At 70.6% G+C, this 47,904-nt stretch carries 32 protein-coding genes and 1 pseudogene (1 of these 33 cut by a window edge); 16 read left to right on the forward strand and 17 right to left on the reverse strand.

The features are described 5' to 3' along the window. Nucleotides 1-481, reverse strand: partial view of an ABC transporter substrate-binding protein gene (locus tag MILUP08_RS22585; protein WP_007461965.1) — the beginning only. The gene continues 824 nt to the left of window position 1, outside the view; the window shows 481 of its 1,305 coding nt (coding positions 1-481); it begins with the start codon at nt 479-481; its stop codon lies beyond the left edge, outside the window. Nucleotides 482-522: 41 nt separating this feature from the next. After that, nucleotides 523-2,526, reverse strand: a complete 2,004-nt coding sequence (locus MILUP08_RS22590; RefSeq protein WP_007461967.1) for a DUF2264 domain-containing protein — start codon at nt 2,524-2,526, stop codon at nt 523-525. 413 nt (nt 2,527-2,939) lie between these two features. Between MILUP08_RS22590 and MILUP08_RS22595 the strand changes: the two genes are divergently transcribed. The 8 genes from MILUP08_RS22595 (at nt 2,940) to MILUP08_RS22630 (ending at nt 13,654) form a co-directional block, all read left to right on the forward strand. After that, entirely contained in the window at nt 2,940-4,079 is a 1,140-nt protein-coding gene (locus tag MILUP08_RS22595; RefSeq protein ID WP_007461971.1) for a substrate-binding domain-containing protein, read from the forward strand. A 94-nt stretch (nt 4,080-4,173) separates the two neighbouring features. Beyond that, nucleotides 4,174-5,475: a serine/threonine-protein kinase gene (locus MILUP08_RS22600; RefSeq protein WP_007461973.1), complete on the forward strand. Its 1,302-nt coding sequence runs from the start codon at nt 4,174-4,176 to the stop codon at nt 5,473-5,475. 84 nt (nt 5,476-5,559) lie between these two features. Continuing rightward, nucleotides 5,560-7,335: a vWA domain-containing protein gene (locus tag MILUP08_RS22605; protein ID WP_007461975.1), complete on the forward strand. Its 1,776-nt coding sequence runs from the start codon at nt 5,560-5,562 to the stop codon at nt 7,333-7,335. Nucleotides 7,336-7,577: 242 nt separating this feature from the next. Continuing rightward, nucleotides 7,578-8,183 carry a copper chaperone PCu(A)C gene (locus MILUP08_RS22610; protein ID WP_007461977.1) on the forward strand — a complete coding sequence of 202 codons (606 nt, stop codon included), beginning with the start codon at nt 7,578-7,580 and terminating at the stop codon, nt 8,181-8,183. 23 nt (nt 8,184-8,206) lie between these two features. Next, complete coding sequence (locus tag MILUP08_RS22615; RefSeq protein WP_039908588.1) at nt 8,207-9,421, forward strand: Dyp-type peroxidase; 1,215 nt, start codon at nt 8,207-8,209, stop codon at nt 9,419-9,421. Continuing rightward, a complete protein-coding gene (locus MILUP08_RS22620) occupies nt 9,418-9,975 on the forward strand; it encodes a copper resistance CopC family protein (protein ID WP_007461982.1) in 558 nt (185 codons plus the stop codon). Before MILUP08_RS22615 ends, MILUP08_RS22620 begins: the two co-directional genes overlap by 4 nt. After that, nucleotides 9,972-12,041 carry a bifunctional copper resistance protein CopD/cytochrome c oxidase assembly protein gene (locus MILUP08_RS22625; RefSeq protein WP_007461984.1) on the forward strand — a complete coding sequence of 690 codons (2,070 nt, stop codon included), beginning with the start codon at nt 9,972-9,974 and terminating at the stop codon, nt 12,039-12,041. Before MILUP08_RS22620 ends, MILUP08_RS22625 begins: the two co-directional genes overlap by 4 nt. 146 nt (nt 12,042-12,187) lie before the next feature. After that, on the forward strand, nt 12,188-13,654 hold the full coding sequence (locus tag MILUP08_RS22630) for a PepSY-associated TM helix domain-containing protein (protein ID WP_007461988.1): 1,467 nt from the start codon (nt 12,188-12,190) through the stop codon (nt 13,652-13,654). Between the two features lie 83 nt (nt 13,655-13,737). On the opposite strand, the gene MILUP08_RS22635 is transcribed toward MILUP08_RS22630, so the two are convergent. The 7 genes from MILUP08_RS22635 to MILUP08_RS22665 all read right to left on the reverse strand — a co-directional run bounded on the left by MILUP08_RS22635 (nt 13,738) and on the right by MILUP08_RS22665 (nt 23,280). Next, the gene (locus MILUP08_RS22635) at nt 13,738-14,730 is read right to left on the reverse strand and encodes a LacI family DNA-binding transcriptional regulator (protein WP_007461989.1); all 993 of its coding nucleotides are present in this window, start codon (nt 14,728-14,730) and stop codon (nt 13,738-13,740) included. A gap of 103 nt (nt 14,731-14,833) precedes the next feature. Continuing rightward, nucleotides 14,834-16,561, reverse strand: a complete 1,728-nt coding sequence (locus MILUP08_RS22640) for an IlvD/Edd family dehydratase (protein WP_007461990.1) — start codon at nt 16,559-16,561, stop codon at nt 14,834-14,836. A 48-nt stretch (nt 16,562-16,609) separates the two neighbouring features. Then, the gene (locus MILUP08_RS22645) at nt 16,610-17,494 is read right to left on the reverse strand and encodes a carbohydrate ABC transporter permease (protein WP_007461991.1); all 885 of its coding nucleotides are present in this window, start codon (nt 17,492-17,494) and stop codon (nt 16,610-16,612) included. Then, nucleotides 17,495-18,436: a carbohydrate ABC transporter permease gene (locus tag MILUP08_RS22650; protein WP_007461992.1), complete on the reverse strand. Its 942-nt coding sequence runs from the start codon at nt 18,434-18,436 to the stop codon at nt 17,495-17,497. Nucleotides 18,437-18,512: 76 nt separating this feature from the next. Next, nucleotides 18,513-19,853: an ABC transporter substrate-binding protein gene (locus tag MILUP08_RS22655; protein ID WP_007461993.1), complete on the reverse strand. Its 1,341-nt coding sequence runs from the start codon at nt 19,851-19,853 to the stop codon at nt 18,513-18,515. A 107-nt stretch (nt 19,854-19,960) separates the two neighbouring features. Next, on the reverse strand, nt 19,961-22,135 hold the full coding sequence (locus MILUP08_RS22660) for an alpha/beta hydrolase (protein ID WP_007461994.1): 2,175 nt from the start codon (nt 22,133-22,135) through the stop codon (nt 19,961-19,963). A 122-nt stretch (nt 22,136-22,257) separates the two neighbouring features. Further along, complete coding sequence (locus MILUP08_RS22665) at nt 22,258-23,280, reverse strand: LacI family DNA-binding transcriptional regulator (RefSeq protein ID WP_007461996.1); 1,023 nt, start codon at nt 23,278-23,280, stop codon at nt 22,258-22,260. Between the two features lie 582 nt (nt 23,281-23,862). Between MILUP08_RS22665 and arfA the strand changes: the two genes are divergently transcribed. Beyond that, entirely contained in the window at nt 23,863-25,386 is a 1,524-nt protein-coding gene (arfA, locus tag MILUP08_RS22670) for an arabinosylfuranosidase ArfA (protein WP_007461998.1), read from the forward strand. A 207-nt stretch (nt 25,387-25,593) separates the two neighbouring features. Here the strand turns inward: arfA and MILUP08_RS22675 are convergent, their stop codons facing one another. Both MILUP08_RS22675 and MILUP08_RS22680 read right to left on the reverse strand, forming a co-directional pair. Continuing rightward, nucleotides 25,594-27,111, reverse strand: coding sequence for an aldehyde dehydrogenase family protein (locus MILUP08_RS22675; RefSeq protein WP_007462000.1), 1,518 nt, complete (start codon nt 27,109-27,111; stop codon nt 25,594-25,596). Then, a complete protein-coding gene (locus tag MILUP08_RS22680) occupies nt 27,108-28,316 on the reverse strand; it encodes a fumarylacetoacetate hydrolase family protein (RefSeq protein WP_007462001.1) in 1,209 nt (402 codons plus the stop codon). The genes MILUP08_RS22675 and MILUP08_RS22680 overlap by 4 nt, the downstream gene beginning before the upstream one ends. Nucleotides 28,317-28,389: 73 nt before the next feature. Between MILUP08_RS22680 and MILUP08_RS22685 the strand changes: the two genes are divergently transcribed. After that, nucleotides 28,390-29,262: an IclR family transcriptional regulator gene (locus tag MILUP08_RS22685; RefSeq protein ID WP_144056992.1), complete on the forward strand. Its 873-nt coding sequence runs from the start codon at nt 28,390-28,392 to the stop codon at nt 29,260-29,262. A 228-nt stretch (nt 29,263-29,490) separates the two neighbouring features. On the opposite strand, the gene MILUP08_RS36040 is transcribed toward MILUP08_RS22685, so the two are convergent. After that, complete coding sequence (locus MILUP08_RS36040) at nt 29,491-30,036, reverse strand: carboxymuconolactone decarboxylase family protein (protein ID WP_237747169.1); 546 nt, start codon at nt 30,034-30,036, stop codon at nt 29,491-29,493. 358 nt (nt 30,037-30,394) lie between these two features. Between MILUP08_RS36040 and MILUP08_RS22695 the strand changes: the two genes are divergently transcribed. Next, a complete protein-coding gene (locus MILUP08_RS22695; RefSeq protein WP_007462007.1) occupies nt 30,395-32,014 on the forward strand; it encodes a serine/threonine-protein kinase in 1,620 nt (539 codons plus the stop codon). Nucleotides 32,015-32,080: 66 nt separating this feature from the next. Here MILUP08_RS22695 and MILUP08_RS22700 read toward each other — a convergent pair whose 3' ends face one another. Further along, entirely contained in the window at nt 32,081-32,698 is a 618-nt protein-coding gene (locus tag MILUP08_RS22700; protein ID WP_202805231.1) for a TetR/AcrR family transcriptional regulator, read from the reverse strand. An 81-nt stretch (nt 32,699-32,779) separates the two neighbouring features. On the opposite strand from MILUP08_RS22700, the gene MILUP08_RS22705 reads away from it, so the two are divergent. Further along, a complete protein-coding gene (locus tag MILUP08_RS22705; RefSeq protein WP_007462013.1) occupies nt 32,780-33,208 on the forward strand; it encodes a hypothetical protein in 429 nt (142 codons plus the stop codon). 218 nt (nt 33,209-33,426) lie between these two features. On the opposite strand, the gene MILUP08_RS22710 is transcribed toward MILUP08_RS22705, so the two are convergent. The 3 genes from MILUP08_RS22710 to MILUP08_RS22720 form a co-directional block, all read right to left on the reverse strand. Then, nucleotides 33,427-34,407, reverse strand: coding sequence for an SMP-30/gluconolactonase/LRE family protein (locus MILUP08_RS22710; RefSeq protein ID WP_007462015.1), 981 nt, complete (start codon nt 34,405-34,407; stop codon nt 33,427-33,429). A gap of 99 nt (nt 34,408-34,506) precedes the next feature. Then, nucleotides 34,507-35,394, reverse strand: a complete 888-nt coding sequence (locus MILUP08_RS22715; RefSeq protein WP_007462017.1) for a helix-turn-helix transcriptional regulator — start codon at nt 35,392-35,394, stop codon at nt 34,507-34,509. A gap of 194 nt (nt 35,395-35,588) precedes the next feature. Then, nucleotides 35,589-36,425, reverse strand: a complete 837-nt coding sequence (locus tag MILUP08_RS22720) for a TIGR02452 family protein (protein ID WP_007462020.1) — start codon at nt 36,423-36,425, stop codon at nt 35,589-35,591. Between the two features lie 17 nt (nt 36,426-36,442). Here MILUP08_RS22720 and MILUP08_RS22725 point away from each other — a divergent pair, with 17 nt between their 5' ends. From MILUP08_RS22725 to MILUP08_RS22730, 3 genes are all read left to right on the forward strand, one after another. Then, nucleotides 36,443-39,574 (forward strand): ATP-binding protein, encoded by a 3,132-nt coding sequence (locus tag MILUP08_RS22725; protein ID WP_237747170.1) that lies wholly within the window; start codon nt 36,443-36,445, stop codon nt 39,572-39,574. Between the two features lie 80 nt (nt 39,575-39,654). Continuing rightward, the gene (locus tag MILUP08_RS36045; protein ID WP_167626060.1) at nt 39,655-39,807 is read left to right on the forward strand and encodes a hypothetical protein; all 153 of its coding nucleotides are present in this window, start codon (nt 39,655-39,657) and stop codon (nt 39,805-39,807) included. Nucleotides 39,808-39,821: 14 nt separating this feature from the next. Then, on the forward strand, nt 39,822-46,007 hold the full coding sequence (locus tag MILUP08_RS22730; protein ID WP_007462038.1) for a S8 family serine peptidase: 6,186 nt from the start codon (nt 39,822-39,824) through the stop codon (nt 46,005-46,007). A gap of 90 nt (nt 46,008-46,097) precedes the next feature. Here the strand turns inward: MILUP08_RS22730 and MILUP08_RS22735 are convergent, their stop codons facing one another. Continuing rightward, nucleotides 46,098-47,186, reverse strand: coding sequence for an NADP-dependent oxidoreductase (locus tag MILUP08_RS22735; RefSeq protein ID WP_337588145.1), 1,089 nt, complete (start codon nt 47,184-47,186; stop codon nt 46,098-46,100). Between the two features lie 299 nt (nt 47,187-47,485). Between MILUP08_RS22735 and MILUP08_RS22740 the strand changes: the two are divergent. Continuing rightward, nucleotides 47,486-47,904: pseudogene (locus MILUP08_RS22740) on the forward strand (IS5 family transposase); the annotation flags it as partial.

Below are 47,904 nucleotides of genomic sequence, written 5' to 3' on the forward strand. Positions count from 1 at the left end.
CCACCTTCGCCTTGGCGAACAGGTCCTTGTTGTAGTAGAGCACCCAGGAGTCCTGCCGGTACGGCACCGCGTACGCCTTGCCGTCCACCTGGTACGACGCGAGCGCAGGGCTCGAGCCGAGACCGGAGGTGACGTCGGAGACGTCGAGCAGCTGACCACCGCTCTGGTACGTGTAGAAGTTCTTGAGGTTCTTCATGACATAGACGTCCGGGGCGGTGCCGGCGGCCAGGTCCGTGATCATCTGGGTGTCGTAGTCGTTGCCCGGGGCGTACTCCTTGAGCTCCACCGTCACGTTCGGGTGGGTCGCCTTGAAGCCGTCGGCGAGCGTCTTGAACTCGGGCGTGGACGACAGGCTCCAGCCGGCCAGGGTGATCGTCACCGGGGCGTTGGGGTCGACTGGCTCGTCTCCGCCCCCGCAGCCGGTGAGAACAAGCGTCAGGGCCATCGCGGCGCTGATGACGGCCGGTATCGTGCGCTTCATCCCTTTCTCCTTAGGTCAGGGGCCCACATGGGCCCGCACTGCTACCAGGTCGCCTGGCTGGGCCTGGATTGCTCCGTGTCCGGACGGGTCGATGTGCTGATCCCGTCGGGCCAGTCGACCGCCACGTGGAGGCCGCGGGCGTCCTCGTCGATCACGGCCTGGCATGCCTGCCCGACCGTGGCCGTCGGCGCCGTGGACAACTCGATGAGGGTGGCGGCCCATGCGCCCGGCCGGACGGGGTGATCCAGCCAGGGCACGACCAGCCCGCCGGCCAGAGGGCCGCCGTTCGCAACGGTGGTGGCGTCGGCGGTTCCGCCGCCGTGCACACTCGCGATCCGACTGGTCAGACCGGCGCAGGTCACGGCCGCCATGTTGCCGCGAAGAGTTACCGTCGCGTCCCCGGCGATGGCCCAGCCCCCGATCCGTAGTCGCAGCGCGTCCGCCTCGACGCCGTCGGCGAGGCCGTCGACGCGGGTCAGACGCAGCTCCCAGGGGCCGCGGACCAGCGAGTACACGGTGAGGTGCCCGGCCGGTCGAGACCGACCCAGGCGGCCGCCGCCGTGATCGCGCTGACCCGGATCCGGGTCGACCCAGTGGGCGAGGGCACGTGATCCGGCCACACCCACACCGTCGGTGTCGACGTGCACGGTCAGCAGGCGCATGCCGGCGCGGTGGGTGACCCGGCCCGCGTCGTCGACGAGGGTGACGGACTGGTCGAGAGGACTGAGCCAGCCGCTGTCGTCGAGGACGGGGCTGGTAGCGGTGGAGTAGCCCAGCCGGGCGTAGAGCGGGGAATCTCCGACGGTGGCACCCTCGACCGTGTGGTCGGTGCCGTGGTTGACGACGCGGACGATCCCGTCGGCGCGGGTGCCGGAGACGAGCCAGCCGGGTGCGTGTATCGCCCGCACCTCGTCGCGCTCCTCGACCGGCAGCGGCTCCTCGGGTGTCGTCCACACCGGATGGTCGGCGGGCAGCGCGATGCCGAGCAGGCCCTTGCTGGCCCAGTACGGCGAGCCCGGCCCGGAGTACGACTGCGCCAGTCGCGGCCACGGCCGGTGCCAACCGACGGTGAGCAGGCCGCGTTCGTCCGGGGCGTCGTTGGCGACGAAGTGGCGCACGATGCGGGTCGCCGCGCCGCGCAACCGACCGAGGCTGACCGAGGGCACGCCGGCGATCGCGCCGACCCAGAAGGGCGCCGCCGCGGCGAAGCGGTAGATCAGGCTTCGCCCCTGGAGCAGCGGTGATCCGTCGGCTCCGACGAGCGCGACCGCGTCGCTCAGGAAGCGGTCGAGGCCGGCCAGGTCCCGTTCGCGGCGCTGCTCGGCCAGGTCGGCGGCGCCGGCCATTCGCGCCCACAACGTCGGGTAGAGATGCAGGGCCCAGCCCACGTAGTGGTCGTACGCGCGGTCCGGCCCGTCGGACATCCAGCCGTCCCCACGGGCGAAGCCGTCGTGCGTGCGCAGGTCCTCGGCCATCTCGTCGAGCGAGTGCGGCCCATCCACCGACCGCAGGAACGTCTGGACGACCAGCCGGAACCAGACCCAGTTGATCCGTGGGTACGTGTCGTCGCCGACCGCGGGGCGCAGGTAGTCGACCACGCGCCCCTGCACCGCGGACGGCAGCCGGTCCCAGATCCACGGGCGGGTCAGGTCCAGGACCAGCGCGATGGAGGCGGCCTCCACCTTGGCCTGGGGGTGCTCGTCCAGGCGCGCCCAGCGGTCCGGAGAGCTCGGGTCGGTGCCGGCGGCGATGCCTGCCGCGTACCTGTCCACCAGCTCGTCCACGCCAACACCCTGGGCGCCGGTGATGCGGAAACCGGCCAGGAGGAAGGTGCGGGCGAAACCCTCCAGGCCGTCGACGGCCCGCCCGTAACCGCCCTCCGGGCCGGGAAGGGTGACGAGGGCGTGGCCGGGCGACGCGAACGGTCGGGTGGCGGCGAGCATCCGGTCGGCGAGGACCAGCCAGTCATCCCGGGTCCAGGTCGCGGCGGTGGCGGCATCCACGGCCGGTCCCGGTGTCGACCGGCCGGTCATCCCGGACGTCATCCCAGATCCTGTCGCATCGATCCGTCTCCGTGGAGTGTGGCGAGCGGGGCGTTGCCCACGAATGTGACGGGCCGGCATCCGCGAGGTTTCCGAAGTAAAACGCTCACATCAGATCAAGTCAATGCTGATCTCAAACCAGTTCGAGCACATCCGATCAAAAGAACACACGTCGTTACCGTGACCTGCGCCGACCAGGGCCGCCGATCGGCCAGCCTGCGGCCCCAGCGACCCCCTACCAGGGCCATCGGGCCGGCGGACTCGACGTCCCAACTGATCTGATACGATCAGAATCGCTCACAGCCGCTCGCCCAGCCCGAGGGGCCATGACTGTCGCGGCCGCCTCGCCGTCCCTCCGGCTGCGGCGGCGGGCAACAGGACGGAATTGCTGGAAGCGTTCCTCGGAGGTCTCCCCCATGTCCAAGGACAGTCCCGGCGTCACCACGGCAGAGACTTCCCGCGCGCCGCTTCAGGTCGCCCGCCGCCAGCAACTGTTGGCCGCCCTGCAACGCGACGGCTCGATGCGCGTCTCCGACCTGTCGCACGCGCTCGGCGCCGCGCCGGTCACCATCCGGCGCGACATCGCGGAGCTCGCCGCCGAAGGGTTGGTTCGCCGGGTCCACGGTGGGGTCGCCCTGCTCCTGCCGGACGACGTCCCTTCAGCCGAGGAGCTGCCCGCCGCAGGCCGCAACCCGCTGGGCGGGCGCGCCCTCGGCATGCTCGTGCCCTCACTGGACTACTACTGGCCGGACGTGGCGCGCGGCGTCGAAAGCGCCGCCCGCGAGCTGGACATGCGCGTGGTTCTGCGCGGCTCCTCCTACGACACCGAGGACGACCAACCGCAACTGGCCCGCATGGTGGGGCGGATGGGCGTCGACGCGCTGATCATCGCGCCGAGCATGGCCGCACCGACCGCCGAGCGCACCATCGAGTGGCTCGACCAGGTCGGCGTCCCGGTCGTCCTGCTGGAACGCACCGCCACGGCCGGCAGTCACCACGCTGTCCTGGAGTCGGTGGTCACCGACCACGCGCTCGGTGCGGCCATGGCGGTGCGCCACCTCACCTCGCTCGGACACCGCAAGGTCGGCCTGGTGCTCGACGCCAACAGCCCCACCAGCCAGCACGTGCGGCGCGGCTGGCTCGACGCCACCACCGAGTGCGGCCTCGACTCCGACGCGACAGTGGTGGCCGTGGCACCCGACACGCGCTCACCGGAGCGGGACACCGTGCTCGACGGCGTCCTCGACAGGTGCCAGGCGACCGGGACGACGGCGCTGCTGGTGCACGCCGACGCCGAGGCGATCGCGCTCGTGCAGCGCTGCGAGGAGCGGCACCTCTCCGTCCCCGGCGACCTCTCCATCGTGGCGTACGACGACGAGGTCGCCGGGCTCTTCAGCCCGCCGCTGACCGCGGTCCGACCGCCGCGACGCTCGATCGGACGGGCCGCCGTGCGTCTCGTCGCCGACCGACTCGCCGACCCCGACCGCCCCACCCACCGGGTCGTCATCAGCCCATCGCTGCGGGTGCGGGGGTCGACCGCGCCGCCGCCCGCGTAGGCGGTCTTCCAGTCCTCGGCCCCCGGCGGCGGACATGGCACGATGGCCGTGTCCTGCGCCGCCGGTGGCCGGGCACGACGCTGATGGAGTCGGAATGTCAGAACTGGCCGGCACGCCGGTGCCAGGGTTGGCGAAACTGTGGACGCACGATCCGGTCACCGCCGGCCCGTACCGGCTGGTCGGTCGGCTGGGCGCGGGTGGGCAGGGGGTCGTCTACCTCGGTGAGGACGACGCCGGTGACCGGGTCGCGGTCAAGATGGTAAACGTCGATCTCAGTGATCCTCGGGCGCGGTCGCAGTTCGTGAAGGAGATCGCCGCCGCACGACGGGTCGCTCCGTTCTGCACCGCGCAGGTGCTCTTCGCCGAGGTGGACGGCGAACGGCCCTATGTGGTCAGTGAGTTCATCGAGGGCCTGACCCTGCACCGGCACGTCCGCGAGCGCGGCCCGGTGACCGGAAACGCCCTGCACCGGCTCGCGGTCGGCACGGTCACGGCGCTCGCCGCGATCCACAGCGCCGGGGTGGTGCACTGCGACCTGAAGCCGGACAACGTGGTGCTGGGCGAGGACGGTCCCCGGGTGATCGACTTCGGCATCGCCCGCGCGTTGGGTGTCACCGAGACCGCGTCCAGCCGGGTCATGGGGACCACCGCGTACATGGCGCCGGAGCGCTTCCGCAACGACGCGATCGGTCCCCCCTGCGACGTCTTCGCCTGGGCGGCCACGATCGCCTTCGCCGCCGGTGGTCGGCCGCCGTTCGGCAATGACTCGCTCTTCGCCGTGATGCACCGGGTGCTGCACGATCCGCCCGAGCTACCGGCGTTGCCTCCCGTCCTGGACGAGCTGATCCGGGAGTGCCTGGCCAAGGACCCGGCCGACCGGCCGGCCGCCGAGCGCGTGCTGGTGCGGCTGCTCCGGCAGGACGGCACGGTCAGCGAGCCGCTACGTCGGGAGAACCTGCTGGAGGTCGGCAACGAGACCGCTGGCGCACCGACGCCGAACGACCCGCTGCCGCAGGTCACACCGACGGCGTCGCAGCCACGTCCGACCCAGCCGCAGGCGCCGGCACCGCCACGGACGCCGACGCGGCCGACGGTGCCGACCCAGGCCCGGCCGACCCAACCGGTGACGACGCAGCCTGCACACCAGCCGGTGACGGTGCCCGGCGTCGGTGCCGGAGGTGGCGGCGGGGCATGGCGGCGCCTGCGTGGTGAGGCCCTCGACGCCTGGGGCATCTCGACCGCGCTCTTCCTCGGTTCGGCCGGCTCCGCCGCCGGCTACGTCGCGTCGAGCGCGGTCGGCCCCGCCGCCGCGGCCGGGGCGGTCACCTTCGTCGTGGTCTACCTGGTTCGGCTGCTGGTCGCGACGGCGGTCGGGGGGCGACCCGACCACGGGTGACCGGCGCGCCGGGGTCAGGGTCGCCGGCTGGCACCGGATCGATAGGTTGACTGCCACCAGCCGCCCGCCGAGGAGGACATCCCGATGGCCCCATCCGCTACGCGCACGCGGCAGTGGTTGCCGTACACCGCTGCCGTCACCGCCGGGCTGGTGGTCATCGCCGGGGCGTTCGTGTTCGTCCGGCAGCGCGAAGCGGGCAACAACTGCGCCACCGTCCTCCAGGTGAACTCCTCCACGGAGAAGGCGGCTCTGCTTGTCGACCTGGCCGAGCGGTACAACCGCAGCGACCGGTCGATCGACGGCGGCGGCTGCGCCCAGGTGCACGTGAGCGCGCTGAACTCGGGCAAGGCCACCGAGGCGCTGGCCACCGGCTGGACCCACACCGGTCTGCCGCAACCACAGGTCTGGCTGCCGACGTCGAGCCTGTGGACCGGCCAGCTCCGGCTGCTCGACGAGGCCGCCGGACGGAAGCTGCAGACTCCGGACCACTACCCGTCGATCGCCAACAGCCCGTTGGTGATCGCCATGCCGCAGCCGAAGGCCGAGCTGCTCCGCAAGCGCGGGCCGCTGGGCTGGGGGGAGATCCTGGGCCTCTCCGGGCGGGACGGGTGGGCGGGCTTCGGCAAGCCGGAGTGGGGGCGCTTCACCTTCGGCAAGGACAACCCGAACCTGTCCACCTCCGGGCTGGCGGCGACAATCGCCACCTACTACGCGGCGGTGCAACGGTCGAGCGACCTGACCCGGGACGACCTGGCCGACCCCGCGGTCACCCAGTTCGTCCGCCGGATCGAGGCCAACGTGTCGCACTACAGTGACGACTCGGTGGACCTGCTGCGCAGCCTCGCCGAGGCGGACCTGGCCGGCGGGGCGGGCAGCACCGACGACATGAGCGCCATCGTCCTCCAGGAGGAGCTGGTGGACCTCTACAACACGGGCGCGCTGAGTCCTCGGCAGGACGGGCAGGAGCGGGGTCGCCGGCCGAATGTGCCGTTGGTCGCCGTCCACCCGAAGGAGGGCACGTTCAACCTGGACCACCCGTTCGTGGTGCTGCCCTCCGCCGATGATCGGCAGCGCGCGGCAGCGGCCGACTTCCAGAAATTCCTGACCGAGGGTGACCAGCAGGAGAGCTTCGCCCGTCTCGGCTTCCGGGACCACGAGGGTCGCGCCTCGGCGGAGCTGCTCGCCAGCGTCGGCGCCGAGCCGACCGGCGGGCTGAACTACTTCACGCCGCCGGACCCGGAGGTGGTGAGCGCGATGCTTGACGGCTGGCGGACGCTCCGCAAGAAGGCAAACATCCTGATCGCCCTGGACACCTCGGGGTCCATGCTGGCGAAGGTCGGCACCCGTACCCGTTTCCAGGTCGCCTCGGCGGCGGCGGGCAAGGGCCTCGCGCTGCTGAACACCGAGGACCGGGTCGGGCTCTGGTCGTTCTCCTCGGAGACCAAGCAGCGGCCGAACAGCCCCTACCGGGAAGAGGTGCCGCTCGGCGAGTTCGACGAGAAGAGGGTCAACAGCAAGATCGCCGGCATGGCCGTCAACGGTGGCACCGCGCTCTACGCCACGGTCCGGGCCGCGCACCGCGAGCTTGTCGACAGGTACGACCCGCAGCGGATCAACGCGATTGTCGTGCTCACCGACGGCAAGAACGAGTACAGCAAGGACAACGACCTGGCCCGGTTGCTCGCCGAGGTCGCCCTGGACCCGCAGCATCCGGTGAAGGTGTTCTGCATCGCCTTCGACCGGGAGTCGGACTTCGCCACCCTGGACCAGATCGCGAAGGCATCGTCGGGCAAGGCCTACGACGCCACCGATCCGGCCAAGATCGATGAGGCATTCGTGAAGCTGGTCAGCAGCTTCTGACGCTCCCCCTGGCCCGCACCGGGCAGCTTGCGCCGGCTCAGCGGAGCGCCTGACGTCCTGCGCCGTCGACGTGGCGGCCAGGCTGGGACCGACTGGCCGCCGCCGGAACGTCGCCGTCGGCGCCGGCGCCAGAAATTCGTCGTCCCCGCCGCGCTCGCGGGACGGCAATGCCCGCCGGCCCGGAACTTTCGCGCTACGGCGTTCGACAAACGATGCAGCAGCAACCATCGGAGGAAGAACCCATGCGCACCGCCACCAGCCCGTTCGGATCGCGCCGACGCTCGGCCGTTGCCCTCGCCACCGCCGCCGCGCTCGTGGCGGTCGGTGCCGCCGGCTGCAGCTCGTCCGACTCGCCGTCTTCCGCCCAGTCAGGCCCATCGGCGTCGGCGAGCGCCGTCGCCGGCGTGGTCACCATTCGCGACCCGTGGGTGAAGGCTGCCGACGAGGGGATGACGGCGGCCTTCGGGACCCTCGTCAACGACGGCGACACCGATGTCACGGTGACCGGTGCCACGACCGACGTGTCGTCGATGGAGCTGCACGAGATGGCCATGAAGGACGGCACGATGGTCATGCGGCAGAAGCAGGGCGGCATCGTGATCAAGGCCAGGAGCACCCACGCGTTGGAGCCGGGCGGTGACCACCTCATGCTGATGAGCCTCACCAGGCCCGTCCAGGCGGGCGACGAGTTGACGTTCACGCTCACCTTCGCCGACGGCAGGACCCAGCAGTTCAGCGCGGTGGCCAAGCCGTTCACCGGCGCACAGGAGAGCTACGCTCCCGGCCACGGCGAGCCGATGACCGGCATGAGCGCCACGCCGGAGATGAGCACGAGCCCGGCATCGTGACCGACACGCCGACTGCCCGGCCCGTGAGCAGGCGTGGCCTGCTCACCGGCGGGGCGCTTGCTGCGGGAGGAGCCCTGGCCGGCGGTGCCGCGATCGCCACGACACGTACCGACGGGGCCGAGCGACCGGACACGGTCGGCGCCGACGCGACGCCGGTGGCGAACGTCGGCGGTTTGGTCGAGCCCTTCCACGGCGCGCGACAGGCCGGAGTGGCCACCGAACCGCAGGCGCACGCGTCGTTCGTGGCGCTCACCCTGCGGGCCGGCGTCGACCGGACCGCGCTGGCCCGGATGCTGCGACTGCTCACCGACGACGCGGTCCGTCTCACCCAGGGCAAACCCGCGCTGGCCGACACCGAGGCCGAACTCGGGCTGCTGCCGGCACGGCTGACCGTGACCTTCGGCTTCGGGCCCGGCCTGTACCGGGCCGCCGGGGTCGACGATCGACGACCGGCATCGGTCGCCGACCTGCCGTCGTTCCGCGTCGACCGCCTCCAGCCGGCCTGGTCCGGCGGTGACCTGCTGGTGCAGATCTGCGCGGACGACGCGATCACCGTCGCCCACGCCCAACGAGTCCTGATCAAGGACAGTCGACCCTTCGCCACCGTCCGGTGGGTCCAGCAGGGCTTCCGGCGCGGCCCCGGCGTCGAGCCGGGCGGCCACACCCAACGCAACCTGTTCGGGCAGCTCGACGGCACCGCCAACCCGCGGCCCGGCATCGGTCTGGACACTGCCCTCTGGGTGCCGGACGGCCCGCCGTGGCTTCGCGACAGCACCACAGTCGTGATTCGGCGGATCAGCATGAACATGGAGACCTGGGACCTGCTCGGCCGGACCGATCGTGAACTCGCCATCGGCCGGCGCCTCGACAGCGGCGCCCCGCTCACCGGCACCGCCGAGCACGACGAACCCGACTTCGCCGCCACCGGCCCGGACGGCCTCACCGTCATCCCCGACTTCTCGCATCTGACCCGCGCCCACGTCACCGACGACCGGTTGAAGATCCTGCGGCGGCCGTACAACTACGACGGGGCGCCGACGGCGCAGGGTCACGCGGACAGCGGCCTCATCTTCACGTCCTACCAGGCCGACATCGCCCGGCAGTACCTGCCCATCCAACGCCGGCTGGCCGACCGGGACCTGCTCAACGAGTGGACCACGCCGATCGGGTCCGCCGTCTTCGCCATCCCTCCCGGCTGCCGGCCGGGAGGATGGGTGGGCGAGCAGGTGCTCGCATGACCGCACCGTCGTCCCGCTCTGCCGCCGTCCGATTCGGCGCGGCGCTGCTCGCCGTCGTCGTGGCGCTGCTCATCCCGGCCAGCCCGGCCTGGGCGCACAACAGACTTCGGTCGGCGGCGCCCGTCCAGGAGTCGACAGTGTCCCGCGCGCCCACCGAGATCGTGCTCGAATTCGACGAGCGGCTCGACCCGCCGTTCACCACTGTCGTGCTCACCGACGCCGCCAAGCGGAAGATACCCACGGATGACCCGGTGGTCGACGGGGCGAAGGGGTCGGTCCAGGTCACCGGGGCACTGCCGAACGGCAGTTACACGGTCGCCTACCGGGTCGTCTCGATCGACGGTCACCCGGTCCAGGGGTCGTACCCGTTCACGGTGGCCGACCCCGCGTCCAGCGCCGCGCCGATCGTCAGCACGACGACCGAGGCGCCGTCCGCCGCCGCGTCGGCGAAGAGCGGTGGTCCGGGTGCCGGTGTCCTGGTCGCCGGCGCCGCGCTTGCCATCCTCGTCGTGGTGGGCGCCGGGCTGCTGCGGCGACGGACGAACCGTCGATGACCGGACCGCTCCTCGCCCTGCCCGCCGGTCGGTCCCGGTCCGCTGCCCCACGCGCCAGATCGGCGGCGTACGACTGGTTGACGGTCGTCGCCGCCTGCGCCTCGGGCGTCGCTCTGCTGCTGCTCGGCCTGCGGGTCGGAGGTGCCCTCACCGCAGCGATTCCGGGCCTGCCGGACGCGGGACCGGCCACGACCTGGGCGCTGCCGGTGGTCCGCCTGCTCTCCGACGGCCTCGCCACCGTCACCGTCGGCATGCTGGTGACCTCGACCTTCCTGCTGCCCGGCGACGAACGGACCGTGTCGCCGCACGGCTACCTGCTGCTCCGGCGAGCGAGCCTCGGCGCGCTGGGGTGGGCGATCACGGCGCTGTCGCTGACGGTGCTGACGGTCTCGGACCTGCTCGGCCAACCGCTGGCGACGCTCAGCCCCGCGACCGTCGTCAGTTTCGCCACCACGATCTCGCAGGGGCAGTCGCTCATGCTGCAGGCCGGGCTGGCCCTGACCGTGGCTCTGCTGGCCCGCGCCGGGGTGTCCCGGGGGCTGGCAGCGACAGTCACGATCCTGGCCCTGGTGGCGGTGCTGCCTCCGGCCTTCACCGGTCACTCCGCCGGGGCCGGCAACCACCAGATCGCCGTCACCAGCCTGGCCCTGCACGTCCTGGCGGCCGCGGTGTGGATCGGTGGGCTCGTCGCCCTGGTGATGGTGCGGCGCAGCCGACTGCTGGCCGAGGCCGCCACCCGGTACGGTCGGCTCGCCCTGGGCTGCTTCGTCGCCGTTACGGTCAGCGGGCTCGCCAACGCCGCCGTCCGCCTCGGCGCCGTCGACCAGCTCTGGCAGTCCCGGTACGGCTGGCTGGTCCTCGGCAAGCTCGCCGCCCTGCTGCTCCTCGGCGTGCTCGGTGCGGTACACCGCTCCCGTACCGTGCCGGCGTTGCGGGCCGGGAGGTCCCGGGCGTTCGGCCGACTGGCCGCCGGGGAGCTGATCGTCTTCGCCGCCACCGTGGGGCTGGCCGTGGCGCTGTCGCGCAGCCCCACACCCATTCCCGACGCCGGCATCGACGCCGACCCGATCACCGAGCTACTCGGCTTTCCGATGCCCGCCGCACCCACCGCGGGCAACCTGCTCGGCCAGCCGCTGCCGGACATGTTCTTCCTGACCCTCGGCGCTCTCGGTGTCGGCGGGTACCTGGCCGGCGTGCGTCGGATGCACGTGGCAGGGCACCGCTGGCCGGTCGCCCGAACGGCGAGTTGGCTGGGCGGGATGCTCCTGTTGGTGGCGGCCACCGACCTCGGTGTCGCGCGCTACGCGTACGTGCTGTTCAGCGCGCACATGGCACAGCACATGGTGTTGTCGATGCTGGTGCCGATCCTGCTGGTCGGAGGCGCACCGGTCACGCTGGCCCTGCGCGCTCTGCGCCGACCGACCGACCCGCAGGTACGCGGCGCCCGGGAATGGCTGCTGATCGCGCTGCACAGCCGTGCCACCAGGCTCCTCACACATCCGCTCGTCGCGCTGGGCATCTACACCGCGAGCCTGTTCGGCCTGTACCTGAGCGACCTGCTCGGCGTGCTGATGCGCTCGCACCTCGGGCACCTCGCGATGCTCACCCACTTCGTGGTGGCGGGCTGTCTGCTGTTCTGGGTGCTCATCGGCGTCGACCCGGGCCGCCGACGCCTCCCCCATCCCCTGCTGGTGATCATCCATCTGGCGTCGATGATGGCGCACGGCTTCTTCGGCCTGGTCCTCATGCAGACGACCACTGTCATCGCCCCCGGCTGGTACACGGCGGTCCACCCCACCTGGGCGTCGTCGCTGCTGGCCGACCAGAAACTCGGCGCCGGCATCGCCTGGGCGTTCGGCGAGCTGCCCGCCGTCCTCGTCATGGTCATCCTGATTCGTCAGTGGATTCGCGCCGACCACCGTGAACAGGGCCGCCTCGACCGGGCCGCCGACCGGGCCGACGCCACCGGCGCGGAGGACGACCTCGCCCGCTACAACGCTTTTCTCGCCGCGGCCGGACGCACCGACGGCGACCCGGGCCGCGCCGATGGGCCTGACAGGCCCTGACCTCGGAGACCCGATCGTCCACTCTCCCGGGAACCACAGGCGTCTCCCGTCCGACTACCACTCAGGGCCGACGACACACCACCGGGCGACCAGACCAGTACGGGAAACACCAACGGATGCTTCTCCACTAATCCGATCGGATCACCATGTCTCTCACCGAGTTGTCCGGCGCACCGACGTCGGGGCCCTCCACCACTGCCGAGAAGCCGGGCCGGCCGGTCCGGCGCACGTCACCGTTCGGCGCGCTGCTGCTGCGGCTGCACTTTTACGCCGGCATCCTCGTCGCCCCGTTCCTGGTGGTCGCCGCACTGACCGGCCTGGCCTACACCACGACCCCACAACTCGACACGATCCTCTACGGCGACCAGCTGACCGTCGCCCAGGTGAGTGACCGTCCGCTCCCCCTGGCCGAGCAGATCGGGGCAGCGCGCAACGCACACCCCGACGGCAGCATCACCACCGTGCAACCCGGCGACGGCGACCGGACCACCCGGGTGGTGTTCTCCCTGCCCGAGCTCGGCGAGAAGCAGCACACCGTCTACATCAACCCGTACACCGCCGAGCCCCAGGGGCAGCTCACCACCTGGTTCGGCTCCACGCCGGCCGCCACCTGGCTGGACGACCTGCACCGCCACCTGCACCTGGGCACGGTGGGCGAGACCTACTCCGAGCTGGCGGCGAGCTGGCTGTGGGTGATGGCGCTCGGCGGGGTCATCCTCTGGTGGCGTCGACGCGGCGCCGCCCGAGCCGCCGCTCGGCACCTGCTCGTACCTGACCTGTCCGCGGGCAGGGGTGTCCGCCGTACCCGGGGCTGGCACGCGACCACAGGCATCTGGCTGACCGTCGGCCTGCTCTTCCTCTCGGCCACCGGCCTGACCTGGTCCCGCTACGCCGGCGCGAACTTCACCGCCGGACTCGACGCGCTCAGCGCCCGTACGCCGGAGATCTCCACCAGCCTCGCCGCCGTCCCCGTCGAGCCTGCCGGCGGTCACCACCACGGTGACGCCGGGGCGGGCGGGACGGTCGAGTCGGCGGCCTTCGATCGGGTCCTGACAGTCGCCCGCGACGCGGGCCTCGCCGGGCCGGTCGAGATCACCCCCGCGCCGGCGCCGGGCACCGCCTGGACCGTCACGCAGACCGACAACACCTGGCCGGTCCACAAGGACCGCATCGCCGTCGACCCGGCGACCAGCACGGTCACCGCCCGCAGCGACTTCGCCGACTGGCCCCTGCTGGCCCAACTGAGCGGCCTCGGCATCCAGGCCCACATGGGTCTGCTCTTCGGCCTGGTCAACCAGATCATGCTCGCCGCGCTCGCCCTCGGCCTGCTCTGCGTCATCGTCTGGGGCTACCGCATGTGGTGGCAACGCCGACCGACCCGCACCGACCGGCCCGCCCTCGCCGGCACCCCGCCGGCCCGCGGCGGCGTACGCGGCCTGCCGCTCTGGGCACTGCTGATCGGCGTCCCGGTGATCGTGGCGATCGGTTGGGCGCTGCCCCTGTTCGGGATCACCCTGCTCGCCTTCCTCGTCGTCGACGTCATCGCCGGCGCGGTGACCCGACGCCGACGACCTGCCGCGGCGCCCACCTCCCCGGCACCCGCCGGCACCTGACACGGCAACTGCCGCCCGGCCGCCCGTTCAGCGGAGGACGGCCGGTGGCCGGGCCGGCAGCGTGCGACGCCGGCGACCGTCGCTCACGTGCCGGTCCCGGCCAAAGGCGCTGTGCTCTGACGCACCACCAGCTTGGGAACGACCAACGGCAGGGGCTGCGGCACCGTGTCGTCGATGGCCTGGGTGACGGCCGTGATGGCCCGTTGACCGACCGCGTCGAAGTCCTGCTGGATCGTGGTCAAGGGCGGAATCAGATACGCCGCCTCGGGGACGTCGTCGAATCCGACGACGGAGATGTCCTGTGGCACCCGCCGCCCATGTTCGTGCAGCGCACGCAGCACACCGATGGCCATCTGGTCGTTGGCGGCGAAGACCGCTGTGGTCCCGGGCATCTCGCAGATCCGCAGCCCGGCGACGTAGCCGCTGGGGGCCCTCCAGTCGCCCTGGACCGGCTCGGGTGGGCGTAGGCCCGCAGCGGTCATCGCCGCGCGCCAACCGTCGCGACGGGCACGGGCCTCCGCCCAGTTGAGTGGGCCGGACACGTGCACGATCTCCCGGTGGCCGAGGTCGAGCAGGTGGTCGGTCGCCATCCGGGCGCCGAGCACCTGGTCGACGCCGACGGTGACGCTGGCCCTGGACAGGTCGCCCTCCACCACGACGAAGGGGACGCTGGACCGGGTCATCCGCACCACCTCCAGCGCCTCGTCGTTGCCGGCGATCATCACGACGCCCTCCACGCCGACGCGCATGAGGTGTTCGGTGGCGTCGCTGAGCGCCCGTACCGTCACCTCGGAGAGGCTCACCGAGGTGGCGAAGTAGCCGGCCGCGCGGGCGGCGTCCTCGACGCTGCGGTGGATGCTCGTCGGACCGAACAGCGTCCGGGCCGTGCCGATGATGCCGATCATCCCGGAGCGTCCGCGGACCAGCGCGCGGGCGGCGGTGTTGGGCCGGTAGTCGAGCCGTCGGATGGCCTCGAGAACCCGTTCCCGCGTCTCGCGCCTGATGGCGGGCGCTCCGTTGATGACCCGGGACACCGTCTGGTGGGACACGCCCGCCAGGCGGGCGACGTCAGCCATGACCGGTGGCCGATGGGCGGCCGTCACCACTTTGTCCGCGTGAACTCGCACTGGCCGGCCGTCCGTTCTTCCATGAGTCGGTTCCTCGTCTGGTCCGCGACCGTCAGTGTGAGTGACGGGGCACCGCGCTGCCGCTGCCACCGACGAGGAAGTCGAGGTCCGCGCCGCTGTCGGCCTGGAGGACATGCTCGCTGTACAGCCGTACCCACCCCCGGTCGGCCACCGGCTGTGGTGGTGTCCAGGCGGAACGGCGTTCGGCGAGTTCGGCGTCGTCGACCAGAAGGTCCAGGCGGCGTGTGGTGACGTCGACGCTGATCAGGTCGCCGGTGCGCACCAGCGCGAGGGGGCCGCCCACGGACGCCTCCGGCGCCACGTGCAGGACGCAGGTGCCGTAGCCGGTGCCGCTCATGCGGGCGTCCGAGATCCGCACCATGTCCGTGATGCCGTCGGCGAGCAACCGGCGGGGCATGGGCACGTTGCCCACCTCCGGGAAGCCGGGGTAGCCGCGTGGTCCGGCGTTGCGAACGACGATCACCGTGTCGGCTGTGACGTCGAGGTCCGGGTCGTCGGCGGCGACGACGTACTCCTCGATCCGGTCGAACACGAGCGCCGGGCCGGTGTGCGTGAGCAGGTGCGGGGTGGCTGCGGAGACCTTCAGCACCGCCCCGGACGGCGCGAGCGACCCGCGCAGAACTACGGTGCCCGAGCCGGCGGGCTGGAACGGCTCCTCCAGGGTGGCGATGACGTCCCGGTTCCAGCACTGGGCGCCGTCGACGTTCTCGGCGACGCTCCTGCCGCTGACGGTGACGTGGTCCATGTGCAGCAGCGGGGCGAGTTCCCTCATCACCACCGGAAGACCGCCGGCGTAGGCGAAGTCCTCCATCAGGTACGTCCCGGACGGCATGAGGTTGACAAGCATCGGCACGTCGGCGGTGAGGGTGTCGAAGTCCTCCAGCGACAGGGGTACGCCGAGGCGTCCGGCGATCGCGAGCAGGTGCACGACCGCGTTGGTGGAGCCGCCGATCGCGGCGTTTACCCGAACGGCGTTCTCGAACGCCTCCCGGGTGAGCACCGAGGACAGCCGCTGGTCCTCGCCGACCATCGCGACGATCCGGCGTCCGGCGGCGTGCGCGAGCGCGTACCGCCGGGAGTCGACCGCGGGCACGGCGGCCGCTCCGGGCAGTTGCACGCCCAGCGCCTCGGTCACGCAGGCCATGGTGGACGCCGTACCCATGGTCATGCAGTGGCCCCGGCTGCGGGACATGCCGACCTCTGCCTCGGCGCAGTCGGCGGCGGTCATCCGGCCGGCCCGCATCTCCTCCGTGAAGCGCCAGACGACAGTGCCGGAGCCGATGTCCTGGCCGCGGAACTTGCCGTTGAGCATCGGGCCGCCGGTCAACATCAGCGTCGGCAGGTCGACGCTCGCGGCCCCCATCAGCAGGCCGGGAGTGGTCTTGTCGCAGCCGGAGAGCAGGACCACCCCGTCGAGGGGATTGGCGCGGACCGACTCCTCCAACTCCATCGCGAGCAGGTTGCGGTAGAGCATGGTGGTGGGTCGCATGAGCGGCTCGCCGAGGCTCATCGCCGGGAACTCCAGCGGCAGGCCGCCGCTCTCCCACACGCCCCGCTTCACCGATTCGGCCAGGTCGCGCAGGTGGGCGTTGCAGGGCGTCAGCTCCGACCAGGTGGTGGCGATGCCGATCACCGGGCGACCGTCGAAGACGTCGTCCGCGAAACCCTGGTTGCGCATCCAGGACCGATGGATGAACCCGTTGCGGCCCTCCGCACCGAACCACTGCCCGCTGCGCAGCGACCGATCCGTCGTCGACATCAGCACACCTCTCTGTTCGTCCGAACGCGTAGCTGGTGGAGGGGGGCCCTACCGGAGGCCCCCGACGGACAGTCCGCCGCGCCAGTGTCGTTGCAGGCTGAAGAACGCGATGACAAGTGGGATCACTGACACGAGCGAGCCCAGGATGATGAGGCTCCACAGCGAGGTGCCTCCCGAGTTGTTCGCGGAGGCGATCCCCTGCCAGAGGCCGAGGCCGACAGTCACCGGGAAGAGCCGGTTGTCGGAGAGCATGGCCAGGGGCAGGAAGTAGTTGTTCCACGACGCGACTGCCGAAAGGAGCAGCACGGTCACCACCGCGGGGCGCATCAGCGGAAGGGCGATCTGGAGGAACGTCCGCACCTCTCCCGCGCCGTCGACCCGCGCCGCGTCGAGAAGCTCGTCGGGCACCGCGTCGCGGGCGTACACGTGCATCAGGTAGACGCCGAACGGGTTGAGCAGCGACGGGAGGATCACCGCCCACACCGTGTTCGTCAGGCCGAGCCGGGAGAACATGATGAAGGTGGGGATGACCAGGGCGGTGGCGGGCACCATCAGCGCGCCGAGCACGACGGCGAAGCTGAAGCGCCGCGCGGCGAACCGGTACTTGGCGAACCCGTAGCCGGCCATGACCGCCAGGACCGTGGCGCCGATCCCGCCGGCGATGGCGTACAGCGTGGAGTTGAGGATCCACCGCAGGTAGATGCCACCGTCGTAGGTGAAGAGCTGCCTGAGGTTGCCGAGGTAGTCGATCCGGTCGGTGAACCAGAGGGTGTTGCCGCCACCGAACAGGCCCGGCGCGTCCTTGGAGCTGTTGACGATGACCCACCAGAACGGCACGAGGAAATAGATCACCAGGAAGCCGAGGAGGATCTGCAGAGGAAGGTAGTGCTGCGGGCGGCGGGCGCCTGCGCGGACGCTGGTTTGGTCGGCCATCTAGAGGAAGCTCCTCCGCTTGCGGGTGAAGAACAGGAAGGCGTACACGCAGATGAACACGATGCCGCCGAGGGCGAACGAGATCGCCGACCCGTAGTTGAAGTTGGCGAGCGAGAACGCCTGCTGGTACGCGTACATGTTGGGCGTGAAGTCGGTCCCGATCGTGCCCGCGGCGAGGTAGCGCAGGATCTGCGGTTCGTTGAAGAACTGCAGGGTGCCGATGAGCGAGAAGACCAGGATCAGGATCAGCGCGGGGGCGATCAGCGGGATCTTGATGCGCGTCGCGATCTGCCATCGTCCGGCGCCGTCCATCCGCGCGGCCTCGTAGAGCGTCGGGTCGACTCCCTGCAACGCCGCGTACAGGATGATCATGTAGTAGCCGGCCCACTGCCAGGTGACGACGTTGAGCAGGCCGTAGAAGATCAGGTCGCTGCCCAGGAAGTCGGGTGCGGTGGCGCCGAACAGCCCGAAGATGTCGGTGAGCGGGCCGAAGCCCTTGCTGTAGAGGAACCCCCACATCACGGCCCCGATGACCGTCGGGATCGCGTACGGCAGAAAGATCATGAGACGGGAGAAGCGCGCGAACAGCGTCGTCACCGCGTCCAGGATGAGGGCCAGCACGAGCGCGATGCCGATCTGCAGCGGGATGGAGACGAGCGAGAAGCGGAGAACGAACCACGCCCCGGACAGGAAGCTCGGGTCGGTGAACGCCTTCACGTAGTTGTCGAAGAGGACGAAGCTGGTGCCGCCGATCAGCTTCTTCTGAAAGAGACTGAGGTACAACGCGTACGCCAGCGGCGCGATGAGGAACGCCAGGAAGACGACCGCGAACGGCCCGACGAAGAGCCACCCCATCAGGTGCTCGCGGAGGTGCACCTTGCCACGGATCTTGGGCGTCTCGTGCTGACGACGCCGTGCGCGCTTCTCGGTCAGGAGTGTCATCTTTGGTCTCCGGGACGTGGACGCTGAGGGGGTCGTGGGTGGGCCGCGCCGGCGCCGGCGCGGCCCACCCCTCCGGTCACTGAACGGTGAAGCCCTGTTCCTTGGCGTACTTCGCCACGTCCTCCTGGAGCTTGTCGGCAGCCTGGGAACCGGTGACCGAGCCCTTGATGACCTCGCTGACCTGCTTCGTCATGGCGTCGAGGTAGTACTGGCCGAAGGGCGCGTAGGCGACACCCTTGTAGGCCTCGGCGGCGGGAAGGTAGACCTCCTTGTTCGCCTGCTGGCCGTCGAAGAACGCCACCTTCAGGTCGGCGAACGCCGGATCCTTGAGCGCCGTGAGGTTCAGCGGGAAGATGATCTGGTTGGTCCAGCCGTCGGTGAGTGACTCCTTGTCGGCGTAGAGCCCGTAGGCGACCTTCGCCGCCAGCTCCGGCTTCTTCGCCTGCTTGGTCACGGAGAAGGCCGACCCACCCCAGTTGACCTGCACCGGGTTGGCCGGATCCCACTGCGGCAGCGGCGCCACCGCGAACTTGCCGGTGTCCTGGCCCTTACCGACACCCGCGCCGGTGAGGTAGCCGGGCGCCCAGGCCGCCGAGATGTACGTCGCGTACTTGCCGTTGATCACGCCGGAGATGTACTCCGGGGTGAACTGGTCCTGCGTGCCGACCAGGCCCTTCTTGGCGAGGCCGCCCCAGTAGTCCAGCACGTCCTTGGACGCCTGGTCGTTGAGCTTCACGCCTATCGACTTCGGCTGCGCCGGATCGAAGGTGAAGGGCGAAGCGCCCTTCTGGATCTGCAGCGCCATCAGGACCGCCGGGACGTTCGCGCCGAGGTCGCCGAAGAGCGGGCCGCCGGCGTCCTTCACCTTCTGTGCGGCCTGCTCGTACTCGGCCCAGGTCTTCGGCGGGGTGATCTTGTACTTGTCGAAGATGTCCTTGCGGTAGATCATGCCCATCGGACCACCGTCGACAGGTACGCCGTAGACCGCGTCGCCTACCGACACGTCCTTCCAGGCGCCCTCGCCGTAGTTGGCCTTCACCGCGTCGTAGCCGTACTGCTTGATGTCGACGAGCGCGCCCTGGATCTGGAACGTCGGGATCCGGTCCGCCTCGACCATGATCACGTCGGGCGCCCCGGTGCCCGCCGAGATGGCCGTCTGGAACTTGTCGTACTCGTCGCCGCCCTGCCCGACGTTGGTCCAGCAGACCTGCACGTCGTCGTGCTGCTTGTTGAAGTTGTCCACGACGAGCTGGGTGTTGGGGTACCAGCCCCACATCGTCACGACCGGCACGTTCTGCTTCGTGATGGTGTTCGTGCAGTTGCTCGCGTCGCTGCCGCCCTCGTCGGAGGAGCAGGCGACCAGGCCGCTCCCGGCCGCGAGCATGGCCACCGTGGCGAGTAAGCGTCTTCTCTTCATTGAGATTGGTTCCCTTCGGAGGTGGCGGTGCAGAGGCATCCATGCGCCGGCGGGCGCCACCGGGGCAGGAGACCCCTGCTCCCGGTGGCGTCGCGGGGTAGGGGCTCCTAGCGCTTGAACAGACGCGGAGCCAGGTCGATGAGGTTCTTCTGCCACACGTCCCAGCCGTGCGGCCCGGGTGTGACGCCGTCGAACTCGTAGCGGATACCGAGGGTGTCCAACGTGGTCAGCGACGCCAGGAAGCTCGGGTAGACGAAGTCGGTCCGGTCGCCCACGTACAGGCGCAGCATCTTCGTCCCGTTGTTGATCGCGGCCACGTCGACGCCGGTGCCGCTGCCGAATCCGGCCGAGAGGGCCGCGACGTACGCGAACTCCCCCGGGTAGGCCCGCAGGACGCCAAGCGCCTGCCCGCCGCCCATCGACAGGCCGGCGAGGGCCTGCTGGGACGGATCGCTGGAGATGTGGTAGCGGGCACGGGCCATCGGCACGATGTTCTCCAACAGCTCCCGGTTGAAGTTCGACGAGTTGCCGTTGCCCATCACGACGACCATGGGCGTGAGGTCGCCGTCGAGGAACTGGTTGTCGAGGATCTGCTTGGCACGGCCCATCTCGACCCAGTCGGTGTAGCTCTGGCCGCTGCCGTGCTGGAGATAGAGGACGGGGTACGGCTGTGCCCGATTCGGGTCGTACCCGGGTGGGGTCCACACCAGCGCGGTGCGGTCCTGACCGGCCACGGTGCTCGGGTAGGTCATGCTCTCGACGGTTCCGCCCCGACCGGCGGGCACGTCCGACAGCAGTCGGGCGCCCGGTCCCGGGAGGAGGAAGGTGCTCCACATCGGTTCGGAGGTCACAGTGGTCGGGTTCGAGGTGTCCTTGACCGCGACCCGGTCCACGATCAGCCGGTAGTAGTAGAACCAGGGCTTCAGCGGGCCGATTGTCGCCCGCCACCGGTCGCCGTCCCGCGTCAGCGGCACGCGCAGCCAACTGCCGCCCGGCGCGATGTTGGCCCACACCGTGACGTGCTGGGCATTCGTGAACTCGGTGGTGGTCTCGAAGGTGACGAACCCGCCCTCGCTGACGAACGGCGTCGGCGTGGTGCCGGCCGGCGGCGGGGTGAACTCCCGCCGCAACGGCTGGTGACCGGGGCTGGGCCGGTGGTCGGACACGTGCTGGAACAGCCGCGGCAGGAAGTCGGCCAGGTTCTCCTGCCAGGTGGTCCAGTTCGCGCCGCCGTCGGGGTTGACCCCGTCGAACTCGAACCGGACATCGGCTCGGTCCAGCGCCTTCATCAGCCGGTAGGTGGGGTTGTACGCGGGATCGGTGACGTTGCCCGTGTAGAGGCGCAGCAGCTTGACGCCGCGGTTGGTCGCCGTGGCGTGCTTCCGGTCGATCGCCGGCGCCGACGTGCCCGAGAACGATCCGACGTAACCGAACTGACCAGGCTTGGCGAGCGCGGCCCGCAGCGCCTGCGTGCCACCGTCGGCCACTCCCGCGATCGCCTGGTGTGCCGGATCGCGGAGGACCCGGTAGGTGTCGGCGACCGCCTTCCGGAGGTCCGTCAACTGCCTGTCGTCGGCATCGCTGAGCACGACCACCATCGGGCGCATGGCGCCGGCGGCCGAGAGGTTGTCGAGGATCTGCTTGGACCGACCGAGGTCGAGCCAGTCGGTGGCGGCAGCACCGGCGCCCGACTGGAGGAAGAGGGCGGGGTATCCCTTCGGTCCCTTGGCCGCGTATCCCGGCGGCGTCCAGACCAGGGCGGACTGCTGAGCGCCGCCGGTCCGGTAGGTGAGCGTCCCGATCGCACCGCCGGTGCCGGCGGGCGCGTCGACCAGCCAGCGCGCCGAGTCACCCGCGACCAGGAAGGTGCTCAGGAGCGGGTGGGACGCGACGCTCGTGCTGTTCGTCGGGTCCTTGATGGTCTTGGTGTCGTCGGCGGTGAGCTGGTAGTGGTAAAGCCCCGGCGCGAGCGCGCCGAGCACACCTGACCACACGTCGCCGCGACGGGTCAGACCGAATTCCGCCCAGGTGGCGGACGGACCGAAGTTGCCCTCGACGACTACCTGCGAGACGGTGCCCAGCTTCTCCTGGACGTACGCCGCCGGAACGGTGAACGAGGCGTAGCGGTCCTGGGAGACGTCCAGCCACGGCGTGTCGGCCGCCGCGGGTTGCGGGGCGAGCAGGGCCGCCGCGAGGGCGATGACTACGGCCGTGAACGCCGCCGAGACCCGCCGGCGTACGCCCGGACGGCGTAAGCGCCCGTGATAATGTTCGGTTGTCACGCTCCACTCCTTTCATGTGCCGGCAGCGGATGCGACCCGCTGGCCGGCTCAACTCATCGGTGGATCTCGCCGTGCGTGGTGCGTGCACCTCCTTCCCGCTCCTGCCACGGGTGCGAAAGTTCTCACGGTCGTGCCGCGCTCGTCGGTGCTGCGGTCGAACCGCGGACCACGAGGCTGGTCGGAAGCACTATCTGGTGGGGGTCGTCCCACTCGCCGGTCACCAGTGACTTGAGCATCCGCGCGGCTTCGTACCCGAGCTGGTACATCGACTGGTCCACTGTGGTCAGACCCGGCTCGGTCAGCGCCGCCTCCGGGATGTTGTCGAACCCGACGACGGACAGGTCCCCGGGGACGGAGAGCCCCATCTCCCTGGCGACCTCCAGGACCTTGAGGGCCATCCCGTCGCTCGCCGCGAAGATCGCCGACGGCGGGTCCGCGCGTTGCAGCAGGGCACGCGCCAACGGAGCTGCCGACTCGGGGTTGAAATCCCCCCTGCCGATCAACGTCGGGTCGACCGGGACGCCGGCCGTGGTCAGCGCGGCCCGGTAGCCCTCCTCACGCGACCACGCCGAGGCCAGGCTGTCGCGGCCCGCGATGAACCCGATGCGCCGATGACCCAGGCCGAGCAGGTGCTCGACAGCGGTGGTGGCGCCCACGAGGTTGTCGGCCGTGACCGAGGGCGCCGTCGAACCTCGCACCGGGTCGATGGCCACGACGGGTGTCCGGCTGCGCACCTCGCCCCAGGGCGTGACGACGATGCATCCATCGGTGAGCGTGCCCGACAGCCGGGTCAGATGCCGCTGCTCCCAGCCCTCCGAGTACGACCCGTAGAGGTCGCTGTTGGCGTAGATGATGAGGTCGAAGCCCGAGCGACTCAGAGCCTTCATGACCCCCTTGAGCACCTCCGCCGTGTACGACTGGAAGCTGTGCGCCACGAGGCCCAGAACATTGGTGCGGCTGCGCCGGAGGCTCGACGCCACCAGGCTCGACTCGTAGCCGAGCTGCTCGATCGCGGTCCGCACCTGGGCGATCGTGCCGGCGCTGACGCCGTAGTGCCCGTTGACGACGCGCGAGACGGTGGCGGTGGAAACGCCGGCGACCCGGGCGACATCACTCATCGTCACCGGCGCATTGGCTTCTATCATGCCGCTCTCTCTGGACTGCAATCGTTATCGGTTACGTTTCCAGGATGTTGCCAACGTAACGGACGACGATTACGAACACAAGACTCCTTCACCCGCACGCGAAGGCCGATCGGAAGGTCCTAACGGGACGTTCGCAGGGTGGACTTCCCGACTCGGTAACCGATGCGCAGAAGGCGAACGGTTGCCACTCCCGGCGGCCTGAGTGGATCGCCAATTCGCCTTGGCTCCACCCGATGACGACGTCGGGAACCATTCCCGGCCGCCGATGACCGATCACGACGCCGGAACGAGCGCGGGGCAGGCGACCCCCGCGTCGGTGCGCAGCCGCCCGACGCGAACATTGGTCACGGCCACCGTGTTCCCTGCCGCAAACGTGATCGGTAACGTTTACATAGATCGACAACGTAATCGACGATCATGGCGATGTCCAGAGCTCGCACCGACCCACCACCCCTCGGTCCCGGCACCGCGATCCAGATCCCGACGTCGGGAACCCCAAGCGAAGGAGCCCGCCCTGAACACCCACCCCCACCTCGCCGCGCTGCCGGTCCGACCCCGTCACCACCAGCAGGGAGGGCTGTCGTGAACACCGCGCGCCTGCTCCTGGACCCACGCCGACGCGTCGCGCCGGTGCCCCGCCGGCTCTTCGGCTCGTTCGTCGAGCACCTGGGCCGCTGTGTCTACGGCGGAATCTACGAGCCGGACCACCCGACCGCCGACGCGGACGGCTTTCGGGGCGACGTCCTCGCGCTCGTCCGCGAGCTGGGCATCACCACGGTCCGCTACCCGGGCGGCAACTTCGTCTCCTCCTACCGCTGGGAGGACGGCGTCGGCCCGGTCGACAAACGACCGGCCCGACTCGACCTCGCCTGGCACAGTCTGGAGACGAACGCGTTCGGGCTGGACGAGTTCATGCGCTGGGTCGGCAAGGCCGGCGTCGACCCGATCATGGCGGTCAACCTCGGCACCCGTGGCACCGCCGAGGCCGTCGACCTGCTGGAGTACGCCAACCACCGCGGTGGGAGTCACCTCGCCGACAAGCGTCGCGACAACGGTGCCGTCGACCCGTACGGGATCAGGCTGTGGTGCCTGGGCAACGAGATGGACGGCCCGTGGCAGGTGGGTCAGCGGAGCGCGACCGAGTACGGGCGGCTCGCGGCACAGACCGCGAAGGCCATGCGCCGTTTCGACTCGGACCTCGAACTCGTCGCCTGCGGCTCGTCGTACCTCGGCATGCCGACCTTCGGCAGCTGGGAGCGCGACGTGCTGACCGAGGCGTACGACGACGTCGACCTGATCTCACTGCACGCCTACTACCAGCCGGTCGACGACGACCTGCCCAGCTTCCTCGCCTCGGCCGAGGACATGGACACCTACATCGACGCCGTCACCGCCATCGCCGACTCGGTCGGAGCGATCCGCCGGTCGACCAGGAAGATCATGATCGCGTTCGACGAGTGGAACGTCTGGTACCAGTCCGCAGCTCCGTCCACCCCGCCGAGTGGGGAGGACTGGCCGGTCGCGCCGCCCCTGCTGGAGGACCACTACAGCGTGGCCGACGCCGTCGTCGTCGGTGGCCTGCTCATCAGCCTGCTCCGGCACAGCGACCGGGTGACCGCGGCGTGCCAGGCCCAACTGGTGAACGTCATCGCCCCGATCATGACCGAACCGGGCGGCTCGGCCTGGCGGCAGACCATCTTCCACCCCTTCGCCCGCACGGCCCGGCACGCCCGGGGCGCCGTGCTCGACGTGCTCCGCGACAGCAGCACGACGACCACCGACCGCTACGGTGTCGTCGACGCGGTCGACGCGGTCTCCACCTGGGACGACAGCACCGGTGAGATGACCGTGTTCCTCGTCAACCGGGTCCTCGACACTCCGGCCGAGGTGACAGTCGACGTGGCGGGCGCCCAGGTGGGCGGGATCATCGAGTGCGTCACCGTCGGCGGCGCCGACCTCGACGCCAGGAACACCGCCGACGGTCCGGACCACGCCGAGCCGCGCACCAACGACACGGCCCGGGGCAGCGGCGCCAGCGTCCAGCTGACGCTTCCGCAGGCGTCGTGGACCATGCTGCGGCTCCGCGCCACCGACGTGACCCCGTAAGCCACCCCGGCCGCGCTCCCCCTTGTTTTCACCCGGGGGTGCGCGGCCGGGACTTTCCCACCAAAGGGAGTACGTCAGCAGATCCGCGAATTGCGACGACGGCCACACCGGGTCGGCAGAATGGGATCTGGAAATCACGCCGACAACCATTCGGGCGTGCTTCGGCGACGCCGGTCGCGGAGTACCGCGAGAGAGCGGCGGACGCGATTATTCGACCGCTGGCGTCAACCTCCCGTCGACGCGTCGGGGAATGGCCGAATAGTCGTCGCGCAACTCCTCGGGAAGCACCCAGGCCGGGGCGTCCTGCCACGCCAACGGGCGGAGGAATCGTCGGATCGACGTGGCGCCCACCGACGTGTGCACGGCGTTCGTCGACGGCCAGGGTCCACCGTGGTGCTGGGCCCACGACACCCGTACACCTGTGGGGTAGCCGTCGAAGACGATGCGGCCCGCGCGGGCGGAGAGCACGTCGACCAACCGACGTACGACGTCGGCGTCGTCACCCGGGCCGCGATGGACGGAGCCGGTCAGCGACGGCGGGACGGCGTTCAGCGCGGCGTCGAGTTCGGCAGCGTCGTGATACCGGACCACGACCATGAGCGGGCCGAAACACTCGTCGGCGAGCTCGGCGTTCAGGCCCGGCAGGTCGACCTCCAGGAGCCTCGGTGCGGCGGTGAAGCCCGCACCGGGGTCGACCTGGGGCCGCGCCGAGACCCGGGCGCCGGCCCGCTCGAACTCCGTCGCCCGGGTCTCGTACGCGTCCCGGATGCGCTCGTTGAGCAGGACCGTGCCGCCCGACGTGGCGACCTTCTCCCGCAGCGAGTCGACCAGCCGGTCACCGCCCCGATCCGTCGGGATGAACGCCAGGCCGGGCTTGGTGCAGAGCTGACCGCCCGAGGCGGTGAACGAGGCGAACAGACCCTCGGCGATCTGGTCACCCCGGTCGGCGGCCGCGTCGGGCAGGACGACGATCGGGTTCACGCTGCTCAGTTCGGCGTACAGGGGAATGGGGTCGGGTCGTTCGTCGATGGCCGCCTGGATGGCGCGGGCGGCGTTGACCGAGCCGGTCAGGGCGGCCGCGCGGATCGCGGAGTGACGTACGAGCGAACGGCCGGCCTGCTCCCCGTACACGGCCGCGACGACACCCTCGGGCCCGCCCAGGTCGCGGACGGCCGAGGAGATCGCGGCGGCGGAGGCGTGCGAGGTCAACGGGTGGGACGGGTGGGCCTTCAGGACCGCCGGACAGCCGGCGGCGAGCGCGGCGGCCGTGTCACCGCCGGCGACCGAGAAGGCGAACGGGAAGTTGCTGGCTCCGAAGACGGCGACCGGCCCGAGGGGTACGAGCATCCGCCGCACGTCCGGGCCGCGTCCGAGCGGTGTGTCGGCGGCGTGGTCGATGGCCGCCTCGACGTACGCCCCGTCGCGCAGCACGTCCCCGAACATCCGGAACTGGACCGCGGCCCGGGTGAGTTCCTGGTCGAGCCGCGCGTGGGCCAGCCCGGTCTCCGCCTCGGCGGCGGCGACCAGGTCCACCCGACGGGCCTCCAGCGACGCGGCGATCGCGTCCAGCAGGTCCGCCCGCCCGAGCCTTCCGAGGCCGGACAACCACCGCGTCGCCCGGGACGCCTGGCCGACGATCGTCTCCAGCCGCGCCTCGTCGGTCTCGGTGAGATCCGTCGCGCTACGTCGGCCGTCGCGCGGATCGACAGTCGTGACCACGTTCACAGCAGTCCTCTCCTCACCAGATTGCCCATCAGATCGCGGACGCCGAAGTGCCAGGGCTCGCACTCCTCCGCCTGCCGCACCCGGTTGACCAGGGTGCCGAGCGCCGGGCAGCTGATCCGTACCACGTCGTCGGCCTTGTGGGTGAAGCCCTCACCGGGGCGGTCCCGGTCCTGGATCGGCGCGAACATGGTGCCGAGCATCAGGGCGGCGCCATCCGGATAGTGGTGGTGCGGGCCGATCAACTGGCGCACCAGGTCCTCCGGGTCGCGCGACATCCGGGTCATCTCCGAGACCGCCTCCAGCAGGAAGCCGTCCACACCGCGGACCTCCAGTCGCACCTCCAGCTCGCGTACCCGATCCATTCCGAACCGGTCGTCGAAGAGCCGGATCAGGGGGCCGAGGGCGCAGGAGGCGTTGTTGTCCTTCGCCAGGGGAAGCAGGAGCGCCGAGCGGCCCTCGATGTCGCGCAGGTTCACGTCGTTGCCGAGGGTGGCGCCGACGATCCGGCCGCTGGACGCGACGATGAGCGTGACCTCGGGCTCCGGGTTGTTCCAGGTCGACGCGGCGAGGACGCCGACCTCGACGGCGGTGCCGACGGCGGAGAGAATCTGCCCCTTGGTGAAGATCTCGGCGTCCGGGCCGATCCCCACCTCCAGGTACTGGCTCCACATGCCCTCGGCGACCAGCAGACTCTTGAGCCGGGCCGCCTCGGCCGAGCCCGGTTTCAGGTTGTGCAGGTCGACACCGAGGTCGGCGAACATCCGTTGCCTGATGTCCGCCGCGAGCGCCAGGTCCCCCCGTGCCCGCTCCTCGATGACGCGTTCGATCATCGAGACGGGAAAGGTCACGCCTGCGGCCTTGAGCGCCTGGAGGTCGACCGGGGCGAGCAGCCAGGGCCGGCCACGGTCGCGCGTCGCGGCTCCGGTGTTGGCCAGGATCTCCCCGAAGTCGCCCAGCCGCGCCCCGTCGAGCCCGGCCACCGTCGCGGCGGGGTCGGGCAGCTCGCAGATGTCCCGGACCGTCGGGAAGCGGTGGCTGAGGTCGATGACCTCGCCGTTCCGGACGGCCACGGGCGTGGGGCCCTCGACGGTGGGGTCCCAGATCCGGCCGATGAGGACAGCGTCCGCATCGGCCGGCAACGCCTCCGCGGCCGTTCCGACCCAGTCCACGTCGGCGCCCGACCCTCGGGACTGTGGCACCGTCATGAGCCGCTCTCCAAAGAGTTGGCGTCAACGAATTAAATTGCAACGATCGTAGCGACATGTGCAACGGTGTCAAGTGGCGATTGCGCATTGCATCACGTCGATTGCACATGATGCAATGACAGCGACCGTGCTGCCCGTCGTGCGAGGGGAGACAGCCTTGGCACAATCGATACGCCGCGCGATCGACCTCATCCGTCGATCGGCCGAGCACCCGCTGTCCCTGACGGAGGCCGCGGACGTGCTCGGCGTCCACAAGTCCACGGCCCTGCGGATCCTGCAGACACTGGAATCGGCGCGTTTCGTCCGCCGGACGGGGGCGGGCACCTACGTGCTCGGCAGCGGGCTGATCGAGCTGTCCGAACTGGCGCTGGGCTCGATGGACCTGCGCCAGCCCGCCGCCGCGCACCTCCGTGCGCTGCAACGCGAAACCGGCCACACCGTGCACCTGGCACAACTGACCGGCGACGAGATCATCTACATCGACAAGGTGGACAGTCCGGCGTTCGACGCCGTCAAGCTGCCCTCGCGTATCGGGCGCGCGGTGTCCATCTACGCGAGTGCGGTGGGCAAGACGATCCTGGCCCACCTACCTCGCGAGGATCGCGACCGTCTCCTCTCGCACGTCGTCTTCGAGAGGTTCACCGACACCACCTTCACCGACCACGACGCCCTCGACGCCGAACTCGCCCACATCCGCGAACGCGGCTGGGCCGTGGACAACGGCGAACACGACGCGTACGTGCTGTGCGTGGCCGCGCCGATCCGGGATTCGCGCGGTCAGGTCATCGCTGCCGCCTCCATCACGGCGATCGAGGTCATCGCGAGCCTCGACCAACTGAAGAGCAACCTTCCGCTCCTGCTGGAGACCGCCAGCCAGATCTCGTACGAACTCGGTTACCCGCGGCCCGCCGCGAACTCGGACGGTGACGGCAGGTCCACGACCTGACCGCGCGCGGCCCGGGCGTCAACGCCCGTCGTTCCGGTCGACCGCCAGGGGGTGCCCTCGGACGTGGTCAGGCGCGGTGATTTCCGCGTTGGCGTACGCGAGGCCACTGACCAGGATCACCTCACCCGATCCGTCCGACTGCCCAGGCGTGGTTGTCGTCGTCGGGCACCGGTCGTCCCCAACGCGGCCCGACGCGGCCCCGCCCTGCCGACCCCGACCACCAGGAGGTCAACCGGCCGCACGGTAGACGGCGGCGCCCATCGGCTTGTCGACGTCCAGGTCCGTCGCCGCGGCAACCCGGGCGATCATCATGTACTGCCCGATCACCATCAGGAGTTCGACGACCTCGCGGGAGGAGAGCAGCCCGGTCAGCGCGGTGACGGTGTCGTCGGAGGGACGGACGTCGCGGACGACCTCGGTCGTGAAACGCAGGACGGCCCGCTGGTCCGGCGAGAAAGAGCCGGCCTCGATCTCGTCGCGCCCGAGCGCGCGGACCATCTCGTCGGTGGCGCCGGCGGAGCGGGCGATCGGCTCGTGCTGAACCCACTCGTACCTGACGTCGCTCAGCCCGGCGACTCGCAGGATCGCGATCTCCCGGAGCAGCGGGTCGAGGGCCAGGTCCTTGAGCAGCGCGCCTCCCCATCGCATCCAGTCCGGAAAGGCCGTCTCGGCGTGGGCCATGATGCGGAAGAAGTTCAGGGGTGCCGCGGCCTGCAGCGCCTCGCGGACCGGCGCTGGGGCGTCGGCGGGGTTCACGTACGGCAGACGACTCACGGTTTCCCCCTCAAAACCGGCAGATAGGGCGTCCCGCACCATATCCGATCCCGGTTGCGCTCGCCGCCGATCCGCTCGACGAGATCGGAGGTCGGGAGCGAAGATCCGCCGGCCGAGGTCCCGCGCGAGGGCCACGTGCGCGGCCCGCGGGTGGGCACCGAGATCCCGGATCCTCCGGCGCCGCCAGGCCCGCTGCGATGGTCGCGCCGACGACACGGCCGGTTCACCCGAGGTGTGGACGGCATCGACGACGCTGGGTGGTCGGACGATAGGCTGCGGGCGGCGTCCGACTGACCTAAGGGGAACGGGTGATAGGCGGAGCGGTTCGCGCGGTGGTCGCTGTCTGCGGGCATCCGGCGTGAGCGACGGGTTGCGTCCCGGTGACCCGGCCCGCCTCGGCGCGTACGAGGTGGTCGCCCGGCTCGGTGACGGAGGCATGGGCAGCGTCTTCCTGGCCCGCTCGCCGGATGGACGACGGGTGGCGGTCAAGGTCGTCCGCTCGGAATTCGCGCACGACGAGGAGTTCCGCGGTCGGTTCCGTAGTGAGGTGAACCGCGCCCGTCAGGTTCCACCCTTCTGCACCGCCGAGGTCGTGGACGCCGACCCGGACCACAACCCGCCGTACCTCGTGGTGGAGTACGTCGAGGGCCCCAGTCTGGCCCAGGTGATCCGGGAACGGGGGCCGCTGGGGGCCGCGCAGGTGCACAGCATCGCGGTCGGGGTCGCCACCGCGCTCACCGCCATCCACGGTGCCGGGGTGATCCACCGGGACCTGAAGCCGGCGAACGTCCTCATCGCGCCGGGTGGGATCAAGGTCATCGACTTCGGCATCGCCCGGGCGTTCGAGGCGACGAGCCAGCACACCCGGACCAACCAGGTCGTCGGGACCGTCTCGTACATGGCTCCGGAGCGGTTCGACGCGACGTTGGGCCGTCCGGTGGGCCCGGCCGCGGACATCTTCGCCTGGGGTGCCGTGGTCGCCCACGCCGCGACCGGCCGCAACCCGTTCGCGGGCGACTCCCCTACCGCCACCGCGATGCGGATCCTCACCCAGCCGCCGGACCTGGCCGGGCTCGGTGGGCCGTTGCGGGAGTTGGTCGCCCGTGCGTTGGAGAAGGATTCCGCTGCCCGGCCCACCGCCCGGGAGTTGCTCGACGGGTTGTTGACCGCGGCGGACCCGGGGGGTGCCGGCGGGCCGGCCGCACGCCTGGGCGCGACGCCGACGGCGGTCGTGTTGCCCGCGGCCGGCGGCACCGGCCAGGGCCGGCCGACGATGCCGCCGGGTCCGGCCACTGCCGGTCGCACGGGCTCGCGCCGGCGTGGCTGGCCCACCATGCTGGGGGTGACCGCCGCGGTGATCGCGGTGGTGGTGCCCGCTTCCCTGTTCGGCCCGAAACTGCTGGGCGGGCGGTCCACACCCGAGCGGGCCGGCTCCACGGTGACCGGCAGCCCGGCACCGAGCGGGCCGGCGACCACCGCGTCGGTGCTCGCATCGCGAACGCCGGCCGCCTCACCGTCGGCAAGCGTCGACCCGACCGACGCCATGCTGGCCGGTAAGCGGCGAATCCTGCTGCACGTGGTGGAGATCGACCGTGACCTGTCGCTGCCGTCGCACGGCGAGCTCGAGGTAGGCAACGGCACCGGCAAGGACGCGCTCTTCGTGCTCGAACCGGTTGGCATCGACTACATGATCAAATCGGTGAACCCCGAGATCGCCCACCGACCCTGCCTCGGGGTCAAGCGCGACGGGGAGGGGAACAAGGATCTGGTGGGCGCCGAGTGTCGGCCGAGCGACGCGACCGTGTTCGCGCTGTCCCGCGAGGGCAGGGACGACAAGGGGCGCACCTCCTACGCCATTCTCAACGACGAGTACGGCGTGGTGCAGTGGAGCCCGACCAAGAGGGAGATCTACATCGAGTTTCTCGGTGACGCCCCGGTCGACACCACGTTCAGCCTGGTCGACCGAGGCGCGGTCTGACCCGCGCGCACCCGACCAGGCGGGCCGAACCGGCGCTGGTCGCTGAGCGTCGCGGACACCACACCGTCAGCGCAGCAGCGCCATCCGTTCGATGACGGAGTCGCGCAGCTCCGGTGGCCACGGGAACAACGGCGCCGCCACCCGGAGCTGAGCCAAGCCGTGCAGCCCGACCCAGAGCGCCGTCGCGTCGCCGAACGGGTCCGCGCTGGCCGACCGTCCCTCCGCGACACAGTCGGCGAGCGTACGCCGGAAGATCTCGAAGGCTCCCATGCCGAGCACGGCCAGCTCTTCCGCAAGGCCCGGGGCCCGCTCCAGGGCCTGCCCGGCGTCCCAGACCGCGCCGAACATCACCCGGTACTGCTGGGGCCGGCGTTCGGCGAAGGCCAGGTAGGCCGCGCAGACCGCGCGCAGCCGCTCGACCGGATCCGCGTCTTCCGGTGCGCCCAGCTCCTGCTCCAGGATGGTGAATGCACGTTGCGCGACCGCGAGCAGGATCGAGTCCAGGTCCGGGAAGTGGGGATAGATCGAGGGCGCGGAGATGCCTGCCTGCCGGGCTATCCCCCGCAGGGTCACGTTCTGCGGCGTGCCGTCCTCCAGGAGTTCCAGCGCGGCGTCGACGATCTCGTCGCGGAGCTGGGCACCCTGGCCGCGCTTGTTGCGGGCCCGCATTCTCGGTGTGGTCACCCCTTGACTTTACACCTGTTAGGCGAACGCGTAAGTTAACGGCTGTAAGTTGACGCTCGTTTCTTAGGGATGGAGTTCCCCATGACCGCCGCGACCACTACCCGAATCGACACCGCCGCCCCCGCCCACCGCAGAGACCTCGTCGGCCGCGGGCTGGCGGCCTTCGCATCCCTCGCCACCGCCGTCGCGTTCGTCAACGGAGTGCTGCTGACCATCAACGCCAGCGACGATCGCCTGTTCATCGAGGGCTGGCGGGTCTCCAGCTTCGGCATCTTCGCCGCGCTCTTCGCCCTGCTCGCGCTCCGGCCACGTCAAACGGCAGGCGTCTGGGAGATCCTGCTCGCCGGCAAGGCCGCTCTCGTCGTGTTCGGGGCGCTGATCGGAGACGTCCCCGAGGCACGCCTGTCGGCAATCGTCGACTTCGGGCTCGTCGCCGTCGTCGCGGCGGCCTACGTGCTCTGCCGCGGCTGGTTGGCGTGGCGTCCCGCGACCACCAACCCCGCCCGATGACGGAGACGACCATGGCTCCACCTCGCCACCCCGTACTCGGCACAACCACGCAGCGGGCGCGCCGGATCGCCCGTCCCCGTCGTCCGACGGCGGCGGGCGATCCGAGTCTCCAGTATCGACAGACCGGAGCCCTCCGGTGCGGGGCTGCGCGGTTCCTAGACGCGGGTGACGCTCACGCCGCCGAGCCTGATCCCATACATGGAACAAGCAGGTACGGGTCAGCGGCCCGGCAGGGTGGCCAGTGCCAGGTTGGGATCGACCCCCGTGGTGTACGCGGCGCTGAGCACGTAGAGGGTGCGACCGCGCACGGCCACCGAGGTCGGGTTCTGCAACCCCTCGGCGGCGGTCAGCAGCGTTCGCGCACGGCCGGCCGCGTCGATGCTCACCACCGTGTTCGGGCCGTTGAGTGTGGCGATCACCTGCTGGTCACCGGCGCCGACGAACGTGAAGTCGTCGATGCCGACCAGGCCTGTCGCCGCCACGCGGACAGGTCCGGGACGGCCGTGCCGCACCGGAATGCGCAGCAGCGTGCCGTGGTCCAGGTTGGTGGCCCAGATCGCGTCGGCGCGTACCTTGATGCCGTTGGCACCGAGGAAACCCGCCGCGGCCAGCTCGGGCGCCGAGGACCAGACCTCGACACGGCCGCCGTCCAGGGGGACCGTCGAGATCGTGCCGAGTACCGAGTCGGTCAGGTAGAACCTCTTCGCCTCCGCGTCGAACGCCAGGCCGTTGGGGAGCCCGTCGGCAGGCAGGGCGGCGATGCGGTGCGGGGCCCGGCCGGGGCGTAGCCGGTACAGACCTGTGGAGGCGGCGTCGCCGCTGGCGTACAGGAAATAGAGGGTGCCGTCGGTCATGCGGACGATGCCCGTGGTCAGCGCGAATGCGAGCACCGGCGTATTGACGCCGCCATCGGCGGGGGCGGGCAGGGTAGCCAGGATCCGCGTCCCGCCGGACGGGGTGACCGCGGCGACCTGTCGGGAGGCCGCGAAGGTGACGTAGGCCGTACCATCCGGGCCGACGGCGACGTTCTCCGGCATCTGTCCCTCGGTCAGGTCGAAGTGGTTCGCGATCCGCGCGGGCGCGGCCGACGCTCGGGCCGCCGCGGTAGCGGCCGGCACGGCGCTCGACGGTACGACCGTCACGACGCCGATCCCCGCTGCTGCGACGGCGATGGCGAGGGTCATCGTTCTCTTACGCATTTCTGTCCCTACTCACGGTGTTGTTGATGGGCGGGAAAAGGGCGCGACGGGCCGGGCGCTCCGTGCGGAGCACCTCACGTCGAGCCGATGGGGACGGCGCTATTCGCGCCTGGCGAGCGGCTGTGGAGCGCCGGCACGGGTGGTGACGGCGCCGTGCACGAGCAACGTCATCGCGGCGTGCGATGCCGAGCCGGGTTCGGTGGTGGCGACGACGACGCTCTGACCGTCCTCGGTACGCAGGGTCTGCTGCGTCACGTCCATGGCGCCGACCAGCGGGTGACGCATCTGGTAGACCGCGTCGCCGCCGGCCTTCACCCGGTGGTCGGCCCACATCGTGGCGAACTCCGGGCTCCGCACCGTCAACTCGCCGACCAGCGCGGCCATCAGCGGGTCGTCCGGATGCTGCCCGGAGGCCATCCGGAGCGTCGCCACCACCGCGCGGGCCTTGCTGGGCCAGTCCGCGTACAGGTCGCGGGTGTGCGTGTCCAGGAACACCAGCCGTGCCATGTTCGGGTACTGGCTCGGCCGCTGGAGGATCTCCGGTGCCAGGTGGCCGGCGAACAGGGCATGACCTGCGGTGTTCCAGGCCAGCACGTCGGCGCGGCGACCGAGCACCACCACAGGTACGTCGCCGAGCGTAGCGACGAGCTGACGTACCGCCGGGCTCACCCGCTCCGGAGCCGGGCGACGCACGGCAGGCCGGCGGCGGGTCCCGGCCGCCAACTCGATCAGGTGGCGACGTTCCGCGTCGTCGAGCCGCAGCGCCCGGGCGAGCGCGTCGAGCACCTCCGGTGAGGCGTTCACGGCCTGACCCTGCTCCAACCGCGAGTAGTACGACACGCTCACCCCGGCCAGCAGCGCCAACTCCTCCCGGCGCAGCCCTCGAACCCGGCGCCGCTCCCCGTAGGTCGCCACGCCGGTGTCCTCCGGCCGCAGCTGGGAGCGCCGGGCCTGGAGGAAGTCACCGAGCTGTCCTCTCGCGTTCATGACTCGAAGTATCACCAGCCCTGCCCACGCCAACCACTCCCCACCAGGGGTAGGCACCGCATGGCGAGGCAGCCCGTCCGTGCCGGCACGACTCCCCGAGCCAGTCGCCGGTGGCCAGGTCACCGTCGATGCCCTGGCCACCGACCGTCAGTGCGGTGGTGGCACGCGCCCCGTCATTCGACGATCCGCGCCGCTCACCCGCGCTCGCCGCCCACCGCCGGTTTCGCGGCGGCGGGCGGAAAGCGTTCCGCGAACGTGCGGTACACGGGTGTTCCCGGCGCGCTGTCGAGGATGGCGAACACGACGTGATCGAAGCGATCGACCTCCCGCAGCGCGCCGGCGAAGGCGTCGGCGACCGTGGCGGGATCGTTGCGGAACACGCCGCATCCCCACGCGCCCAACACCAACGTCCGCTGTCCGTGCGCGGCCGCGACCTCCAGCACTCGGCGTGCACGTCGGGCCAGCACCGCCGGTACGTCCGCACCGTGGTCGGGCTGGTTGGAGAGGATCGCGCCCAGGTTCGGCGCCGCGGCGGTCAGGAACGACGTCGTGTACGGCTGGTCGAGCAGATCGCCCCTGTCGTCCCGGAAGACCAGCACGTCCGGGGAGAAGATGACACGGTCGCTGTACCGCAGGTCCCGCTGTTCGCGGTGGAACGCGTGGAACTCCGGGGCGGCGAGGAGACACGGGTACAGTGCCGAGGAGCGGGCGATGCTCTCCTCCTGCGCCTTCGCTCCGCCCAGGAACCCACCACCCGGGTTCTTGGCCGAGGCGAACACCAGGCAGGCCGCTCCGGGCGCCAGCCGACGGGCCGCCTGCAACGTCGACTCGTTCGTCACCTCCACCCGGCCTGCGCCGGGCTCGGCGTTTCCCGCCGCGAGCACCTCGCCCGGCAGGTGGAGACGAGTGCCGGCGACCGCGGCACGTACCATCTCGCCGATGCCGACCTCGTCGCCGGCGGCGTTGCGATAGCGACCCGAATCAGCGATGGCGACCGTCTGCCGGGCAATCTCGCGAAGGCGACCGCTCACCCGGCGGACCCGTCCGCGTGACGACAGTCGTTCACCATGATGAGCAAGCTAGGCAGTCCCGCCCCGACGGGCAAGCGGGTTGGTGCGCGACTTCTCGGGCGCACTGGCGCAGCCGCGATACCGCTGGGGATCCCACAACGCGCGTCGCCGCCCTGGCACTTGTGCCCGAGCAGGGAAAAGCGAGATCATCACGCATGCTCGACCCCTCCCCCGAGGACGACGGGACTGCACCGACCGTCTCCACGCCGCAGTTCGTGGGCCGTGATCGGGAGATGGCGGCGCTTCGCGGCGCCCTGGCCCGCCCACCCGCGATCGTGCTGGTGGAGGGCGAGGCGGGGATCGGGAAGAGCCGACTGCTGCGAGAGTGGCTGGCCGCGCCGGAGAGGCGCACCGCCCTGGTGTCGGTGTGCCCACCGCTTCGCGAGTCGCTGACGTTGGGGCCGATCGTCGACGCGTTCCGGGGCATCGACCGCCCGGTGTCGCGCCTGCGGCTGACCGAGCTCGCGGGTGCGTTGCAGCCCCTGTTCCCGGAATGGTCCGCGGACCTGCCACCGGCACTGCCGCCCCTGGACGACGCGAAGGCGGCACGGCATCGCCTGTTCCGCGCCCTGGACGAGCTGCTGCGGGCCCTGCGTGTCGACGTGCTCGTGCTCGAGGACGCGCACTGGGCCGACGAGGTGACCCTGGAGTTCCTGCTGTTCGTCACCTCCCGACAGCAGTCGCACGGGCCAAGCCTCGTGATCTCCTATCGGCCGGAGGAGGTGGACGACGGATCGCTGTTGTTGCGGCTGACGTCCCGGTTGCCTGCTGGCGTGACCCAGCTGAGGATCGCCCTGGCACCCATGCGAGCCGACGACACGGCGGCGCTGGTGTCCTCGATGCTGGACGGCAACCCGATATCGCAGGAGTTCACGACGTTCATGCACGAGCGGACCGGCGGTGTTCCGCTGGCGCTTGAGGAGTCGGTCCGCCTGATGTGCGACCGCGCCGACCTCGTCTTTCGCGACGGACAGTGGGTACGGCTGAAGCTGCGCGAGCTACAGGTGCCGCCGACGGTGCGCGACTCCACCCGGGAACGGGTGAGCCGTCTGTCGCCGACGGCGCAGCAGGTGTTGCGGGCCGCGGCCACGTTGGCCGAGCGGTCCTCGGTGGCCACGATCGCGATGACCGCCGGCCTGTCACCAGCCGCGTGCTCAGGAGCTGTCGCGGAGGCGGCCAGTGCCGGTGTCCTCGACGGCGACGACCGCGGCCGGTGGCGGTTCCGGCACGTGCTGGCCGCGACGGCCGTCTACGAGGCGATCCCGTTGACCGACCGCAGACACTTCCATTTGCTGGCCGGCCGGGCCCTGGAGCACGTTCATCCGCCGGCGGTGGCACGCCTTGCCCACCACTTCCGCGAGGCGGGCGAAACCCGTTCCTGGGCGCGGTACGCCGAGCAGGGCGCCGAGCTTGCCATGGCCTCGGGTGACCACACCAAGGCGGTCGACCTGCTTGTCGATCTGATGTCGCGGGCCGTGCTGCCGCCGGTGGATCGGGCACGGGTCGCGCGCATCGCCGGAGTCGCCGCACTGGGCCGCCGTGAACCGGTCGACGGGGTCTACCACCGCGTGATCCGTACTCTGCGCTCGGTGTTGGAGACCCCCGGCCTCTCCGCCCGGCAGCAGGCCGAGATCCGCAACCCCCTGGGCCGGCTCCTCATCACCGGGGGCGAGGCGCAGGCCGCGCTCAGCGAGCTGGAGCAGGCGGTGGCCAACCTCGACCATGACCCGGTCGAGGCGGCTCGGGCGATGACCTACCTCGGCTGGGCCTACGCGGGACCGTGGCCGGCGTCGACGCATCGACGTTGGCTGGATCGCGCCGCTGAGCTCACCGCCGAGTTCGACTCTCCCGCGGAGCGGCTCAACCTGGCCGGCAACCGCGCCGCGGCGCTGCTCATGCTCGGCGAGGAGGAGGCCTGGGACGTCGTCGCCGACCTGCCCGTCGACGGCGCGACCGCGGCGGAGCGTCTCGACGTGGCCCGCATCCACGCGAACATCGGGACCGGCGCGCTGATCTGGGGTCGGTACGCCGACGCGGAGGAACACCTCGCCGTGGCCCTGCGCCTCGCCGACGCCGAGCAGGCGTTCCGGTTGCACCACAACGTCCGACTCGAACAGGCCAACCTGGCGTGGCTCACCGGTCGCTGGGAGGGCCTCGCGGAGCGGAGCGCGGCACTCGCCGACGCCGACCGCGACCGACCGGCGCACTATCTCGGCAGCATTCGCCTCGCTGCCCGGCTGGCGGCCGCGGCCGGACGGCGGCGCGCCGCGGAGGAGCAGTTCCGACTGGTCCTCGAGGAGTCCGCCCGTCTCGGCGCGGCCGACGACACGATGGAGGCCGCCGCCGCGTTGGCCAGACTGTGGCTGACGGACGGAAACAGCGGCCGGGCACTGCAGATCACGAACGAGCCGATGGACACCGTCCGGCGCAAGGGCATCTGGATCTGGGCGACGGATCTCGTTCCCGCCCGGATCGAAGCGCACCTCGCCGCGGGCGACCGGAAGGCCGCCACACGCCTGGGCGACCAGTTCGCCAGGGGACTGCGCGGCCGTACGGCGCCCGCGCCTCGCGCCGCGCTCACGGTGTGCCGTGCCCTGCTGCTCGCCGCGGCCGGAGACCACGGCCGCGCGGCGACGGCGTGGGACCGGGCGGCGCGCGCCTGGAGCGCGTTGCCCCGCCCCTACGACGCCATGCTGGCCCGCGAGCGTCAGGCCGAGGCACTCGTCGCGCACGGCCAGTTCGACCAGGGCCGAGAGCTGCTGGCGACGCAGTACGAGCAGCTGTTCCGGCTCGGAGCGCGCGGCGATGCGGACCGTGTCGCGCAGCGGCTTCGCGAGCACGGCGCCGAGGTCCCGCGCCTGTGGCGCGGCGGCCGACGCGGGTACGGCGACGAACTCTCGCCTCGCGAGCTCGACGTGGTCCAACTGGTTGTCGCCGGCAAGACGAACCGCGAGATCAGCCGGATCCTGGCCAAGTCCCCGGCCACAGTGGATCAGCAACTGCGTGCGGCGATGCGCAAGTTGAAGGTGAGCTCCCGGACGGCTCTCGCGGTCAAGGCCGTGGAGGCCGGAGTGTTCGCAGAAGAGGACTCGCTCGACGACGCGTCGTGAATATTGACGTATCCGCTGGATAGCGAAGGTCACGCGTCCCGCCGAGCATGACTCCATGATTCATAGCCCCTGGGCGATGCATGCCTGAGCGACACGTCGCGCGTGACGACGCCGCCATCGAGCAGCAGCCGCCACCTGAGCCGCCCCGCGAGCCGCTCGTCAACGCTCCCGACGCCCATGACGCCGACGGTGGCGACGACCACATGAACCACGACCCCTACCAACCCCTGTAGGTCGAAGGACTCTCATGAGACTCAAAGCCCTCGCGGCTTCGCTTGCCGTAGCGGTCGGCCTGAGCATGATCCAGGCACCGCCGGCGTCCGCCGCCGAGCCGGATCCAGGCCCCGCCAACAAGATCGCCTCGAACCTGAAGGACCGCTTCCGCGCGCAGCCACAGTCCGACTTCTGGATCACGTTCGAGACCGGAGCCGACCTCGGGCCGGCGAAGAAGCTCACCGACTGGACCGCTCGTGGTCAGTTCGTCTACGACGCGCTGACCGCTGCGGCGACGAAATCCCTGGCCGCCGTCTCCAGCGACCTCGACCGGGCGGGCGTCAAGTACACCTCCTACCCGATCGCCAACGCGGTGCTCGTCAAGGGGGGTACCGAGAAGCTCGCCCTCAACGTGGCCTCGAAGGTGCAGGTCGCCGAGATCCACGCGACGCCGCAGGTCGCGCTTGTCGAGCCCGTGGACGAGAAGGTCCCCACTGACCAGGCTGCCCGCCCCGCCGCCGGAAAGAAGGCCGCCGAGGCAGGGGCCGTCACCTGGGGTCTGGACGCCATCCACGCCCCCGAGGCGTGGGCCATGGGCGCCACCGGCGCGGGCATCACCGTGTCCAACCTCGACTCGGGCGTCCAGTTCGACCACCCCGCCCTGACGAGCCAGTACCGCGGCACGAAGCCCGACGGCACCGTCGACCACAACTACAACTGGATGGCCACCCGGGGCACGTGCACGGGAGCGCCGTGCGACGACAACGGACACGGCACGCACACCATGGGCACCATGGTCGGTGACGACGGCGCCAACCACGTCGGCGTCGCGCCGGACGCGCAGTGGATCGCGACGAACGGCTGCTGCGACAGCACAGGCGTCGAGTCGCTGCTGCGGTCCGGCTGGTGGCTGCTCGCCCCGACCGACCTCCAGGGCAACAACCCCGACCCGTCCAAGCGCCCCCACGTCATCAACAACTCGTGGGGCCAGACCGTCGAGCACAACTTCGACGACTTCTTCCAGGCCATCGACGAGGCCTGGAGCGCCGCAGGCATGTTCAGCGTCTGGTCGTCGGGCAACACCACGCCGTACGCGGACTGCGACACCGTCTCCTCCCCCGGCTCCGCCACGAGCGCCTACTCCGTCGGCGCCTACTCGTCGGACGGCACGCTCGCGGCGTTCTCCCGCAAGGGCGAGGGTGAGGGCGGCCGGATCAAGCCCGAGATCTCCGCTCCGGGGGACGGTGTCCGATCGTCCTATCCGAACGACAGCTACGTCGAGATGTCCGGCACCTCGATGGCGGCGCCGCACGTCGCCGGGGCCGTCGCGGCGCTGTGGAGCTACGACCCGACGCTCATCGGGCAGGTCGAGGAGACCCGTCGCCTGCTCGGCGAATCGGCCGTCGACGTCGACGACACCGAGTGCGGCGGCACCGCCGAGATCAACAACAAGTACGGCGAGGGCCGGCTCGACCTCGTCCGCCTGCTGGAGCTCGCGCCCCGCAAGGGCGGCACCCTCACCGGTGTCGTCACCGCAGACGGCGCCCCGGTCCCCGCTGCCGAGGTGACGATCAGCGGGCCGTTCAGCCGGTCGATCGGCACCGACAAGGACGGCCGGTTCACGACGAACCTCCCGGTCGGCGACTACCAGCTCAGCACCAAGGTCTTCGGCTACCTGACCGCGACCGCCAAGGTCACGGTCACCCTCGGCCAGGACACCTCGGTCAAGCTGCCGCTCACGGCCGCCGTGCGGCACGACATCAGCGGCAGGGTCGTCGACGACAAGAAACGCCCCGTCCCGAACGCCGACGTGGCCGTCACGGACACGCCGCTGAAGCCGGTACGCACGGATGCCAACGGCGCGTTCACGATCACGGCTGTGCCCGAGGGCGCGTACAAGCTGGCCGTCAAGCCCAACGCCTGCTTCTCGCCCAGCACGGTCCCGCTGACCGTCGGCGCGCAGAATCCGTCGGCCGAGATCCCGGTCGGGCTCGTCGTCGACAAGGGCGGCTACAGCTGCGCCGTCTCCGAGGGCGAATACCTGCGCGGCACCGACCCGGTCGCGTTCGGCAGTGGCGTGTGGGCGACGGTGCAGCTGCCGTTCCCGATCGCGCTCTACAACGGCAGCCACGACAGCCTCGGCGTCGGCCTGCGCGGCGTGATCGCCCCGGACGGCGCCACCGGACCCGGCTACGGCGGTGCGGGCATCTTCCCGTTCTACGTCGAGACCCCCGTCGAGTTCGCCCCCGGCGGGGGCGTCTTCACGGCAGCCACCAAGGTCAACGGCGAGGACGCGTTCGTCGTCGAGTACCGCAACGCCAAGCTCTGGGCCTATCCGGACCGGACGGAATACACCGAGCCGGTCAGCTTCTCGGCCACGCTCACCCGCTCCGGCACCGTGATCTTCGGGTACGGTGACGGCATCGGGTCCGACGACCCGGTGACCGCCGGCGCGCACGCTGTCACCGGCATCCAGGGCTGGGCCGGCGTCGACGGCATCCGGTTCTCCGACAAGGCCCCGGTGCTGCGCGACGGGATGGTCGTCACCTACGACATGCCTGACTTCGGGTATCTCGACGCGACGGTCGTCGACAAGAACGACGGACAGCCGGTGGCCGGCGCCAAGGTCTCCTTCAGCAACAAGGACGGGCTCGTCGAGACGGTCACGACCAACGGGACCGGCGTCGTGCATCGCCAGCTTCCGGTCGGCGACTACACCATGACCGTCGACGCGCCGAACTACACGACCGCGGCGTACCCGTTCTCCCTCGACAAGCTCTACGCGAAGGCGACTATCGACGCGCGCCTGACCACGGGTGTGGCCGGGCTGAAGGCCGACGGCCTCGACGCCGTGTTGGGCACCGACCAGAACGGCGTGGGCTCGCTGACGCTCACCAACAACGGCTCCGCCCCCCTCACGTACGACCTGGGTGAGGCCGCGCGCCACCCCGAGCTCGACGCCGCCGGCGCCACCGGGCGCACCGGGAAGGGCGCGGCCAGCACGATCGACCTGGCCGCGTGGAAGGCCGGCGCGAGCGGTATGAAGCCGTCGAACGTCGACGGCAGGGCCGCGACGGCCAGCGCCGCGGAAGCACAGGCGGCCGCCAAGGTCGGTACGACCTCCGGCGGTGACGTCATCACCCGGATCGCCATCCCCGGCACGATCGCGGAGAAGGAGCCCTCCGGCGTCGGGTACGACGGCGACGTCTGGGTCCACGACTACAACGCGCGGACCAACACCGCCTACACGGTGACGGGCAAGCCGACCGGGAAGGTTTTCGACGCGGCGTGGAACCCCGCGTACCGGGCGTTCGACATGGCGCTGGACACCAGGACCGGTGACATGTGCCAGATGGAGGACAGCCCGGCCAGCTTCATCCACTGCTTCGACACCGACACCGGCAAGGAGACGAGGCAGATCAAGGGTGACTGGTCCACGCTTCAGCTGACCGGACTCGCCTACAACCCGACGCAGGACGTGTTCTACGTCGGCGGCCGGCAGAACGGCATGATCGGCACCGTCGCCGGCACGTCGCACGACAACCCGGGTGCGCTGCTGTCCTTCTGCTCCCCGCCGCTGCCCGAGGTGATGGGCCTGGCCTACAACCAGGCGTCCGACACCATCTGGTACACCGACCTCACCTCGAACCGGCCCACCCGCCTGCTCCAGGTCGACCCCGACGACTGCTCGCTGGTGAACGCGTGGTGGTTCCCCGGGCAGAAGGCGGGCCAGGGCGGCGGCCTCGAGACCGACTCGACAGGTGCGCTGTGGGCAGTGGACCAGGTCGCCGACGACGTCGTGCTCGTCGACGTCGAGGACGACCTGCTCACCGACCTGCCGTGGCTGTCGCTCTCCTCGACCGGCGGCAGCCTCGCCCCGGGCGAGTCGACGACGGTCAAGGTCTCGATCTCCTCGAAGGGCGCCAAGCCCGGAGTCCTCGGGGCGAACATCGTGGTGCGGTCCGACTCCGGACGTCAGTCCAAGACCTACGTCCCGGTGACGCTCACGACCACGAAGTACCAGGTCGGTGTCAACGCCGGCGGCGCGAAGTTCAGCGACGGCTCCGGCTACACCTGGTCGGCCGACCAGCCCGGCAGCAAGAAGGCGTGGGGCTACCAGGGCAAGACGACTGTCGCCGCCACGAACGCCGGGATCGCCGGCACGACTGACGACGCCCTGTTCCAGTCACAGCGCACCACTGCGGACAAGCAACTGTTCTACACGTTCCCCGACGCGCCCAAGGGCACCTACGCGATCGACCTCGGGTTCGCCGAGATCGACAAGGTGGCCAAGGGCAAGCGGGTGTTCGACGTCGTCGTGGACGGGGCGCTGACGGACTACGCGTACGACGCGGCCGCGGCCGTGGGGCCGAACGCCGCCGACTGGCGTAGGGCTGTCGTGCAGCACGCGGGCGGTCCGCTGACCGTGGAGCTGCGGGGCTCGAAGGGCCTGAAGGCCCCGAGCATCGCCGCGCTGCGGGTGACGCTCGACCCGCGCGCGGACGCGGTGGAGCCGGACCCCGAGCCCGAGCAGCCGGATCCGGGTCCGGTACCGGTGGCGCCCGCCGGCCGCTCGTACTCGATGAAGGTGACCGACGGGCTCTACCGCCAGGGCACCCAGGAGTCCGGGTGGCACGGCGACGACCTCTGCGGCGTGCTGTGGTTCGACTCCAGCTTCGTGTTCCCGTTCTACGACACGGCCTGGGACGGCGTGTGCGTGACGACGAACGGCACGCTGGCCTTCGACCGCGCCAGCACGTTGGGCAGCAACGCGGCACTCCCGTCGCCGTACCCGATCGACGCGATCTATCCGCTGTGGGACGACCTCATCGTCGACGACGAGGCGGGCATCTACTACGGCACGACGACCGTGGACGGTCTGGCGGCGCAGGTGATCGAGTGGCGCAACGTCGCCTTCTACGGTGACCAGACGGCTCGCGTGAGCTTCTCGGTCACCCTGATCGCCGACGGACGGATCCAGATCGGGTACGCCGACGGCGTCGGCGGCGACAACCCCCTCACCAAGGGCTCGTCGGCGACTGTCGGCGTGGAGAGCCTGACGCGCAACCCCGCCGGCCAGTACTCCTTCGGCCAGCCCGTCCTGAAGGCCGGCCTGGGTCTGGAGTACACCCTCCCGTCCGCGGGCACGATCGAGGGAACGGTCACCGACAAGAACGACGGCAAGCCGATCGCCGACGCGATCGTCAGGCTCACGGGGCCGAGTGGTGAGCGGGTCATCCCGGTCGACGAGAAGGGCCGCTGGAAGACCCAGGCGCTGGTCGGTGAGAACACGGTGCAGATCGAGGCGCCGAACTACGTCACCGCCAGCCACCCCGTGACCATCACGAAGAAGGACCAGGCCGAGGTCGTCGACACGGCGTTGACCACGGGCATCGCCACCGTCACCGGAGCCGACCTCGACTGGCTCCTCGACAAGGGCCAGAAGGCGACGGCCGACGTGACAGTCACCAACACCGGCTCCGCCCCGCTCGACGTGCGGGTCAGCGAGCAGAAGCGCACCAGCGACGGCGGACACGAGGCCGCCGACCTTGCCTGGCTGACCCTCACGGGCGCGGCCGCGACAGGCACGGTCACGCTCGCGGCCGGCACGTCCACCACGGTCACGGTGACGGCCGACAACGCCGGCATCACGCCCGGCGTGCTCGTCGGGGACCTGCTCGTGTCGTCGAACGCCGGTAAGGGCGAGGCCCAGTTCAAGCCGGTCCGCCTGGCGACGTCCGCCTACTGGAAGGGCGTCGACGCGGGCGGGTCGGGGTACGTCGACTCCGACGGCTTCTTCTGGGCGCCCGACCAGGCGCTCGGTTCGCGGGCCTGGGGCCACGTCGGCGGAAAGGTGGACACCACAAGGGCCGACATCGCCGGCACCGAGGACGACGCGCTGTTCCGCACCCAGCGGACCGGCGAGACGTTCACCTACGTGTTCAAGAACGCTCCCGCCGGCACGTACCGGATCGGCCTCGACTTCGCGGAGATCGACAAGGTCAAGGCCGGCAAGCGCACCTTCGATGTGCTCGCCGACGGCAAGGTCGTGCTCTACGACCACGACGTGCAGGCGACTGTCGGTGCGCTGACCGCGGACACGAACACGGTCACCGTCGAGCACGCCGGTGGCGACCTGAAGATCGAGCTTCGCCGCGACAAGGGCGAGAGCGACCCGATCCTCAATGCCCTGAAGGTTCAGCAGGACCCGCGCCTCTGAGCTGACCAACCGATTCACCAGCAGTGGTCAGAGCCTCCTCGGAAGAATTTCCGGGGAGGCTCTGACCACGAGTGTCGAGTCCCCGAATCCTCACGAGTGAGTGCGGATGATCGTCTTTCCGGTGATCCGCTCGGTGGGGTTGAGAGCGTTGACGGCGTCGTCGAGGTCCGCGACGTTGCCGATGTTCGTCCGCAGTCGCCCGTCCCGTACCCGCCCGACGATCTCCCCCAGTTGGGCGCGATCAGGCGTCACGACGAAATCGATCGCCAGGCCGTCGGCGGGTCGCGCCGCGGGCGGCCCGACGACGGACACCAGGGTTCCTCCGGCTCGAATCAGGCCCGCCGACCGCTTCCCGATGTCGCCACCGATGACGTCGAAGACCAGATCGACTCCACCGACGGCTTCGAGGGCGTCGTTCTCGAGGTCGACGAACTCCTGGACGCCGAAGTCGAGCGCCTTCGCACGGTCGGCAGCGCGTCCGGTGCCGATGACGTAGGCGCCGAACTCACGCGCGAGCTGCGTCACCATCGAACCGACTGCGCCGGCAGCGCCGTGCACGAGGACGCTCTGCCCCGTTCGGAGGCGGCCGTGCTCGAACAGTCCCTGCCAGGCGGTCAGGCCGGAGATCGGCAGGCTCGCGCCCACCGTGAAGTCGACGTCGCCGGGCAGCGGCGCGAGGTTGCGCGCCTCCACGGCCGCATACTCCGCAAGGGTGCCGTCGCGGGTCCAGTCCGTGAGGCCGAACACCCGCTGACTCACCGACAGTCCCGTCGTGCCATACCCGAGCGCGGTGACCACTCCGGCCAGTTCGTGCCCGGGGATCGACGGCGTCCGGTCACGGCCGAGGCGATCGGTCCAGGTCGAGGGCCACGCCATCTCGGTCGGGACGAACCCGGACGCATGAATCCGGACGATGACGTCGTTGAGGGCCGGTTCCGGCTCAGGCCGCTCCACAAGCGTCATTCCGGCCGTTCCGGCAGCCTGGTCCGTTACCACGATCGCCTTCATCAGATACCTCCCGTATCCCGCCCTCGTCTGCACCGGCCCGAGGAGCACATGTCCGTTTCCCAGCAATGGCGGCGACAAGCCTCGGCGCCGTGCCCACCCACCCCCACCCGGTGGCGGTTGGGGCGCGAGGGATGTCGCCCGACGTGGGTGGCGACGTCTGCCGAACCTCATGCCGACGGGCAAGTCGGGCACCTCGTCGCTACCGGAGGGCGCCCCGCTGGACGTCCCGAAGCTAGCGACGGTAAAACTGGTCTGTCAAGTCCAGTTGTGGGTCACGTGACTACTATCGTCGGGCGCGGGAAGTACCAGTTCAAGACTCGTCGACAGGGCGGCACGGCAAACCTCGATGAGACATGATTACTGGACCACAGAGTCCAGCGAAGGGAGAGACTGCGGGAATATGGCCGACCGGGAGAGTGTCTGCACTAGGCAGTGTCTTCAAAGGATCTTGGTATCGGATGATGTAGCGCGTGGGTCGTCGCTACGAGTTGTCTGACGTCGAGTGGGAAGCCCTGTCGAGGTATCTGCCGTCGGCGGTGACGGGTGGTCGGCCGCGGGTCGATGACCGGCGGGTGCTCAACGGGATCGTGTGGAAGGTCCGGGCCGGGGCAGCGTGGCGGGACGTGCCCGCCCGTTACGGGTCCTGGCAGTCGATCTACACCCGTTTCCGCAGGTGGGCCCTGGACGGGACGTTCGAGCGGATGCTGGCCGGAGTGCAGGCCGACGCGGACGCGGCCGGTGACATCGACTGGCTGGTGTCGGTCGACTCGACCATCGTGCGAGCCCACCAGCACGCTGCAGGCGCTAAAGGGGGCGCCGAGAAACGGACGAACCACAAGATCACGCCCTCGGCCGATCTCGAGGTGGACTGACCACCAAGATTCACCTC

It is taken from the genome of Micromonospora lupini str. Lupac 08 (genome assembly GCF_000297395.2).
Taxonomy (GTDB): domain Bacteria; phylum Actinomycetota; class Actinomycetes; order Mycobacteriales; family Micromonosporaceae; genus Micromonospora; species Micromonospora lupini.

What these genes read in the sequence shown, in the direction of transcription:
- MILUP08_RS22590 (WP_007461967.1), bottom strand. Translation starts at nt 2,526, where the DNA reads ATGACGTCCGGGATGACCGGCCGGTCGACACCGGGACCGGCCGTGGAT.
- MILUP08_RS22595 (WP_007461971.1), top strand. Translation starts at nt 2,940, where the DNA reads ATGTCCAAGGACAGTCCCGGCGTCACCACGGCAGAGACTTCCCGCGCG.
- MILUP08_RS22600 (WP_007461973.1), top strand. Translation starts at nt 4,174, where the DNA reads ATGTCAGAACTGGCCGGCACGCCGGTGCCAGGGTTGGCGAAACTGTGG.
- MILUP08_RS22605 (WP_007461975.1), top strand. Translation starts at nt 5,560, where the DNA reads ATGGCCCCATCCGCTACGCGCACGCGGCAGTGGTTGCCGTACACCGCT.
- MILUP08_RS22610 (WP_007461977.1), top strand. Translation starts at nt 7,578, where the DNA reads ATGCGCACCGCCACCAGCCCGTTCGGATCGCGCCGACGCTCGGCCGTT.
- MILUP08_RS22620 (WP_007461982.1), top strand. Translation starts at nt 9,418, where the DNA reads ATGACCGCACCGTCGTCCCGCTCTGCCGCCGTCCGATTCGGCGCGGCG.
- MILUP08_RS22625 (WP_007461984.1), top strand. Translation starts at nt 9,972, where the DNA reads ATGACCGGACCGCTCCTCGCCCTGCCCGCCGGTCGGTCCCGGTCCGCT.
- MILUP08_RS22630 (WP_007461988.1), top strand. Translation starts at nt 12,188, where the DNA reads ATGTCTCTCACCGAGTTGTCCGGCGCACCGACGTCGGGGCCCTCCACC.
- MILUP08_RS22635 (WP_007461989.1), bottom strand. Translation starts at nt 14,730, where the DNA reads ATGGCTGACGTCGCCCGCCTGGCGGGCGTGTCCCACCAGACGGTGTCC.
- MILUP08_RS22640 (WP_007461990.1), bottom strand. Translation starts at nt 16,561, where the DNA reads ATGTCGACGACGGATCGGTCGCTGCGCAGCGGGCAGTGGTTCGGTGCG.
- MILUP08_RS22645 (WP_007461991.1), bottom strand. Translation starts at nt 17,494, where the DNA reads ATGGCCGACCAAACCAGCGTCCGCGCAGGCGCCCGCCGCCCGCAGCAC.
- MILUP08_RS22650 (WP_007461992.1), bottom strand. Translation starts at nt 18,436, where the DNA reads ATGACACTCCTGACCGAGAAGCGCGCACGGCGTCGTCAGCACGAGACG.
- MILUP08_RS22655 (WP_007461993.1), bottom strand. Translation starts at nt 19,853, where the DNA reads ATGAAGAGAAGACGCTTACTCGCCACGGTGGCCATGCTCGCGGCCGGG.
- MILUP08_RS22665 (WP_007461996.1), bottom strand. Translation starts at nt 23,280, where the DNA reads ATGATAGAAGCCAATGCGCCGGTGACGATGAGTGATGTCGCCCGGGTC.
- MILUP08_RS22680 (WP_007462001.1), bottom strand. Translation starts at nt 28,316, where the DNA reads ATGACGGTGCCACAGTCCCGAGGGTCGGGCGCCGACGTGGACTGGGTC.
- MILUP08_RS22705 (WP_007462013.1), top strand. Translation starts at nt 32,780, where the DNA reads ATGACCGCCGCGACCACTACCCGAATCGACACCGCCGCCCCCGCCCAC.
- MILUP08_RS22710 (WP_007462015.1), bottom strand. Translation starts at nt 34,407, where the DNA reads ATGCGTAAGAGAACGATGACCCTCGCCATCGCCGTCGCAGCAGCGGGG.
- MILUP08_RS22715 (WP_007462017.1), bottom strand. Translation starts at nt 35,394, where the DNA reads ATGAACGCGAGAGGACAGCTCGGTGACTTCCTCCAGGCCCGGCGCTCC.
- MILUP08_RS36045 (WP_167626060.1), top strand. Translation starts at nt 39,655, where the DNA reads ATGCCTGAGCGACACGTCGCGCGTGACGACGCCGCCATCGAGCAGCAG.
- MILUP08_RS22730 (WP_007462038.1), top strand. Translation starts at nt 39,822, where the DNA reads ATGAGACTCAAAGCCCTCGCGGCTTCGCTTGCCGTAGCGGTCGGCCTG.
- MILUP08_RS22735 (WP_337588145.1), bottom strand. Translation starts at nt 47,186, where the DNA reads ATGAGGTTCGGCAGACGTCGCCACCCACGTCGGGCGACATCCCTCGCG.